Genomic DNA, 51,882 nt, shown 5'->3' with positions numbered 1-51,882 from the left:
GTTTTTTGACAGGTTACTTCCGTAACCCGCACGTTTGGTTCGTATTGTTCAGTTTTCAAAGGTCTTTGTCTCACTCGAGACAACTTCTATATTCTATCAAATTTGAATCCCTTTGTCAACATCTTTTTTCAAGAAATTTTCAAGTTCTTTTCAAATTTGTTACCGCTGCCCTCTCGAACAACAGCTATATTAGTTTATCATTTCTTCAACGTTTTGTCAAGAAGTTTTTTAACTTTTTTTCAAAGCCTTTTGAAATGTTTGCTGCTTCAAACAACAGCTTATTTAGTATACTAAACTTCATTTCCTCTGTCAACAGGTTTTTTAGCTTTTTTTGATTTATTCTAGCTACCTCCATATTAGCAGCTAATAAGCCCGTTTTTAAGCGTATTATTTGAACACTACTTTTCTATTGGGAGATAAAAAAGAAGGCTCTACGAGCCTTCTTTTGTCTTTTCTGACTGTTTTCTACCTATTATGTAGATTATTCTTCAGAATCATCCATTTTTTCTTTGACTTCATCATATGAAAGAGCGTGTGCTTCTTCTGAATCGTTTTCTAATTCTTCAGGAACCTTACCTGTTTCATAGATAGATTTAATTTGTGCAGCATCAAGTGTTTCATATTTAAGAAGTGCTTCAGCAATAAGTTTATGAGTTTCACGATTGTTATTGATAATATCAGCCGCTTTATTGCGTGCTTCGTTTAGAAGCGCACGAACTTCATCATCAATCATTTGTGCTGTTTGAGATGAATATGATTTTTCTGGAGAAACTTGACCTGCCATGATAGCGTGGTTACCTTCATATTGAACAGGGCCTAATTTTTCACTCATACCATATTCAGTTACCATTGCACGAGCTAATTGAGTTGCTTGTTCGAAGTCATTTGATGCACCAGTTGTTTGAGCATTAAAAATGATTTCTTCTGCAACACGTCCACCCATCAAACCAGCTAACTGTTCTTTAAGATCAGACTTAGAGTGTAACATTTGATCTTCTTTTGGAAGAGCAATCATGTAGCCACCAGCACGTCCACGAGGGACAATTGTAACTTTATGGACAACGCGAGCACTTGAGAGCACTAATCCAACGATTGTGTGTCCAGCTTCATGGTAAGCAACCATTTCGCGTTCACGTTGTGAAATGGTACGGTCTTTCTTAGAAGGACCTGCAATAACTCTATCTTCAGCTTCATCAATATCTGAAGCATCAATTTTAGTTTTATTACGACGTGCAGCAACCAAGGCAGCTTCATTCAAGACATTTTCAAGATCAGCACCGACAAATCCAGGGGTTTGTTGTGCAACAACTTTTAAGTTAACATCTTCTGCCAATGGTTTATTTTTAGCATGTACTCGAAGAATAGCTTCACGTCCTTTAACGTCTGGACTTCCTACAAGAATCTTACGGTCAAAACGTCCTGGACGCAAAAGAGCAGGGTCTAAGACATCACTACGGTTAGTTGCAGCAATAACGATGATGTTTTCGTTTCCTTCAAAACCATCCATTTCGATAAGGAGTTGGTTAAGAGTCTGTTCACGTTCATCATTTCCGCCACCCATACCAGCACCACGTCTGCGACCAACAGCATCGATTTCATCGATAAAGATAATCGCACGTTCAGCTTTCTTAGCATCTTCAAAGAGTGATCGAACACGACTCGCACCGACACCCACAAACATTTCAACAAAATCAGAACCTGAAATTGAGAAGAATGGGACGCCAGCTTCACCAGCGACAGCTTTCGCAAGTAATGTTTTACCTGTTCCTGGAGGGCCTTCAAGAAGGACCCCAGCTGGAATACGAGCACCAAGAGCTTTATATTTCTTAGGATTTTTCAAGAAATCAACAACTTCAACAAGTTCTTGTTTTTCTTCCTCTGCTCCAGCAACATCAGAGAATCTTACTTTAACATCACCTTTATTTTGTGACTTAGCTCGATTCTTACCAAAACTCATCGCACCACGAGCACCATTACCGCCTTGATTCATCATCATGAAGAAGAAGGCAATCACTAAGATAAGTGGAAGATAAGTTAGCGCCAAAGATAGCCAAGCTCCGCTTGAACTTTCTTGTTTGATGTTCACATCAACATCTGCTTTTTCAGCTGCTTTAGTAAGTGTATCAATAGAAGAATCACTTGGTAAAATAATTGATGTAAACTCAGTGACTGATGTCGAGTTATTTCCTTCTAAGAATGGAAGAGAGGCACTTGATTTAGTTTTTTTAGGTTTCGAATACTTACCACTTACTTCAATAATGCTACCGTTTGGCTGGTAAGTAATCGATTTAATATCACCCGCTTTAATTTGTTTAACCAAAGTCGAGTAATTAATTTGTTGGCTTTGTGTACTTGTTCCTCTCAAATAGTATTGAAATGCGGTAATAGCCGCAATAATAACAAGAATATAAATAAAGGAATTTTTTACAAAGCCATTATTTTTGTTATTTTTCATATATAACTAACGACTTTCTACTAATTTGAATAGATTTCTTCTTTCAAAACGCCAACATATGGTAAATTACGGTAACGTTCAGCATAGTCAAGACCAAACCCTACAATAAATTCGTTTGGAACATCATAGCAGACATAGTCAGCTTCGATGTCAACAACACGACCTTCTGGTTTATCAAAAAGGGTTGCGATTTTTACTGAATTTGCTTTACGGTATTTGAACATATCACGAAGGTATTTTAAAGTACGACCTGTATCGATAATATCTTCGATAAAGACAACATCACGACCTTCAATGTTCGTATCAACGTCTTTAAGGATTTTTACTTCACCACTGCTTTTTACTCCGCCGTGGTAGCTAGAGACAACCATAAAATCAATTTCGACATGTGTGTCGATATGTTTAATCAATTCTGCCATAAAAGGTACAGAACCTTTCAAAACACCAATTAATAGAGGATTTTTACCTTCATAGTCTTTTGTAAGTTGTGCGCCTAATTCTTTGGTTTTGGCAATAATCTCCTCTTCAGAATACAACACTTTTTCAATATCTTGTTCAAGCATGACATCACCTATTTCTAATTTTTTCAATATACAATTTGCCCTCCATTATATCATGTTTAGAGGGTTTTCTCAAATAAGTTTTATCAGCAACCTGGACAAAAATAATTTTTCCATCCTGCTCGCCGATAATGGCATTGGCACGTTCTTGACTTGGAATTTTCTCATCGATAAAAAGCCTACGCAATTTTTTCGAAAAATCTCCAAAATCAATGCGGTCACCTTCCTGTCTTTTTCTCAAAAGAATAGGATTTAAACTGTAAACAGCTATGCCTTCCTTATCTTTGCTAACAAATTGAAATTGAAACTGACCATAATTGACTATACTGTTATATTCTAGCATCTTTTGAGCTAGTTCCCCATCGGTCTTAGGGCTGATTTTTTTCACTTGAAATGTTTCATAATCTTTAACTAGCCAGTAATCTGATTTCACATGATAGTTAGCATTAGATTTATTTCTTAAAAGATGCAACATTTCCTCAAATTGTCCATGAGACACTTGCAATTCAGGAAAGTTTTCAAGGTAATTTTGAAAAAGAATAGCTTGAACTGCAGGAGTCTGAGCTAAAAATTGAGAGCAATTTGTTAGATCAATATCCTTTGTTAAATCCTGAAAAGCTTGGAAAAGTTGCTGACTTTCATTTCCAAGATAACGAAGGGCTTGTTTAAATTTAGGATTTTCTTCCTCTAAAATTGGAAAATAGCGATTCCTAATACGATTTCTCAAAAAGTCTAAAGAGCGGTTGGTATCATCTTCAAAGTGGAAGATATCAGGTAACTCTTTTTTAGAATACGCCAAAAATGGTCGAATCAATTCACCATCACCAAATGCATTCACGGTTTGCATTCCTGATAAATGGCGTAAACGACTGCCACGTAACAGTCGCATAAAAATCGTCTCAGCTTGGTCATCGGCATGATGTGCTGTTACAAGTGCTGTATAAGAATGCTCAGCCATCAACTCTTTAAAAAACTTGTAACGAAAATCACGCGCAGCTGTTTCCGAAAAAGCCCCAGAAAAGTAGGCTACATAAATCGGAATTTGGTGCTCTTTTGCCCATTCTCGCAAATAAACTTCTTCAGTGTCTGACTCAAGACGTTGTTTATGATTCACGTGAGCAATAGCAATCTCTACTCCGAGTTTTTTTCGGTATATATACAAAAAGTGTAGCAGATTCATAGAATCTACTCCACCTGATACAGCTATTAAAACTTTTTTATGTTTGGCAAAATAAGCCTTTTTTTGAATTTCTTTTACTAATTTATCATACATAAGACATCACTTATTTTAAAATATTGTAAACGTCATTAGCGATATTTGAAATATCGTCGTAAGAAGCATTATTGGTAAAAATTGATAAGATGAACGGTTGATCAGCATAAACAATAGCAACGTCATGTCTGTAGTCGTAAGCATCACCGATTTTGTGAGCTACCTGAACATTAATATCTTTAGAGATACGTGCATTATCAAATGCTGTTGATGATAGATATGAGATAATATCTCCATTTTGCTGATAGATAGCTTCCATTAAATCAGCGGCAGTTTTAGATGACATTTCACGTGACTTCATATCGAAATTTGTATTAGTTATAGCACTAATATCTGAAGTGAAATGTTCACCGTATTGTTTAGCAATATAGTAACCTAAAATATTGGTTGCAACGTTATCAGAATTCTGACAAACAGCTTTTAATAAATCTTCAACACTGTAATCTTTGTCATCAGCAGTTTTGCTAATTTTTCCGCTACCGCTTGGATTGTAAGCTTTAGCAAAGGTATTCACATCAGCAGTGTATTTTAGTTTATCATCCATCTTAACACTGCCATCCTGAATTTTTTCTTCAACGTAATACAGTGTCGCTAATTTGGCAACACTAGCTGCATACATTGTTGTATCAGGATTAATACCTGCTGTTTCTTGGGTTGACAGTTGTTTAACGTAGATGGAATAGTTACCTTTATTATACTTCTGATTGAGAACTTGCTGAACTTTTTCCATACGGTTATCAGTATCAGACAAAGCTTCTTCGCTAATCCAACCTTTACCATCAACTTTGTAATAAGTTCCATGATGAGTTGTCGCTTTTTGTGAAACAGTTACTGCTTGATAAGCAGTTAAATCTGTTTTTGCTTCTTGTGTTCCAACAACATATGGTGATTGATAAACTTGAAAATCATCCTTTAGCCAGTAGTTTTCTGACAGTGACTCTTGGCTAAGAATAACATCATCGTAAATCAACTGGCGGCTAGCTTCAATATAGTTACCATCTGATAACTCAAAAACAGGTTGCGAATTATCGTTAATCAGAATGCTAACAATATCCAATTGACTATTAGCAGCAATTGTTCTAGAAGCAACTGTTAGATTACTATCTTTATAAATCTCGCTAGTTTTAGCAAGGACTGGATTTGATGGCACAGCATCAAAGTAAGTTGTCGATGCTGCCACACCTGCTGTCAATTGATATTTTGCTGCATTACTTAAATCAACATTTTTTTCGGTACTAACAACAGAAAGAGAAGTCAAGAAAAATGGTATTAGCATCACTGCGAATAGTTTTTTCATTGGCTCCTCCTTTCATTCTTTTTTAGTTGATTGGTGATTTTCTTCTCGTAGTTTTTGATTTTCTTCAGCCAATTCTTCTAACTTTTCATCAGAATAAGCTAGAAATTTTTCAATAGTTTCGATTAATTTTTCCATATTATTTTGGTAATAGATTTGGCAATGGGTAAACTGTTTCGCCTGAACGTGATAAATAATATTTTGCACGAGCATACTTTTCAACGTAGTTCTCGTCTTTTAAGCGATTTGCCAAAACTTTTTCAGCGTCTGTTTCTACAACAAGATTGTCGTAAGTTTTCTGAAGTGACACGACTTTATCTTTACGCTCTTGTAAGGTTTGGTAACTTTTAACTAGGTTGTAAGTTGGCAAAATAAACAACAACATAACAACAATCAAAATCCATCCCATAAAACGATTACGTTTACGATTTTCTTCTTCCATGTAACGTTTTTTGGTATTTTCATCATTGATATATTGATTGTTCAATTGAACAATATTAGGCTTCTCCATCCGCTTCTATCCTTGTTTCATTAATAATTTCATACATCTTAGTGGCGTCTTCTTTTTTGGTACTATCTTTCATTTCCAAAACACGCACTGTCAGTAATTTATTTCCAAAACGAATTTCAACTTCGTCGTTAATTTTTAAATCAGTTGATGATTTAGCTAAGATACCATTTACTTTAATACGCCCTTTATCAGCTACTTCTTTAGCAACTGGACGGCGTTTTATAATACGGGATACTTTTAAATATTTATCTAATCTCATAATATTCTACCTCGCAATCTTTTCTATTTTATCACTTTTTTTCAGAAAATAGATGTTTTCAATCTGTTTGTTAAGATAATGTAATAAAAAGAGAGCTTGCGCTCTCTTAGTTCTACTAAAGTTAGATAGACGGTGTTTATAATATTTTGCAAGAAATTGTTTGACGTGAAACATATAGTTTTTTCATCAATTTAGTTAATCTGCCGTTTGAACTCTTTTAAAACTACCCTTCTTTAGCTTTTCTGGCTTTAATCTCAGCTAGCATGCTACCAAATTTTTGGAGTTCTTCTAAAATTTCATAGTCCTTTTTACCTCTAACATTAAATGTAATTTCAATTCTACCTTGGTTCTCACCGATTCTAGCTTTCAAATCTGTCTTAGAAAGAGCCTCAAAATAATCTTGAGTCAAATAATGTTGTAGCGAAGCTTTTTCAAAACGCACCAAAAGATTATTATCTTTACGTTCAACAAGTTCTGTAAAAGCATTGTCCATGTATGATTTCACCAAACCAATTTCAAGAAGATAAGCAACTTGATCTGGGTATTCTCCAAAACGGTCAATCAATTCATCTTGTAAACTTTGGTAATCTTTAAGACTCTCAATTTCACGGATACGTTTATAAATTTCAATTTTTTGACGCTCGTCATCAATGTACTCACTTGGTAGATAAGCATCAATTTGTAGATTAATCTCAGCATTACTCTTACGACGTGCCTGAGATTTACCTTGTTTCTTAGCAATCGCTTCTTCTAATAATTGAGAATACATCTCAAAACCGACAGAATCAATAAAACCGCTCTGTGAAGCACCTAAGATATTTCCTGCACCACGAATAGATAAGTCACGCATAGCAATTTTGAATCCAGAACCAAGCTCTGTAAATCCTTTGATGGCATCTAAGCGTTTTTCAGAGACTTCGGTCAAAATCTTATCTGGACGATACATGAGATAAGCATAAGCAATACGATTTGAACGACCAACACGACCACGAAGTTGATACAAGGTTGACAAGCCCATGTGGTCAGCATTTTCAATGAACAAGGTATTGACGTTAGAAATATCAACACCTGTCTCAATAATCGTTGTGGCAACGAGAACATCGTAAACACCTTCAATAAAGTCCATCAAGGTGTTTTCAAGCTGAATTTCACTCATTTGACCATGAACGAATCCAATACTTGCTTCAGGCACCAATTCTTGTAACTCAGAAACTTTTTGATCAATCGTATCAACACGATTGTAAACGTAGAAAACTTGACCACCACGATCAATTTCACGAATAATGGCTTCGCGAATCAACCCAGGATTAGTTTCCAAAACATAAGTCTGAACAGGGTAACGATTTGTCGGTGGTGTTTCAATCACAGATAAATCACGGATACCAAGCATAGACATGTGAAGTGTACGAGGAATTGGAGTTGCTGTTAAGGTTAAGACATCAACTTTAGTCTTAAGCTCTTTTAGTTTTTCCTTGTGTTTGACACCAAAACGTTGCTCTTCATCGATAATAATCAAGCCCAAATCTGCAAACTCTACATCTTTAGATAACAATCGGTGAGTTCCGATAATAATATCAACTTGACCTTTTTTCAATTTTTCCAAAGTGGCTGTCTGCTCTTTTTTACTTTGGAAACGACTAAGCACATCAACAGCTACAGGATAATTCTCAAAACGCTCTGAGAAATTTGTAAAGTGTTGCTGAGCAAGCACGGTAGTCGGCACCAAAACGGCTACTTGTTTGTGGTCTTTAACAGCCTTAAAGGCGGCACGCATAGCAACCTCTGTTTTACCAAAACCAACATCACCAACCAAAAGTCGGTCCATCGGTTTTTCTTCTTCCATATCGTGTTTGATTTCTTTTATAGAACGAAGTTGGTCTTCTGTCTCTACATAAGCAAAGTCGTCATCAAACTCTTTTTGCAAGTCATCGTCCGGTGAGAAGGCAAAACCTTTCAGTTGACTACGTTCTGCGTATAGTTTCAACAAATCATCAGCAATATCTTCAACTTGTTTAGAAACCTTTTGTTTCGTTTTTTGGAAACGTCCATCGTTTAATTTATTGATTTTTGGCTCTTTACCATCAGCAGAAACATATTTTGATAGACTTTCAATTTGTTCCACAGGAAGAGAAATCGTTGAAGATCCTTGGTATTGAATCGTTAAATAGTCACGGTGTACCCCATGAATTTCAATAGTTTCAATTCCTAAAAATTGACCGATTCCATGAACATGGTGAACCACATAATCACCCTTAGAAAGTTCATTGTAATCTTTCAAACGTTCTGCATTGCTGATATTTGAACGACGGATGCGACGTTTGACTTTTTTATGATAAATTTCGTGCTCAGTGATTAAAACAATTTTATCGTCAGCAAAGTAAAAACCATTTGATAAATTGCCGACTACTAATTGCGCTTGATGTTCTTGTAAATCATTTGCATCAACTATCGGCAAATCCAAACCATATTCTTGCAGGTTCTCTTGCAGACGTTCTAAACCGTGTGGGGTATCTGATTGAACTAAAATAGTAGCTTTTGATTTTTGATAACGATTAATCTCATCAATCAAAAGCGGAAATTGATTAAAGAATTCTTGCATCGGGTATTGGGTGAAATTGTGTAATTTATCAAATTTCAGATTTCCCAATCCTTTATGGAAGTTTGAAAAGAAGGTTGCTGGTTGGTATTGACGTAATTCCTTATAAATATCAGCAAAGTAAACCAAACTTGACACAGCTTTACCACGTTGTAAATCTTCTGTCAATAGATTAGCAACCTCTAAATCAAACTTGGCATTGCGGTCAACCAACTTTTGAAAATCATCAAAGAAGACTGGTGTCCCTTTTGGAATATAATCGAGAAGTGTCCACTCTTTAGCATAAAAGAGAGACAAAAAACGTCTAATGTCTTGATGTCTATACTGCTCTTGTGTGGCTGCATAAAGTTCACTCAAATAAGCTTGTTGGTCATCCTTTGCAGTTTCAAGATACCTCTCAAAAGCTTGACTAGCTCTAGCAAAGTCCTCTTCTGACAAAATCAACTCATCCGCTGGATAAATCGTTACTTGTTCAACATTGCTAAGAGATTTTTGAGTCTGTGCATCAAATTGACGAATACCATCAACTTCATCACCAAAGAATTCCAAGCGGTACGGATAATCTGCCGTAATCTCATAGATGTCGACAATATCACCACGTCGGCTAAACTCGCCAGGATTCAAAACCTGAGAAACTTTTTGGTAACCAACGTTTGACAAGACCTTTACAACCTTGTCAAGGTTGTAATCCTCTCCGACAAGAAAATTCAATTGACTTTCTGAGTAAGTTTTAGGATTTGGCAACAAAACACGAGCACCAACTAGACTCGTAATCAAGATACCTGATTGTTTTTTATCTTGTAAAAAATTCAAAGCTTCTAAGCGAGAATGAGCTTTATCCATCGAAGCAAAAATGAATTCTGCAGCAGCAACATCATCCGCAAAAAACGTATAAACCTTATTCTCACCAATCAAACTAGATAAATCACTAGCCAATTTTTCAACTTCATTTTGAGTTGAGGTGATAATCACTATTTTTTCTTCATTAGCTTGATAAGCTGAAGCTATAGCAAGAGCTCTACTTGCTCCTGACAAACCCATAATAAGCTGTCTACCAAGATTAGACACGCCTGCATGCCAACTTTGGATTAGCTTATTTTGGCTAAATAAATCGATAATATTCATAGATTTACCCATTAAATTTTTGCATTGTTTTTACAAAATCAGCTTCCTGTAAATAAAATTGAACAGCATCATTAACTTTTTCTAGTGTGTTAGTGACTGTAATATAGTCATCCTTGTCAAATTTTCCAAGCACATGGTCAACAACTGAGCGACCTTGTTTAGGACGTCCAATCCCAACTTTAATACGGTCAAACGCTTGTGTCCCTGTGTGTGCAATAATTGACTTGATACCATTATGACCACCAGCTGAGCCTTTTTGACGAAGACGAATACGCCCGACTTCCATATCTAGGTCATCATAAATCACCATAAAATCTTCAATGGCAATATTATAATAAGTCAGCAAAGCATGTACCGCAATTCCTGAATTATTCATAAATGTAGTTGGTTTGACCAAGTACACTTTTTCACCATTGATAAAGGCAGAACCAACTTCTGCTTTGAAGTTTTTGTCTTCTGAAAAAGTCACATTCAAATCTTTAGCTAGACGATCAATTGCCATAAATCCGATATTGTGGCGTGTTTCGTGATATTTACTGCCTGGATTTCCCAGACCAACAATCATTTTTACCATTATTTTTTCCTTTCAAATGTCAAAAGGGCTGGAAAAAATTTTTTCCAACCTCATTTGATTTTCAATTATTAGTTAGCTTAGACGTTAAAGCGGAATTCCATGATGTCACCATCCTGAACCACATATTCTTTCCCTTCTTCACGAAGACGACCTGCTTCTTTAACAGCTTTTTCTGAACCGTATTTGATTAAATCATCATAAGACATTGTAATCGCACGGATAAATCCACGTTCAAAGTCAGAGTGAATGATACCAGCTGCTTGGGGAGCTTTAATACCACGTTTGAATGTCCAAGCGCGAACTTCTTTTTCACCTGCAGTGAAGTAAGTTCCAAGACCTAGCAAGTGGTAAGCTGCACGAGTCAATTTGTCGACACCAGATTCAGTCAAACCAAGGTCTTCAAGGAAGAATGCTTTGTCTTCATCATCAAGTTCAGAGATTTCTTCCTCTGCACGTGCTGAGATAACAACAACTTCAGCATTTTCAGTTGCTGCGAATTCACGAATTTGTTTTACGTATTCGATATCGTCTGGGTTAGCAACTTTATCTTCGTCAACATTTGCCACGTAAAGAACTGGTTTTGTTGTCAAAAGGAACAATTGTTTAACAATTTTTTGTTCATCTTCTGTAAATTCAATTGTACGAGCTGATTTACCATCTTCAAGTACTGGTTTGATTTTTTGAAGAACGTTAAATTCTGCAACAGAATCTTTGTCTTTTTGTGTACGTGCTACTTTTTCGACACGCGCATAACGTTTGTTAACAGATTCCAAGTCAGCAAGAATCAATTCCAAGTTAATAGTATCGATGTCAGCAAGTGGGTCAACAAAGGCATCTTCACGTCCTTGTTCACGCATAACGTTCTCGTCATCAAAAGCACGAACAACGTGAACAATCGCATCAACTTCACGAATGTTAGCAAGGAATTTGTTACCAAGACCTTCACCACGAGAAGCCCCTTTTACGATACCTGCAATATCAGTAAATTCAAATGTTGTTGGGACTGTTTTTTTAGGGGTGATAAGCTCAGTCAATTTTTGTAGGCGTTCATCAGGAACTTCTACCATACCAACGTTAGGATCGATTGTCGCGAAAGGATAGTTAGCAGCTTCCGCACCTGCTTTAGTAATCGCATTAAAAAGAGTTGATTTTCCGACGTTTGGTAAACCAACAATACCTGCTGTTAAAGCCATATTTTATTAGTCTCCGTTAAATTTATTCAATCACAACTATTATAGCATAAAATCACTTAAAAAAGCCCGCTATATGCGCAGACTTAATGATTTTAAATATTATAATACTTTCTTCAACTTGCGTTCAAAATCATGACGGCTCATCATGACAATATGGTCACAGTTTGTACAACGAATTTTAATATCTGCTCCAATGCGAATCACTTCCCATTCGTTGGCTTTTTTGCCAGTTGCTTTAATGGTACACGCATGAGGTTTCTTCATCTCAACAAGACTTCCGATTTCGTACATGATTTCTCCTTTACAAATAAATATAACGTTTTTGCGGCGTTAATGTGACTTCATCAAGCGACACAATTTCACCATCAATCTCAATTAAACTTTTTTCAGGATTTTTTATAGTCACACTTTTGTAGGGATGATGCTGCAGATAAGGAGAATGCTCATGCACTTTAAGAACTAAACTTAATAAAACAAGCACACGTTCCCACAAGGTTTCACCTTTGGCATACACGCAATCCAACTGTTCCAAATAAGCTGTGGCATGTGGCCAAATCATAACACCACCACCAAAGTAAGTATTGTTAGCCAGCGAAAAGAAAAACTGATTTCTAAGTTCAAGGACTTCTCCTGCTTCTGTCTCTAGACAAAGTGAAGCAAAAGCTGGTTTCTTAATCAAACATTGAATCGCTGTTAGGATGTAAGTCAATTTTCCTAAATGATATTTGTTCAGTTTAGCTTTTAGCTGAGACTGTTCAACATGATTAATAACCCAAGAAGCAAAACCTAAATCTAAACTGTTTAAAACCAAGCCATTTTGGTAAGTATAAACCGTAATTTCTTTTGGAGCTTGCTTAGTCGATTCAATAAGATGTGTTAAATCTTTTTTTAATCCAAGAGCACGCGCAAAATCATTTCCTGATCCCATTGGATAATACGCAAAGGGAATATCAGCTGGCAGGTAATATAAAACTTTGGATAAGGTACCATCACCACCAAGAACCAATAATCTATCCTTCTCAGGTTGAAAGGTCTCTAAAACATCATTGACTTGATTTTCTTCGTCATCTGGATATCGCGTCAGAAAAACAGCCAGCTCTTGATTCAATTCATTTTTCAACCTTGCAATAACTTCTTTGGCACTACGATTTCCTGAATGAGGATTAGCAATAATATAAAGTGTCATATCAAGAAATATTATAACATAAAAAGCAAGAGCACTGTATAGACAGTGCCCTTGCTGGAGATTATGAAAAAGAAAAGTTTTAGGATGATTATAGTATACGAATTCATCCTTAAAGTTTCCTTAAAGAATTTTAGTTTGTACGAACCGGTGTGATTAATTGGATAAAGTTTTCAGCATCATCACCTGGCATCAACGTAAATGGACGAACTGGTGAGATAAAGCGAATCACAACTGTTTCACTTTTCAATGCTTTAAGAGCTTCAATCAAGTAAGTTGGGTTAAAGCTGATTGTCAAATCACTACCTGATTGGTCAATGATATCCAATTCTTCGTTAACTTTACCAACTTCAGGAGAGTTAACGTGAGCCGAAACGCTGTTATTTGTAATTTCAAGTTTAACAGTACCATTTTGTGTGGCATTTGAAATCAAATGAGCACGTTCCATTGCAGAACGAAGAGCACCTGTATTAAAGGTAACTTCTGTTTCGAATGAATTTGTCAACAAACGATCTGTATCAGGGTAATTTCCTTCTAAAAGACGTGTATAGAAGCTAATGTAGTCACTTCTGAAAAGCATTTGGCTGTCTGAGAAGAAAACTTCTACTGTTTCGATATCGTCTGTAAAAACTGCTGCAAATTCACGAAGAGATTTACTTGGGATAACAACGTTGAAGTCGTTTGAAGTATTGTCCAAAGTTAATTTGCGTTGGCTCATGCGGTGAGAGTCAGTAGCAACCGCTTTGAAATCTTTGTGGTCGCTAAGCACCATGTGAACACCAGTTAAAATTGGACGACTTTCTTGAAGGCTAGCTGCAAAAGCTGTTTCTGTAATGATTGACTTCAATAATTTTGTTTCAATAACAAGAGGATTTTCAGTAGCCATTTCTTGAAGACGTGGGTAAAGGTCAACATCTTTTCCTTTAAGAGTGATTTCTGATTTACCACTTGTCAAAACGATTTGGTGATGTTCAATTTCTTCAAAATCTAAAGTAACATCTGGAAGACTTGAAACAATGTTGATAAAGAAGTTTGCTTCTAATAGAACTGCACCTGGTGATGTAATCAAAAGACCTGCATTTTCATTAGAAGTTGGAATAGTATTTTCAATTGAAATTTGTCCATTTGAACCTGTTAAGGTAATGTTACTATTTTGAACTTCAATTTTGATAGTAGATAACACAGGAATTGCATTCTTCGAAGAGATTGCCCTCTTAGTAGCATTCAATGCTTGAAGAAAGAAGGATTTATTAATTGAGAATTTTATCATGAAGATAACTCCTTTAATTTATAAGTATTAAGTTAGTAGTAGTAGTAGGTCTTGTTTATACTGTTGATAACTCTAAAAACGCCTGAAAAATCGCGGGAAAAGAGTTGTTAACAACCTGTGGATAAATCGCAGATTTTTTTGCTACTTATCCACAATGCTTATTTGATCTTGTTTTTGATGGTTTCAATTTCAATTCGCAAACTATCGTCTTGAGCCAGCATATTTTTGATTTTATTATAGGCATGAAGAACGGTAGAGTGGTCACGACCACCAAATTCTTTCCCGATTTTTGGAAGAGAGTTATCAGTCATCTCACGCGCCAAATACATGGCTACCTGACGTGCCAAAACAATATCTTGCGTACGTTTAGTAGCTTTGATTTCTTTGACAGTGACTCCGTAGAATTTCCCAACCTGACTTTGAATTTCTTCTATTGGGATAACCGTCATTTTCGGACCATCTTGCTTACGAGCTCGAATGGCTTCAGCAGCAATATCGACGGTGATGGTTTGGACTTTTTTAATACTTGCCACAAGGCTAATATCTTTTAAAGCCCCTTCGAGGTCACGGACATTAGAATCAAATTGTCCAGCAAGATATTCAATGGTATCTTGAGGGAAAATATAATCGTACTCTTGTGTTTTATTGGTCAAGATTGCCACACGTGTTTCAAAATCAGGCGGCGTGATATTGATTGTCAAGCCCCACTTGAAGCGCGTGACCAAACGTTGTTCCAGATTATCGAGGTGATCTGGCGTGCGGTCACTGGTTAGTACGATTTGCTTGTTATTATCGTAAAGAGCGTTGAAAGTATTGAAAAACTCTTCTTGCGTACCTGATAATGTCTTTTTAGCGAGCGATTGAATATCATCAATCAGCAAAACATCAAGGTTACGGAATTTTTCTTTCAATTCCTCCATAGTATCTAAACGAATATGGATAACAAATTCATTGATAAAGTTTTCGGCAGTGATGTACTTCACGCGCGCTTTAGGGTTATTTTGCAATACTGCATTACCAATGGCATTAAGTAAGTGAGTTTTTCCGAGTCCAGGTCCACCCCAGATAAATAAAGGGTTATACGTAGTCCCCGGAGCGTCCGCAACGGCGTAAGACGCAGAAAAGGCCCAACGGTTTTCATCACCTTGGACAAAGTTGTCAAAAGTATACTTTGTATTTAAGTCTGAATCAACCTGGGGCAGGTGGCTTTTTTGTGGTGCTTGGAGAACTTGGGAAGTCGGTTCTTCTACTGCTTGTTTGGCTAAATCTTCTTCAAAGACATAGTTCACAACAATCTCAGCATTATAAACCTCAAAACCAGCCGTTAAAATGATTGGTTTTAAATTTTTATCCCAAAAGAGTTCTTTCATAGGATCCAGGTAAATCGTCGCCGTATTCTGCTCAATTTGAATTAATCGAGCGTCTAAAACAAAAAATTCATAAGTTGCTTGTTTTAGTTGACTTTTTGCCAGTTCAAGGACCCTATTCCAAAAAATTTGTTCATTTTCAGTCATAGTAGTTTCCTTTTTGTGGATAATTCATAAATTATTTTAACATAAAATATCAAAGTTTTCCACAACTGTGAAAATAAAAAATCCACACTGTTTACAGAAGTTTTCCACAGGGTGTGGACAACATAGAAAAAGGCCTAAAATCAGTGATTTTGGCCGCTTTTTCTTGTGGAAAACTATGAAATTGAAAATGAGAAATTCACAAGCTATTTTAGCCTGTTGATAATTCTGTTTAAGTCTTCTTCTGATTGAAAGTGTAATTGTAAGTCTCCTTTAAAGCCACTTTTAGAAAGTGATAAGGTGACAGGAAGACCTAATAATTTTGATAATTCTTCTTCTTGATGTCGGATAAAAATATCTTTTTTACTTGCTTTAGAAGATGTTTTTTTCTTTTTGACGGATTTTACAGATTGTTCGAGTTTGCGAACGCTCATATCCTCGCTCAGAATTTTTTGGTACCACTTCTCCTGCTCTTTTTCGTCCTTAAGCGTCAGCAGCACGCGCGCGTGTCCTTGAGACAACTCACCCTTCTCGACAGCGTGAGAAATATTGGCAGGTAAATTTAATAAGCGCAAGCAATTAGTGATATATGGTCGTGATTTTCCCATAAATTGTGCCAACTCTTCGTGAGTCATTTGGTTTTTATCGAGTAATTGCTGATAAGCCTTGGCTTCTTCAATAGGATTGAGGTCAGAGCGCTGCAAATTTTCGACAATGGCAAGCTGCATGCTTTCTTGATTAGTAATGTCCTTTATAATTGCAGGAATTTCGCTCAAACCAGCCATTTTTGAAGCCTTGAGGCGTCTTTCGCCTGCAATGAGTTCATAACCAAAAATATCTGATTTACGGACGATTATCGGCTGTATGAGGCCGTTTGCTTTTATTGAGCGAGAAAGCTCCTCTAATTCTTCTTGCTTAAATTTCAAGCGAGGTTGGTAAGGATTTGGAGCAATATCGTCAATAGGTATGAGATTAAGTGTTTCAATCATAGTTTTTTCCTTTAAAAAATGAAGCTGAGAAGCTCAGCCTCATTAGTTTTTAGTTTTAAGTTAAATTATTGATTTGATGAAGAAGAGAGGTCTTGTGTTGTTTTTGTTAGTTTAATAGTTTCTGTTTTCTTTTCAGTACCACGATAGAAGGTTACCTTGATAGAATCTCCAGTTGAATGACCGTAGAGGACACTTTGAAGATCTGTGATAGAAGAAACATCTTTATCATCGATAGCTGTAATCACATCGTATTTTTTAAGTGTTCCTTCAGCAGGCATACCTGATTGAACTGAAGCAACGACGATACCAGCTGTGACGCTAGTTGGAATATTTAGGCGACTGATTGTTGTTGTTGACAAATCACTTAGGTTAGCCATTGTGATACCAAGTGCTGGACGGATAACTTTTCCGTTTGCTTCTAATTGATTAATAATTTTAACCACATCATTAGCTGGAATAGCAAATCCCATACCTTCTACAGAATTACCTGATCCAGAATCTGAGGTAGAAGAAATTTTACTTGAATTAATACCAATCACTTGTCCTTCAATGTTAATCAAAGCACCACCAGAGTTACCTGGGTTAATAGCGGCATCAGTTTGGATAGCATTAGTTGAAATTGTTTCGCCATCATCGTTAGTCATTGTGACTGTACGGCTTAGACTTGAGATAATCCCTTGGGTTACTGAGTTAGCGTAATCAGTACCTAGAGGGCTACCAATAGCAATGGCTGTTTCACCAACAGTAATTTTATCTGAATCAGCAAATTCAGCTACTGTTGTGACTTTATCAGAAGAAATTTTGACAACGGCGATATCTGAGTAAGTATCGGCACCGACTAATTCACCAACTACTTTTGTACCGTCAGAAAGCATGATTTCGATTTGACTAGCGCCATCGACAACGTGGTTATTAGTAACGACGTAAGCAGAATTGCCATCTTTTTTGTAAATAACCCCAGAACCTTCACTAGCGATGCTTAAATCACTATCTGAGCCATTATTATTAGTGTTATTATCTAAATTGCCACCAAACATTTGCATATACAAATCATTTGAAGAGCTATTTGATTGATAATTGATGACTGATACGACTGCTTCTCCCACTTTTTCGACAGCTTTTGTCGTATCATTAGTATTTGAGTAACTTACTTTACTTGTTGTGGTTTTTGTACTTGAACCACTAACATTATTAATAGAGATGCCAGCCATATTCAAAATGAGTAAGGTTCCAGCAACTCCTCCGATGAAACCAACTAAAATAACGGATAGTGGTTTAAGGATTTTTTTGTAATTGACTTTTCGAAATTTTATTTTTTTCACGTCTCTTCCTCCCTTTTTTTATTCACAGATAGCATATAAAAAACGACTTAATTATACCTTAAAAGGGAAAAAAAATAAAGTAATCCACAGGCTGTGGAAAACTTTTGAAACTTGTTCAAAAATCCCCAAATTATAGCGATATTAAGCCTCATTCTAGATTGTTAACATGTGGATAATGTGTGAAAAGCTTGTGAATATGTGGTAAAATAGAAAGCATGAAAGTAAAAATTATTGCTGTTGGAAAATTAAAAGAAAAATACCTAAAAGATGGTATTGCAGAGTATGGCAAACGCATGAGTCGCTTTGCCAAATTTGAAATTGTTGAGTTGCCCGATGAAAAAACACCAGATAATGCTAGTGAGGCGCAAAATCACCAAATCATGGAAAAAGAGGGTGACCGTATTTTAGCTAAAATCTCTGAGCGCGATTACGTTATTGTTTTAGCTATTGAAGGTAAACAATTCCCATCAGAAGAATTTAGTAAGATTATCGCCGATGCAACTTTGAGAGGTTATTCAGACATTGTATTTGTCATTGGAGGTAGCCTAGGTTTAGCTGACAAGGTAAAAAAACGTGCTAATCTCAAAATGAGCTTTGGTTTACTAACTTTACCCCATCAGTTAATGCGCCTAGTTTTAGCTGAGCAAATTTATCGAGCTTTCATGATACAACAAGGAAGTCCTTATCATAAGTAAAAAGCAGTTCAATTTGAACTGCTTTTTCTAGTTTCATGTGAAACACTACTAGTGGAGAAAATAAAAAAGCCGGCTAAAGCCGGCTTAAGATTTGATCCCAGCAGGATTCGAACCTGCGACCGTTCGCTTAGAAGGCGAATGCTCTATCCAGCTGAGCTATGAGACCATATCAACTTAATCATTCTATCAAAATAACAGCTTTTCTGTCAACTAAAAATCGTACTTTACGCTGGCCGGGGTGGTTTTTAAAAAGTAAAGAATAGGTAAAAGAAAAAATTACTTTTTTACTAGTAAACACTTTTTCTTCTTTACCGAAAGTTCACCTGTAAATGCTTGATATTAAAGGCTTTTTAGCACGTTAAAATTGTTTGAATTTTTTGGCGATAATTTAGTGCAAAAAAACTTCAAAAAAAGTAAAAAAAATTGAAAAAAACTATAGACAAAGAAAAAATATCTGGTATAATAATAAGAGTGTTGAGGGGAAATCCTAAAACTTCTGGTCCGTTGGTCAAGGGGTTAAGACACCGCCTTTTCACGGCGGTAACACGGGTTCGAATCCCGTACGGACTATAAAACTACTGCTTAGCAGTTTTTTTGTTTATCCGGCATAGCTCAGTTGGTAGTAGCGCATGACTGTTAATCATGATGTCGTAGGTTCGAGTCCTACTGCCGGAGTGATAAGACACCTTCCTAAGTTTTACTTAGGATTTTTTATTGCTTAAAAAGAGCTAGAACAATTGTTCTAGCTCTTTTGGTGTTTATTTAACACTTTCTAGATAATCAAGTAAACAAAAAAGTATCCAAGGGATACTTTTTATTTTTTTCGTTTTCTGGCGATATTGTAACAGATAAATAGGAGGAGTCCAACTGATGATAACATTGCTCCTTCTTTAAAGCCTGTAGGTAGATAAGTCAGAATGACTTTGCCTTTTCCAGGCTTGACGTCAACTTTCATAAAGCCGTCTTGAGCTTTTGATAAAGTGATTTTTTGGCCGTTTTGAGTGGCTGTCCAACCTTTATCGTATGGAATAGTAAATAAGAGTGATGAAGCCTTATTGGCTTTGTAGGTAGCTGTTACAGTGTTTTTATTGGTAGTAACTTTAACCTTTTGATGATTAATGATTTCCATAGCCTTTTGATAGCTTGTCGTATCTAAGGCATAAAAGTTTGGTTGGTTAAAGGATACTTGGTTATTTTCAGGGAATGAAAGGGTAACATGTAAGGTTTGACTATCTTCAAAATATCCAAGATCGAAGAAGGTGTAGGCATTATCAGTTGTATATTCTGCTGTTTTACCATTGACAGTAATTTGGACCTTCTGGCTATTTTCATTAGAGAAGGTGATGTTTGGAACGCTGATATAAAGTTGTGTATTAGGAGCGACAGTAAGGTTATAATCAGCATGCGAATTTAATTGTCCGTTATTACTAGTGGTTACACGACCATTTAGAAGATTAGCTCCTCCTGATAATTGGGAAGCCACACGCGTGAAGTATTTTTCAGATAAGCCAGTTAGATTGTTTATCCAGTTGGTTTGGTTGTCAAGTGTGTTGACACTGAAGTCAACATCCTTGTAAAGGCCATTGGTTAGAATTGCTAATTGGCTAGCGTATTGATTTTCATATAGGGATGTGTTACCAGAGTTATCAAGGTAACGGAATCCGAATTTATTGACATCAGTTTCTGAAAGATTGTATTTGACAGCAAATAAACTATCCATTAGCAAGGTATTATTTTGATAACGAAGGTTTAGATTTGTTCCAGTTGACTTAAAGCCAAGTCGATCAAGCGTGCTGCTAGATGTCGTATTTCGAATAGATGAGAACTGAGAAATACCATGATAATTGTATTTCATACTGTCATTACCTGTTTGAGGAAGAAGCTCCTCGGTACGATAAAATGTCGTATTCAGATTTTGACTTTTTTGGATGAGTTTTTCAGTATCTGTCAAATTAAGCTCATAACTTTGACGAGAAGGAAAAACCCATTCGCTATTTAGAGCTGTAATTTGATAATAAGTGTTAAGTGAAATTTCAAATACTGTAAAGAGAAGTGTAAAGCTAATGAATAAATTAAAAGTTAAGTACTGCTTAGCGTAGCTAATTAATATAATGGCGTAAGCAGCTAAGAAAGAAAAGGTAATAATGATTTGTGGGGCTTCTAAAAATTGATAGTGATTTTTGAGTAGCACCGTAGCTAAAAAGCCAAGCCCTAGTGGAACAATACCAACAAGGTAATGTTTTATAGTTAATTCTTTGAGATGTGCTAACGTTTCTGCCGCCAGAAGAATCACCATTAGTGAAAATGCCCAAGAATAACGGTGCAGAAACATATTTGGTGAATGCATTCCTTGCCATATTAAATCTAAGGGTTCAAGGTAAAAGCTAGCAATAATGAGTAGTAAAACAATGCCAGAAGCTAGGCGTGTTTGCCATTTGATTGACTTGATGGTAAAGAAGGTAATAGCTAAGATGAGAGGGAAAATCCCTACATAAATCATAGGAATTGAGCCAAATTTTGTTGTGTCATAAGCACCAACAAAGTTTTTGGCAAACAAGTCTAGCTTCCACGAATTTTCTGTAAACCATTCTGTAAAGGTAGAGAATTTTTCGCCGTGTGTTGACAGGTCCAGGTAAGTAGGTAAGAGCATCACGCAACTAGATAATCCAGCTAAGATTGACACTACTGTAAAGTCTACAAATTGACGTCCAATTACTTTCAAGCGGCTTTCCTTGCTGATTTGAACAAGAAAATAAAGCACAAGGAAAATAGCAACCATATAACCAAAGTAGTAATTTTGAATAAAGAGAATGGTTAACGTCAGGTAATATAAGATGAATTTTTTCTGATTTAGTAATCGATTAAGTCCTAGAATAATGAGCGGCAAAAGGATGAAGACATCCAGCCACATATTAATCTCAATCTGGCTAATAGCAAAGCTCATCAGCGCATATGAGCTTGATAGGATAACGGTAAATGGTTTTAATACCTTTGGATACAGTTGGCGTAGGGTATAAAAGCTAGTTAATCCCATGCAAGCAACTTTTAACAACGTAAAGAGATAAATAGCATCGGGCATGCTTTTTAAGCTAAAGAAGTAGACAAAAGGTGAGAAGAAACTTCCAAGATAATAGCTGATTAAAGCATAAAAATTTAGGCCAAGTCCACTAGTAAAGGTATAAAATAGACTGTCTGAACCGTGTAGAATATTTCGTAAATTTTCAGCGAAAATAACGTATTGGTGAAAGCCATCACTAGCTAAAATAGTTGTCTCACCGTTAAAGGAAATATTTTCAGCCAAAAGGGCTAGAAATAAAATTACAAAAGGCAAGAAGAAAGCTGTTAGGTAGTAAATGGTGTTATTTGTTAGTTTAAAAGATTTTAGTTTCATAATGTTAGTAAGACAGGTTGAGATAATAATCCCAACCTGTTTCTTTTCTATAATGTAAAATATGGTAATGTCGTTTTAGATTACGACAAGATGATTAGTCTTTCCAAAGTTCTTTAACTTTTGCTTGAACTTCTTCATTTTCAAGGAATTCATCATAAGTTTCATCGATACGGTCAATCACACCATTTTTAGAAATGACAACGATGTGGTTGGCAAGTGTTTGGATGAACTCGTGGTCGTGACTCGCAAAGATGATAGATTCTTTGAAGTCTTTCAAGCCATCATTCAAGCTTGAGATTGATTCCAAGTCTAAGTGGTTAGTTGGGTCATCAAGGACAAGAACGTTTGATTTGAGAAGCATCAATTTAGAAAGCATCACGCGCACTTTTTCTCCCCCTGAAAGAACGCTAACTGATTTGTTAACTTCATCTCCAGAGAAGAGCATGCGACCTAGGAATCCACGAAGGAATGTGTTATCGTCTTCTTCTTTAGAAGCAAATTGACGAAGCCATTCAAGGATTGATTCACCTGAAGCAAAATCACGTGAGTTATCTTTTGGAAGGTAAGAGCGACTTGTTGTAACACCCCATTTGATTGTTCCTTCGTATTCGATATCATCCATCAATGCACGGATAAGAGCTGTTGTTTGAATATCGTTTTGTCCGATGAAGGCTGTTTTATCACCTGGACGTAAGATAAAGCTGATGTTATCAAGAACTGTTTCACCATCGATTTTAACAGACAAGTTTTCGACTGTTAGAAGGTCTTTACCAAGTTCACGCTCAGCTTTGAAGTTGATGAATGGGTATTTACGACTTGATGGAACAATTTCTTCAAGTTCGATTTTATCAAGCATTTTCTTACGAGAAGTGGCTTGTTTTGATTTAGAAGCGTTGGCAGAGAAGCGAGCAACGAATTCTTGCAATTCTTTGATTTTTTCTTCTGCTTTAGCGTTTCGGTCAGCTTGCAGGCGAGCAGCAAGTTCAGATGATTGTTTCCAGAAGTCATAGTTACCGACGTAAAGTTTGATTTTACCAAAATCAAGGTCAGCCATGTGTGTACATACTTTGTTCAAGAAGTGACGGTCATGGGATACGACGATGACTGTATTTTCAAAGTCAATCAAGAAGTCTTCTAGCCAAGTGATTGATTGGATATCAAGACCATTGGTTGGTTCGTCAAGAAGAAGAACATCTGGTTTACCAAAAAGAGCTTTAGCAAGAAGAACTTTCACCTTGTCACCATTAGCAAGTTCGCTCATGTTTTGGTAGTGAAGGTCTTCTGGAATATTAAGATTTTGGAGCAATTGTGAAGCTTCACTCTCAGCTTCCCAACCGCCAAGCTCAGCGAATTCACTTTCTAATTCTGCTGCGCGGACACCATCTTCATCTGAAAAGTCAGGTTTCATGTAGATAGCGTCTTTTTCTTTCATGATATTGTAAAGGCGTTCATTCCCCATGATAACGACATCAATCGCACGTTCTTCTTCGTAGTCAAAGTGATTTTGACGAAGAACAGATAGACGTTCGTCTGGACCAAGGGAAACATGACCTGTTGTTGGTTCAATATCTCCAGCCAAGATTTTTAGGAATGTAGATTTTCCTGCACCGTTGGCACCGATTAAACCATAGGTATTTCCAGCTGTAAAGTTGATGTTAACCTCATCAAACAGTTTTCTATCGCTGAAACGTAGTGATACATCAGAAACTGTAAGCAATTTTTCACCTCATATTATTTATCTATAAGCTCATTGTACATGAAAAAGCACCAATTTTCAATTAGAGAAGTGGGGCTTTGAGTTACGTTTGGGTTACATTGGTAAAATGGCGTCTTTTTCGTTGAGTTTGTAGTATTTTTTAAGGCTGAAACCACGTCCCATAACTTGTGTTGCGGGCATAACAACGATAAAGGCTGCTTCGTCGATTTTTTGAATATTTTTTTCTAAACGAGGGACTTCTTGGCGAGAAACGGTCGTCATTAACATGGTTTGACGGTCGCCTGAAAAACCACCAGTAACAGGGATTTCAGTGACACCACGGTCAGCTTCTGTTGAGATATAGTTTTTGATTAAGTCATTTTTAGGTGAAATAATCATCAAATTACGAGATGAGGTAACACCGATTTGCATGCTATTTACCACGTATCCAATAACGAGTAAAGCAATAATCGAATACATTACTGTGTCAGTATCAAAAGCGATAAATCCCATAGCTACACTACAACCATCGACAATCGTCATGGCTACTGCTAAAGGAAGCGGTGTGTATTTATGGAGAATTTGGGTGATGATACCAGTACCACCAGTTGAAGAATTCCCCCAGAAAACAACTCCTAAACCAAAACCACAGATAATAGCTCCAAACAGGGCAGCTAGTAGTGGATTATGAGTCAGATTTGGTAGATTTTCTGTCAATTTGACAAAAATAGAATAAATCCATGACCCATAAATGGTTTTAAAGAAAGTTTCTTTTCCAAGGAAAAGCCAACAAGCTAACAATAAAGGAATGTTGGTAATCATAACAAAGTTACCAGGATTCCAGCCAAATAGAGCTTTCAAACTAACCGCTAAGCCGACCACACCACCAGATGCAATATGATTTTCAAGGAAAAAGCAATTGAAGCCAACAGCGGCAATAAAAGCTCCTGCAGTTACGAGTGCAAAATCAATCAGTCTTTTTTTCATAGTTAATCCTCTTTTTTATAACAAAACAAACGATTATATTATGGCAAAGAAGCAGCTTAACGTCAAGATTTTTGGGCAAAAGGAGTGTTTGGAAATCGCCTGTTTTAATCTTTCTAATTTAATTAAAACACAAAATGTATAATTATTCTTCAAGTGTAAAAGAGCTCAAAATGCTGTACAAACTTGACAAAGAACCTAGAATTTCATAAAATGAAGAAGATTCAGAAGAGTAATGTAAACGCGTACTTTTAGAGAGCTGATGGTGCTGTGAATCAGTAGTAAGCTTACATGAATGGGCTGATGGTAAAAAAGAATAATCTTTACATGACTCATGTAAATTTTTATATAGTGGTAAGAGATGATAGAAGATTTCTATCAATTGAGGTGGTACCGCGTATTGACAACGCCCTCACGTAGTTTAACTGCGTGGGGGCTATTTTAGTTTTGAAATCAATTTTGAGGTGATAATATGACAAAACCAATTATTTTAACAGGAGACCGTCCAACAGGTAAATTGCACCTAGGACACTATGTTGGAAGTCTAAAAAATCGTGTTCTTCTACAAAATGAAGATAAGTATGATATGTTTGTTTTCTTGGCAGACCAACAAGCTTTGACAGACCATGCTAAAGAGTCTGAAATTATCAGAGAATCAGTTGGAAATGTTGCATTGGACTACTTGTCAGTAGGACTTGATCCAGCTAAATCAACGATTTTCATTCAAAGTCAAATTCCTGAATTGGCTGAATTGACAATGTACTACATGAACCTTGTTTCATTGTCACGTCTAGAGCGTAATCCTACTGTTAAAACAGAAATTGCTCAAAAAGGATTTGGTAGCTCAATTCCAACAGGATTTTTGGTTTACCCAATTTCACAAGCTGCAGACATTACTGCATTTAAAGCTAATTATGTGCCAGTAGGAAATGACCAAAAACCAATGATTGAACAAACACGTGAAATTGTACGTAGTTTCAATCACACTTATAAAACAGATGTTTTGGTTGAGCCAGAAGGTATCTTCCCTAAAAATGAAGCAGCTGGACGCTTGCCAGGTCTAGATGGTAATGCTAAAATGTCTAAATCTCTTGGAAATGGTATCTATTTGTCTGATGATGCTGATACTGTTCGTAAAAAAGTAATGAGCATGTATACAGATCCTAATCACATCCGTGTTGAAGATCCAGGACAAATCGAAGGAAATATGGTCTTCCATTACCTTGATATCTTTGGACGTGAAGAAGATCAAGCTGATATTGCTGCTATGAAAGAGCACTACCAACGTGGTGGTCTTGGTGATGTGAAAACAAAACGTTACCTTCTTGAAATTCTTGAACGTGAATTGGCACCAATTCGTGAACGTCGCTTGGAATACGCTAAGGATATGGGTGAAGTCTTCCGTATGCTTGAAAAAGGTAGCCAAGCTGCGCGTGAAGTTGCCGGTCAAACTCTTGCTGAAGTTAAAGCAGCTATGGGAATCAACTACTTCTAAAATAAACAGAACTCTGGGGCAAAGCCTCAGAGTTTTTTTGGTAAATAATAACATTTGTTTTAAATGAGAATTGCAAAAATAATCAGTCTAATATAGGAAAGAATTTTTGGAAAAAAATTGAATTTAATTTGTTGACAAATGAATTTAGCGTGTTATTATAGTAACAATAAAAAATTAGCTAGGGTTAAAAATCCCCTACAAATATATAGAAAAGAGGGTTATTTAATGTCAAATTGGGACACTAAATTTTTGAAAAAAGGTTACACTTTTGATGACGTACTACTCATTCCTGCTGAAAGTCATGTTCTTCCAAATGAAGTTAACATGCAAACAAAACTTGCAAAAAATTTGACATTGAACATTCCTATCGTGACAGCTGCTATGGATACTGTTACTGACAGTAAAATGGCAATTGCTATTGCACGTGCGGGTGGTCTTGGTGTTGTTCACAAAAATATGTCAATTCAAGAACAAGCAGAAGAAATCCGTAAAGTAAAACGTTCAGAAAATGGTGTTATTATTGATCCTTTCTTCTTAACACCTAAACATTCTGTCTCTGAAGCAGAAGAGTTGATGCAACGTTACCGCATTAGTGGTGTTCCGATTGTTGAAACCCTTGAAAATCGTAAATTAGTAGGGATTATCACAAACCGTGATATGCGTTTCATCTCAGATTACCATGCTCCAATTTCTGCACACATGACAAGTGAAAAATTGGTAACAGCTCCTGTTGGAACTGATTTGGAAACTGCAGAACGTATTCTTCACGAACACCGTATTGAAAAATTGCCTTTGGTTGATGAAGCTGGACGTTTGTCAGGTCTTATCACTATCAAAGATATCGAAAAAGTTATTGAATTCCCTAATGCCGCTAAAGATGAATTTGGTCGTCTTTTGGTTGCAGGTGCTGTCGGTGTTACTTCAGATACATTCGAACGTGCTGAAGCCCTCTTTGAAGCAGGTGCAGATGCTATTGTTATTGATACTGCTCACGGTCACTCAGCTGGTGTTCTTCGTAAAATCGCTGAAATCCGTCAACACTTCCCAGAACGTACATTGATTGCTGGTAACGTAGCAACTGCAGAAGGTGCACGTGCCCTTTACGAAGCTGGTGTTGACGTTGTTAAAGTCGGAATCGGTCCTGGTTCAATCTGTACAACTCGTGTTGTTGCAGGTGTTGGTGTTCCTCAAATTACTGCTATTTATGACGCAGCAGCTATTGCGCGTGAATATGGTAAAACAATCATCGCCGATGGTGGTATCAAATACTCAGGTGATATCGTTAAAGCCTTGGCAGCAGGTGGTAATGCTGTAATGCTTGGTTCTATGTTCGCTGGTACAGATGAAGCACCAGGTGAAACTGAAATCTACCAAGGTCGTAAATTTAAAACTTACCGTGGTATGGGATCAATTGCAGCTATGAAGAAAGGTTCAAGCGACCGTTACTTCCAAGGATCTGTTAACGAAGCTAACAAACTTGTACCAGAAGGAATTGAAGGTCGTGTAGCTTACAAAGGTGCTGTAGCTGATATCGTCTTCCAAATCCTTGGAGGTATTCGCGCTGGTATGGGTTATGTTGGAGCTGAAGATATCTCAGCCCTTCACGAAAAAGCTCAATTTGTTGAAATGTCAGGAGCTGGTTTGATTGAAAGTCACCCACACGACGTTCAAATTACAAATGAAGCACCAAACTACTCAGTACACTAAGATAAACTGAGTTCAATCGTTAAATCTCTGATGAGTTTTCAAACTCATCAGAGATTTTTTTGTGTAGGCCTTTACAAAATGCTATGTTGTATGGTAGAATATGTAACTATGTTCGCAAAAAACATGAAATTTTCTTTTACTTTTCTGAAAAAGCGTTTTCATAAAAAGCGAATGGTTAATTATATATTTACAACAGTGTAAACAAGGTTTACTAATCTGTAAAACATATCGTAAAGGAGAAAAAATGCAGGGTATTTTATTTGCATTAATTCCCATGGTAGCATGGGGAAGTATCGGGTTTGTCAGCAACAAAATTGGAGGTAAACCAGATCAACAAACATTAGGAATGACTTTAGGGGCACTTTTATTTGCCTTTGTTGTATGGTTGTTTGTTCAACCAGAAATGTCAGTATCACTTTGGGTTGTCGGAATTATTGGTGGTATGCTTTGGTCTATGGGTCAAAATGGTCAATTCCGCGCAATGCAATACATGGGTGTTTCAGTAGGTAACCCATTATCAAGTGGAGCACAACTTGTATTTGGTAGTTTGATTGGTGCCATTGTCTTTGGCGAATGGAGCAAACCAGTTCAATATACACTTGGTATTATTGCTTTGCTTCTTTTGGTTATTGGTTTCTACTTCACAAGTAAACGTGATGCTGAAAAAGTTGAAGCAAGTGTACTTACTGACTTCGGTAAAGGTTTCCGTGCTTTGACTTACTCAACTATTGGTTACCTTTCATACACTATCCTATTTAACAACATCATGAAATTCGATGCTTTAGCTGTTATCTTCCCAATGGCTGTAGGTATGGTTCTAGGTGCTGTAATGTTTATGAAATTTAACGTTAAATTTGAAACAGTTGTTATCAAAAATGCTATCGTTGGTTTGATGTGGGGTGTTGGTAACATCTTCATGCTTCTTGCTGCTGCTAAAGCAGGTCTTGCTATTGCCTTTAGTTTCTCACAACTTGGTGTTATCATTTCTATTATGGGTGGTATCCTCTTCTTGGGTGAAACTAAAACACGTAAAGAAATGCGTTGGTTGGTAATTGGTATTGCATGCTTTGTTCTTGGAGCTGTATTACTAGGAATTGTTAAATCTTACTAATTATCATTGACAACATTGTCAATTCAGTTGTAAACACAAAAAAAAGCTGGCTTAGGCCAGCTTTTTTAGTTTTCCTCAATAGTTCCTTGATTAACAGTGAAAATTTTCAACTCCTCTGGAAGTTTTGAAAGGTGTTCAAGACTTGTCGTTGTGATAAAGGTTTGAACATTTTCAGCAATAATCATTTTTAATAATTCTGTTTGTCGGTAGTTATCTAATTCACTCATGACATCATCAAGAAGTAGGATTGGATAATCACCAGTGACATTCTTAATGAGTTCAATTTCAGCCATTTTAAGAGATAAAATCAAACTTCGGTGTTGTCCTTGGCTACCAAAATTGGCAGGCATATCGTTGATGAAAAATTCCAAATCATCACGATGAGGTCCAGCACCAGTATTTTTTTTGAAGATGTCACGTTTGCGATTCTTTTCCAATGTTTTTAAGAAATGTTCTTTGATTTCACTTTTTTCTTGGAATGGCACAGATGATAGATAGCGAATTTTCAAGTGTTCTAGGCCGTTAGAGATGGCATAGTGATAGCGATCGGCTTCTTTTTCGAGATTAGAGACGAAATCTAAGCGATGTTCCATGACGCGGCTACCAAAATCAGCTAATTGCTCATCAAGGACTGCTAAAAAGTCGACGTCAACTTTTTCAGCGGTTTTCAGGTAAGTATTACGTTGTTTAAGGACATGATTGTAATTAGACAAATCAGAGAGGTAGACCGGTTTGATTTGCCCTAAATCAATGTCAATAAACTTGCGACGGAGACTAGGTGCTCCTTTGATAAGTTGTAAATCCTCAGGTGCAAATAAGACGACTGTCATCACTCCGATATAGTCAGATAATTTCGCTTGTCTGAGGTGATTAACTTTAGTGACTCGTCCTTTACTTGATAGATTGATTTCTAAAGGAACTGTTCCACTTGAGCGTTGTAAGGTACCTGAGACTCGAAGTTCTTTTTCTTGAAAGTGAATCAACTCTTTGTCTGTACGTGTACGGTGGCTGCGTGTTAAAGATAAGAAATAAATAGCTTCTAAGAAATTTGTTTTTCCTTGAGCGTTTTTTCCGATAAAGACATTTAGTCCAGGAGAAAATTCAAGCTCATTGGTTAAATAATTGCGATAATTTTTTAAGGCTATTTTTTGAATCCACATGCTTAAGTTCCTGGGAAGCGAACGGGTTTGCGTTCTTTAGTTGGCTTCGCTTGTTTTTTCGCTTGATTTTGTTTCTTATCTTTTTTATTTTTAGCGTTTAATTCTTTAACGATAGCAGCAACACGAGCTTTTTCAGCTAAGGCTCCAAGATGTTCTTTCTTTTCTTCGTCTGTTGGTGCGATAATATCGATAGTGATACCGTCTTCTGGAATGCTTACAACATCACCGAGACGAATTTTTTTACCGCGACGTTTTTCATCTTCGCCGTTGAAGAGAACGGTTGTTTCTGCTAAATATGCTTTAATAGCACCACCGCTTTGGATAATACCTAGTTCTTTTAGTAAAGCTTGTAAGGTAATATAGTCATCAAATAATTTGTATTCCATCATTTTCTCCATTTTATAATTCAAGTAATTATAACATAAACGTGGTATAATTTTAGCTAATAAAGTGTTTTAGTAAGGAATTTGTAATGAAAATAGTTGATGGTGTTGAGTTACATCTAATCAAAAATGAAAAATTCAAAATGAACCACATTACCTTTCGGTTTTCAGGAGAGTTCAGCAAAAAAACGGTAGCCAGGCGTGTTTTGGTGGCTCAGATTTTAGCAACGGCTAATGAGAAATATCCGACGGCACAGCGTTTTAGAGAGCGTTTGGCAAGTCTTTATGGAGCGACTTTGTCAACTAAGGTATCAACTAAGGGATTGGTTCATATTGTTGATATTGAACTAGCTTTCATGAAGAATCAGTATGTGATGACTAAGGAAAATCTCTTGGAAGAAGTGATTGAATTTTTATATCAAGTTCTTTTCTCACCACTTGTAACAGTTGAGCAGTATCAGTCTAAATTATTTGAGCTTGAGCAAGCAAACTTGATTAATTATTTAAAAGCTGACAAGGATGACAGTTTTTATAGTAGTGAGCTAGGTCTTAAAAAACTCTTCTTTACGAACCCAGCTTTTCAAACATCAAAATATGGGACAGCCGAATTAGCAGCTGCAGAAAATTCTTACACAGCTTTTCAAGAGTTTCAGAAAATGCTTCGTGAAGATCGTTTGGATATCTTTTTGTTGGGAGAGTTTGATGACTATCGCATGTTACAATTGTTCAATCGATTTCCTTTTGAAGACCGTCAAAAAGATTTAGTATTTGACTACCAACAAGAATTTAGCAACATTGTTCAAGAGAAATTAGAAGTCAGAGAAGTCAATCAGTCTGTTTTGCAGTTAGGCTATTCTTTCCCAACTAGATATGGTGACAAGGATTACTTTACACTTCTTGTCTTTAATGGTTTGTTTGGAGGTTTTGCCCATTCTCGTTTATTTACGGAGGTTCGTGAGAAGGAAGGACTTGCCTATACTATTGGAAGCCATTTTGATATCTTTACAGGTTTACTGAATGTTTACGCTGGTATTGACAAGAAGAATCGCAATCGAGCAATGCAATTAATCAACAAACAATTTTCAACGCTTAAGACAGGTCGCTTTTCAGAAGCCCTTCTTAAGCAAACGAAGAAAATGCTACAAGTCAATTTAAGATTGGCAGGAGACTCTCCAAAAGTATTAATCGAGCGTAGTTACAACGGACAATATCTACAAAATCATTATAGTGTTGACGATATGATTGACAACATTGACAAGGTTAGTAAAGCTGATGTTTTGCAATTGACAAGAAAAATTAAATTACAGGCATTGTATTTTTTGGAGGGCAAGTAAGTGATAAAATTAGTTGAAAAAGTTTTCCCTGAAATTGGTGAGACTTTGTATACTGCTGTACTGGAAAATGGACTGAAAGTTTTTTTGATTCCTAAGACTGATTTTCAAGAGTCTTGTGGCATGTTGGTTGTTAATTTTGGTTCCCTTGACAATAAGTTTACACTGGATAAAAAAGATAAACATTACATGGAAGGAATTGCTCATTTTCTAGAACATAAGTTGTTTGAATTAGAAGATGGTCAAGATGTTTCTGAGCTATTTACAAACGCTGGTGCAAATAGCAATGCCTTTACAACCTTTGACAAAACATGCTTCTATTTTTCAACAGTAGATCATTTAAATGAGAATTTAGACTTGTTGCAGCATTTTGTGGCAGATACTGCCTTTACAGATGAGTCAATTGAGCGAGAAAAATCGATTATCGGACAAGAGATTGACATGTATCAAGATGATGCGGATTATCGACTCTATCAAGGAATTCTTGAGAATTTATATCCTAAAACAGCTCTTGCTCAAGATATTGCTGGAACTCAGGAAAGTATTGCTAACATTTCAGTAGCGGATTTGAAAGAAAACCATGATGTCTTTTATTCTCCGCAGGAGATGACACTCTTAGTCGTTGGTAATTTTGATAAGGATGACATCTTTAAGCAAATTCAGGAAAATCAAAAAGGAAAAAATAAGACAGCTCATCATCTTGAGCGTCAAGAATTGGCATACGAACCTGTTGTGCCAAAGGCATCGGTTCAAATGGAAGTGACACAACCTAAACTAGCTATCGGCTTAAGAGGTCCTGCTTTACCAGAAGGGGAATCTACCTTGCGTCAAGAATTAGCCTTGAGATTATTTTTTGCAATGATTTTGGGTTGGACTTCAAGACGTTATCAAGAACTTTATGAGAGTGGTCAGATTGATGACTCATTTGATTTTGAGATTGAAGTTTATCAAAATTTCCAATTCTTGATTATTTCTCTAGATACTTCAGTTCCGATTGCTATGGCAACGAATCTGCGACAATATTTAAGTAAAGTAGCAATGTCTAGTGATTTGGAAGATTTATCAGAAGAACATTTTGAAATTGTTAAAAAAGAATTGTATGGAGACTTTTTCAAGAGTCTAGATTCAATTGATAACCTTTCAGCGCAATTTATCAATCATCTTGCTGATGAGGAAACTTATTTATCGGTTCCTAAACTACTAAAGACTTTAAGTTTTGAAGAAGTTCTTAAAAGAGGAAATGATTTCTTAAGTCAATCAGACGCGACAGAATTCACAATCCTTCCAAAATAAAATCGAAATACTTGTTAAAATTTGCTATAATAAATCTGATTATATTTTATTAAAGGAAACCTTGTATGAGAGAAGAAACGATTGGTGAAATCTTAAGAAAAGGTCGAGTTGCCAAAAACTTGACACTAGAAGATGTTGAAGAAAAAACAGCAATTCCTTCACCACATCTTTTAGCATTAGAGTTAGAAAAATTTAAATTAATTCCTAAAGATGAAGTTGAAGCTTACCTTCAACAATATGCGGAATTGGTAGATGTAGATGCAGCAGAACTATTAAAGCGCTATCGAGCACAAGTATTTGCATCAAGTATTGAAACAGCACCAGTAGTTGCTGAGGATGAGAAAATTACAATCGTACCAAGTCATAAAAAAGTAGCTAAAACAGCTCCAGTTTCAGTTTCTAAACCTAAACCTGAGCCTAAACCTGAACAGACAGATGATTTTGGTGTTGGTTCACGTTCAAGTCGTTATAAAAGTTCAGAAAAAACAGCAACTTATCTTCCGATTATTCTGCTTTGCTTAGTTGCTTTAGGAATTTTAGCTTTTGTTTCATTTGTCACTTGGACACAGCTTCAAAGTGATAGCAATCAAGCAAAACCAAGCTACTCTGTTGTTCATAGTTCATCATCAAGTAGCTCATCAACTCCAGAAAGTTCATCAACCAGTGAGTCTTCTTCATCTGAAGAAAAATCATTGAAGATGGAAACTGAAGGAGGCGGAAGCAATTTAACGGTTAATCTATCAAATGTTACAGATAGTTTGACAGTTGACATTAGCTTAGCTGGTGCTGATAGCAGTTGGGTTTCTGTAAGTAATTCAGAAGCTGGTGACGCAGGAACACTTCTTTCTTCAACAGGAGTTTCAAGTTATTCAGCAACCCTTCCTGCAGGTACAAAAACATCTGTGATTACACTAGGAGTCACTGCAGGTGTTAACGTTTCAATCAATGGTCAAGCGGTAGATACATCAGCTTTGACAAGTACAACATTAAGTTACATTACAATTAATATTCAATAATAAGGTAGGAAAATGAAAATCGATTTTACAAAAAAAGAAAACATCCCTAATTTGTTAACATTAGGTCGCATTGTTTTGATTCCAGTATTTATCTTGATTCTTTGTATCTGGAATAGCGTAGCTGGACATGCTGTTGCAGCAGTTGTTTTTGCGCTAGCAAGTATTACAGATTATTTAGATGGTTACCTTGCAAGAAAATGGCAAGTTGTTACAAACTTTGGTAAATTTGCCGATCCATTGGCTGATAAAATGTTGGTGATGACAGCATTTATTATGCTAGTTGAATTGGGAATGGTTCCTGCGTGGATTGCTGCGATTATTATTTGTCGTGAGTTGGCAGTAACTGGTCTTCGTTTGCTACTTGTTGAAAATGGTGGAACAGTTTTAGCAGCTGCTATGCCTGGTAAAATCAAAACATTTACTCAAATGTTTTCAATTATTTTCTTACTTTTGCATTTTTCAATGATTGGAACACTTTTGCTTTATGTCGCTTTGATTTTCACAATTTACTCAGGATATGATTATTTCAAAGGGGCAGGATTCCTCTTTAAGGACACATTTAAATGACAAATAGTATTGACGTCAAACATTTAAAATTCAAATATACTGATCATCAAGAACATTACACATTAGATGATTTATCGTTTCACGTGAAACAGGGAGAATGGTTATCCATTATTGGCCATAATGGTTCAGGAAAATCAACCACAGTACGCTTAATTGATGGGCTTTTAGCTGCTGAATCAGGTCAAATCTTTGTTGAAGGGGAACTGTTAACTGAAGAAAACGTGTGGAACATTCGTCACAAAATTGGAATGGTTTTCCAAAATCCAGATAACCAATTTGTTGGTGCGACAGTTGAAGACGATGTCGCGTTTGGGTTAGAAAACAAGGGAATTCCATTAGAAGAGATGCAATCACGTGTCAAAGAAGCCCTTGAATTAGTTGGTATGTCAGCTTTTGCAGACCGTGAGCCAGCTCGTTTGTCAGGGGGACAAAAACAACGCGTGGCTATTGCAGGTGCCATTGCCATGCGTCCTAATATTATTATTTTGGATGAAGCGACTAGTATGCTTGATCCAGAAGGACGCTTAGAATTAATTCAAACAATCAAAGAGATTCGTGACCAATATAATATGACCGTTGTGTCTATCACTCATGATTTGGATGAGGTTGCACTTAGTGACCGTGTCTTAGTCATGAAAAAAGGAAAAGTTGAGTCAAGCTCAACTCCACGCGAACTTTTTGCTAGAGGAGAAGAATTATTGACTTTGGGATTGGATATTCCTTTTTCAGCCAATCTTATCTCTACTTTAAAAGACAAAGGGTTTGAATTTACAGAGAATTATCTTACGGAAAAGGAATTAGAAGATCAGTTATGGGAATTACTCTTGAAGGCGTAAATTATACATATCAAGCGGGGACACCTTTTGAAGGGCGTGCCCTTTTTGACATTAATCTTACTATAAAAGAAGGCTCATATACGGCTTTTATCGGTCATACAGGGTCAGGTAAGTCAACAATCATGCAACTTTTAAATGGTCTTAACGTCCCTACAGAAGGGGCTGTGATTGTGGACGATATTAAGATTACGGCAAACTCAAAAAATAAGGAAATTAAGCCCGTCCGTAAAAAGGTTGGACTGGTCTTTCAATTTCCTGAAAGTCAGCTTTTTGAAGAAACAGTTCTTAAGGATGTGGCATTTGGACCACAAAATTTTGGAGTTTCTATAGAAGAAGCTGAACAGTTAGCGCGTGAAAAACTTGCCATGGTAGGAATTCATGAAGAATTTTTTGAAAAGAATCCTTTTGAGCTATCTGGTGGTCAAATGCGTCGTGTGGCTATTGCTGGGATTCTAGCTATGGAACCAGAGGTTTTGGTTCTAGATGAACCAACTGCCGGCCTAGACCCTAAAGGACGCCGTGAATTGATGACTTTATTTAAAGAACTGCATCAAAATGGCATGACAATTGTATTGGTAACTCATTTAATGGATGATGTTGCTAATTATGCTGACTATGTTAATGTTCTCGAAGGTGGTAAATTGGTTCGCTCAGGTTACCCTAAAGAAGTCTTCCAAGATGTCGAATTTCTTGAAAGTAAACAACTTGGCGTTCCTAAAATTACGAAATTTGCTCAGCAACTTGTCAAACGCGGCTTACATTTAGATACTTTACCAATTACTATAGAAGAATTTGCAGAGGTGGTGAAACATGGATAAATTAATACTTGGTCGTTACGTACCCGGAGATTCCTTAATTCACCGTCTAGACCCTCGTAGTAAACTCCTATCAATGATTTTATACATTATCATTGTTTTCTGGGCCAATAACCTTGTAACTAATCTATTGATGATTGCTTTTACTTTAGGAGTTGTCTTCCTATCGAAGATTAAACTTAGTTTCTTTTTAAAGGGCGTTCGTCCAATGATTGGAATTATTTTATTCACGACCTTATTTCAAATGTTCTTTACACACGGTGGTGAGACCTATTTCCAATTTGGTATTTTGAAAATTACTAGTTACGGGTTTAATCAAGCAATATTAATTTTCATGCGTTTTGTTTTGATTATCTTTTTCTCAACGCTATTAACCTTGACAACAACGCCTTTGAGCCTTGCAGATGCTGTGGAGTCATTGTTGAAGCCATTTGTTCGTTTTAAGGTGCCAGCTCATGAAATCGGCTTAATGCTGTCTTTGAGCTTACGTTTTGTTCCAACATTGATGGATGATACGACACGTATTATGAAAGCTCAGCGAGCGCGTGGGGTTGATTTTGGTGAAGGAAATCTGATTCAAAAGGTTAAATCAATCATTCCAATTCTTATTCCGCTCTTTGCTTCAAGCTTTAAACGTGCAGATGCTTTGGCTCTTGCTATGGAAGCACGTGGTTATCAAGGCGGAGATGGACGCACAAAATACCGAATTTTACAGTGGAAAATCAAAGATTCTGTAACCATTTTGCTTGTCATAATTTTAGGAATTCTCTTATTTTATCTTAAAGAAAGCTAAAACGCCTAATCTGTAGGCGTTTTCTTTATATTATAAGAATCTAATTGTAATATTTTTAATATAACTCTAAAGCCAGAGTAACATTAAGTCTGTATTATATAGCCTGTACTAATTTTTGAAACAAAAAAGGAGCATATAATGCAAACAAATATTTTTAAAACTAAATCGAAATCTATTAAACTTGGTCTTGCCGGTGTAGCCGCAGCAGCAGCACTTATTGCCCCAGCAGTTGCTAACGCTGATTCATACACAGTAAAATCAGGAGATACACTTTCTGAAATTGCTGTAACTTACAACACTACAGTTGAAAAATTGGCTTCAACTAACCAAATCGCTAACGTTGACTTCATCACTGTAGGTCAAATCTTGGAACTAGATTCAGAAGCTACTGCACCAGCAGCAACTACAACTGAAACTGCAGCCGTAGAAGCAGCTCCAGCAGCTACTGATAACTCAGCGGCAGCAGCACCAGCTGCACAAGCTGAAACAACAACTACTTCTTACTCATCAAACTTGGGTACTTCAGATGCTCAAGCTAAAGAAATCATTGCTCAACGCGAATCAAGCGGTAGCTACACAGCTCAAAACGGTCAATACTATGGTCGTTACCAATTGACAATGTCATACCTAAACGGTGACTTGTCAGCTGAAAACCAAGAACGCGTTGCCGATTCATACGTAGCAGGACGTTACGGTTCATGGTCAGCAGCCCTTGCATTCTGGAATGCTAACGGTTGGTACTAAGATAAGAGACTTTTCTTAGAGTTAATATTATTTACTATTTAGCGAATTACCAGTATTAGATAGATAAGCTTGAAGAATTTATCTTCAAGCTTTTTTATGTCTGCAAAAGCTTTAATTTTAGCGTTTTCATAGTAAAAACGAGGTTAATCTCAATATCTCTGTAATATTTTTAACATATTTTCAATCTGCGAGTAATAAATAAATTATATGATAGGAAACAGGAGTTCTAGAGAGGTATATATTTATTTAACATGTATAGTAGGATTACTAAAGCAAAACATAGAAAAATTAGAAATATTATTGTCAGCATCCTTGGAGCTATTTTAGTTGTAGCAATGGTTGTTGTCCTTATTCCAAAAATAGAAGCATTCGCAGAAACTATTACAACTCGTTCAGAGGCAGGAGCTGCGAAAGCTGTGTCAACAAGTTCTGAAAGCTCTGAAGTGTCATCAACAAGTATCAGTTCAACTACAGCAGACTCAGAAGAGTCTAGCAGTAGCTCATCAGAAGAAACTGAAGAAGTTGAGGCATCATCTACTGAAGATGTTCAAGAACCAGAAGCAAGTTATGCTGAGGCTGCTTCAGCTACTGATAATACAACGACTGTAGCTGCAGCAACTACACCATCTTCAACGACAGCCCCAACGGCACCATCAGTAGCTTCAAATGGTAATACAGCAGGTGCTGTTGGTTCAGATGCCGCTGCCCAAATGGCTGCTGCAACAGGTGTTCCACAATCAACTTGGGAAGCTATCATTGCACGTGAATCTAATGGAGATCCAACGGTTGCCAATGCTTCAGGAGCATCTGGTTTATTCCAGACTATGCCAGGTTGGGGATCAACTGCAACAGTTCAAGATCAAATTGCAACAGCAATTAAAGTTTACAATACTCAAGGACTATCAGCTTGGGGATACTAATTTAATAGAAGAAAAAGCACTAATCATCCTATAAAGATGATAGTGCTTTTTTAATATCATATGGATGGTGACAGATGCTTTCTGCTCCATGTTCTTGTAAGCTTTCTAGGCTACCAAATCCCCAGGTTACCCCAAGTCTTCGAACTCCTGTTTTTTGCCCACCAATCATATCGAACTTCGTATCACCGATGATAACAGCATCATGCGCTTGAATGCCTTGTTCAGTTAGACAGGCCTTAATCACATCAGCTTTGTGGAAGTGCTCGGGAGTAGACCCATAGACTTTTTTAAAGTGTGAAATAATACCAAGCTCTGTTAACATCAAGTTAGCCATAGGTTGGTGCTTACTTGTGGTAACAAATAGTGAGTAATTTAAGTCGTTTAATTCTTGTAGAGCTTCTGCGATACCAGTGTAAAGAGAGACTTGGTGGACTCCTTTTTCACCATAGTAATCTCTAAAGGTTTTGATAGCATGATTAACTTCGTCGGCTTGCTCAAAATAATGACCAAAAGTGACTTCTAGAGGTGGTCCGATAAATGTTGACAACTTTTTGTCAGTTTGTAAAGGTAGTTGTAACTTTTCAAAAGCGTAATTAAATGCTGCTTTAATACCAGGACTTGAATTTACTAGTGTTCCATCAAGGTCAAATAAGATAGATTTCATGTTTACTCTCCTGTAAATTTTGTCAACAAGAATTGACAAATCCGTCAATTAGCAAGGAACCAAATAAATAGTATTCGAATACTATCGTCTATTCACCAAAGATTTTAGCTTGTAAGCGACGACCAGTAGGTGTGGCTGCTAAACCACCTTCAGCAGTTTCTCGAAAGGCTGTTGGTAAGCTAGAGCCTACTTGGTACATGGCATCAACAACTTCATCAACTGGAATTTGTGATTCAATGCCAGCCAGTGCCATATCAGCGGCAACTAAGGCAAAACTAGATCCAAGTGCGTTGCGTTTGACACAAGGAACCTCGACAAGACCAGCGACAGGGTCACAGATCAAGCCTAGCATATTTTTGATGACAAAGGCTACAGCTTGACTAGCTTGATAAGCAGAGCCTCCAGCAGCTTTGACAAGAGCAGCTGCGCTCATGGCTGAAGCAGACCCGACTTCGGCTTGACAGCCACCTTCAGCACCAGAAATAGAAGCGTTATTTCCAATAACCAGTCCAAAGGCACCAGCAGTGAATAAGAACTCTAACTGCTCTTCTTCAGAGAGGTTTAATTTATCAATAGCTGTTGTTAAGACAGCAGGTAAGCATCCAGCAGAGCCTGCTGTTGGAGTTGCACAGACAAGCCCCATTTTGGCATTTAGTTCGTTGACAGCAATTGCATTTCGGACAGCTGTTAAAACGGTTGTATCAGATAAGGTTTTACCTGATTTTAAGTAGGCATCCATCTTGACAGCGTCTCCGCCTGTCAGCCCACTGATTGATTTACTGGGAGTGAGTCCATCTGTGACAGAATTTTTCATGACTTGAAGATTTTTCTTCATGATATGAATGATTTCATCACGGCTACGTCCGCTCAATTCTGTTTCTGTGGTGATCATTAGCTCAGCAATATTGCCGTTAAAGTCTTTATCGGCTTGTTCAACTAATTCTTTAATAGAATAAAACATGCTTTTCCTTTCTAGTCAAAGAAATTGACGTTGTGTAGGTGCGGAATGTGCTGGATTTGTTCAACAACCTTATGACAATCACGTGAGTCAACTTCGATAATCATAATGGCTTTTTCACCAGCGCGTTCGCGGGTCACATTCATTTGAGCAATGTTGATATTGTGTTCAGAAAGAATATCTGTTACTTTAGCAATCATACCAGGAATATCTTGGTGAACGATAATAAGAGTAGGGGTATTCATTTTAAGAGAAACAGAGAAGCCATTAAGTTCAGTAACTTCAATATTTCCTCCACCAATTGATACACCTGTGATACTCATGTTTTTATCACCTTTTTCAACGGTAATCTTAGCAGTATTTGGGTGAGGGGCATTACTGTCCTTTAAAATATCCCAATAAATGCGAACTCCTTTTTGGTGAGCGATTTCTAATGAATTTTTAATATCTGGATTGTCAGTATCCATTCCTAGGATACCAGCAACGAGTGCTTTATCAGTTCCGTGTCCACGGTAAGTTTTAGCAAATGAATTATATAAATGAAATGTTACGGAATCAGGAATTTCTCCGAAAATAGAGTTAACAATTTTTCCAATACGAACAGCACCAGCAGTGTGGCTGCTTGATGGGCCAATCATAACAGGTCCGATAATATCAAAGACGGATTGGAATTTTAGATTTTTCATATCTACTCCTTCTAGAATCTATGCTTACTTATTATAACAAAGGAAAGGAATTGGGTAAACGATAATAAATCGCTTACTTTTATAGAAAATGAGAAAAAGATTTAAAAATAAGTCTAAATGCCTTACATAACTGGAAATTCATGTTATAATAGTCTTCGCGTGGATTTCTGCGCTCAAAATCGACCTTCAAATCGATTTTTGAAAAACTGGGCCCTTCAAGCCTATGTTCGAAAAAAATATCTTGATGGGAGGATTATCATGACAGATAATTCAAAAACACGTGTTGTTGTTGGTATGAGTGGAGGCGTTGATTCGTCTGTAACTGCTCTTCTTTTGAAAGAACAAGGTTACGACGTTATTGGTGTTTTCATGAAAAACTGGGATGACACAGATGAATTCGGTGTGTGTACAGCAACCGAAGATTACAAAGACGTAGCAGCTGTTGCTGACCAAATCGGCATTCCGTATTACTCTGTTAACTTTGAAAAAGAGTATTGGGATCGTGTCTTCGAATACTTCCTTGCGGAATACCGTGCAGGACGTACGCCAAATCCAGATGTAATGTGTAATAAGGAAATCAAATTTAAAGCCTTCCTCGATTACGCTATGACACTTGGTGCTGATTATGTAGCAACTGGGCACTACGCACAAGTCTCTCGCGATGAAGATGGTACAGTTCACATGCTTCGCGGCGCAGATAATAACAAAGACCAAACTTATTTCTTGAGTCAATTGTCACAAGAACAATTGCAAAAAGTAATGTTCCCACTTGGTCACTTGGAAAAACCAGAAGTGCGTAAAATTGCTGAACACGCGGGACTTGCAACAGCTAAGAAAAAAGATTCAACAGGAATTTGCTTTATTGGTGAAAAGAACTTTAAACAATTCCTTAGTCAATATTTACCAGCTCAAAAAGGTCGCATGATGACTGTTGATGGCCGTGATATGGGTGAACACGCTGGCTTGATGTATTACACAATCGGTCAACGTGGAGGTCTTGGTATCGGTGGTCAACAAGGTGGCGACAATGCTCCTTGGTTTGTTGTCGGAAAAGACCTTTCAAAAAATATTCTTTACGTTGGTCAAGGCTTCTACCATGAATCACTAATGTCAACTAGCCTTGATGCTTCAAGTATTCACTTTACACGTGACATGCCTGAAGAATTTACAATGGAAGTTACTGCAAAATTCCGTTATCGTCAACCTGATTCAAAAGTTACTGTTCATGTTAAAGGTGACAAAGCAGAAGTTGTCTTTGATGAACCACAACGTGCTATCACACCAGGTCAAGCTGTTGTATTCTACGACGGTGAAGAATGCCTAGGTGGCGGAATCATCGATATGGCTTATAAAAACGGCGTTGCTTGCCAATACATCTAATTGACAACTTTGTAAAGCAAGGGTTGACAACGGCATCAACTTCTTTTGAAAGTAGGAGCTAGGAGAATATTTTATGAGAGTGGGAGTTATTCAAGCGAGTACAAGATCTGACATTAATGAACTCTTGTTTCAGTCAGTACAGAAAGCTGTAAAGGGAGCACACGAAGTTGTTAACTTTGGGATGTTTCCAGAAGAGACAGATAACTTTTCATATGTCGAAGTGGCTGTTATGATTAGTCTATTGATTGAAACGCAAACCCTTGATTTTGTTGTAACAGGTTGTTCATCAGGTCAGGGGATGATGCTTGCTTGTAATAGCTTACCTGGCTTACGTTGTGGTTTTATCCAAACACCACAAGATGCTTATCTTTTTGGCCGTATTAATAATGGCAATGTCGCTTCTTTACCTTTGGGACTAAATTTTGGCTGGTCTGGTGAACTGAATTTACAGTACACTTTAGATAAGTTATTTGAAGATGACTTTGGTTGTGGTTATCCCAAAGAAGATGCTGGACGCAAACGACAAGATACTGACAAAGTGGTTGAATTAGCAACAATCACTAAACGCTCTTTTATTGATATTCTAGATCAACTTGATCGTAATCTTCTTCGAAAAATCCTACTTCGAGAAGGTTTTTATAACGATATGATGATGAACGGAAAAAATCAATTATTGCTTGAAAAATTATCAGCAATTAAATTGACTTTTTAACTCAATTTGATACAATAATCATAACAATGACGATGATGGTCAAAGCTCATGGGAATTGTAGGCCTTTTTGGTTTACATTTTCAAAGCTTTGATCATTTTTGTGTTTTAGAAATCATTTTATATTTGGAAAGGAATGCTTTAAGTAGGTTAGCTGATTTTTTGACCATTTTGTTTGATTGAAAGTTGGCTAAGGTTTACTTGATATTGTAATTAAAATCATGATACATGAATTTGCTGAAAATTATGATGTAATTGTTGTTGGTGCAGGGCATGCTGGTGTCGAAGCTAGTTTGGCTGCAGCTCGTATGGGTTGTAAAACAATGCTCGCTACAATCAACTTGGAAATGTTATCCTTTATGCCATGTAACCCTGCAATCGGAGGTTCTGCTAAAGGGATTGTCGTTCGTGAAATCGATGCCCTTGGTGGAGAAATGGGTAAAAACATTGACAAGACTTACATCCAAATGAAAATGCTTAATACTGGTAAAGGTCCAGCGGTGCGTGCTCTTCGTGCTCAAGCTGATAAGGCCCTTTACTCACGTACAATGAAGCATACTGTTGAACAACAAGAAAACTTGACTTTGCGTCAATCAATGATTGAAGAAGTTTTAGTTGAAGATGGAAAAGTTGTTGGTGTTCGTACAGCTACTAACCAGAAATTTTCAGCCAAAGCAGTTGTTATCACTACAGGTACAGCTCTTCGTGGAGAAATCATTTTAGGAGAACTCAAATATTCATCTGGTCCTAATAACAGCTTGGCTTCTATCGGACTTGCTGATAACTTGAAAGAGCTTGGTCTTGAAATTGGTCGTTTCAAAACAGGAACACCACCACGTGTTAAAGCAAGTTCTATCAATTATGACGAAACAGAAATTCAACCAGGTGATGAAAAACCAAATCATTTCTCATTCATGTCAAATGATGAAGATTATCTCAAAGATCAAATTCCTTGCTGGTTGACATATACTAACCAAACAAGCCACGATATTATCAATAAAAACCTTTATCGTGCCCCAATGTTCTCAGGGATTGTTAAAGGGGTAGGTCCTCGTTACTGCCCATCTATCGAAGATAAAATTGTTCGATTTGCGGACAAAGAACGTCACCAACTTTTCCTAGAACCTGAAGGACGCGAAACTGAAGAAGTTTACATTCAAGGATTGTCAACAAGTCTTCCTGAGGATGTTCAAAAAGAATTGGTTCACTCAATTAAAGGGCTTGAAAATGCTGAAATGATGCGTACAGGTTATGCGATTGAGTATGATATCGTTTTGCCACACCAATTGCGTGCAACACTTGAAACTAAGAAAATTTCTGGTCTCTTTACTGCAGGTCAAACCAATGGTACATCAGGTTATGAAGAAGCTGCAGGACAAGGGATTGTTGCTGGTATCAATGCCGCACTTAAAGTTCAAGGTAAACCAGAAATGATTCTAAAACGTAGTGATGCTTACATTGGTGTTATGATTGATGACTTGGTAACAAAAGGAACTTTGGAACCTTATCGTTTGTTGACAAGTCGTGCAGAATATCGTTTGATTTTGCGTCATGATAATGCCGATATGCGTTTGACTGAAATTGGTCACCGTGTTGGTTTGGTTGATGAAGAACGCTATGAACGTTACTTGAACCGTAAACGTCAATTTGACAATGAGTTGACAAGATTGTCAAGTCTTAAAATCAAGCCAGTCAAGGAAACTAATGCACGTATTGAAGCACTTGGTTTCAAACCATTGACAGACGCCTTGACAGCAAAAGAATTCATGCGTCGTCCAGAAATCAATTATGAAATTGCAACAAGTTTTGTCGGTCCTGCTGAAGAAAAACTTGATAGTAAAGTAATTGAACTTTTGGAAACTGAAATCAAATACGAAGGTTACATCAACAAAGCGCTTGATCAAGTGGCTAAGATGAAACGCATGGAAGAAAAACGCATCCCTGCTAATATTGATTGGGATGATATCGATTCTATTGCGACAGAAGCTCGTCAAAAATTCAAGAAAATTAATCCTGAAACTATCGGACAAGCAAGCCGTATTTCAGGGGTTAACCCAGCTGATATTTCTATCTTGATGGTTTACTTGGAAGGCAAACAAAAACACCATCGTAACCAAGAAGATTAAGCAGCATTAAAACAAGAAAGCAACCCTTATTGACTGGGGTTGCTTTTCTGCTTTCCTACTATAAATTAAGGCTATTTTATGGTATAATTGTAAGCTAAGAGGTTAACCAATGAAAAGATTTCGATTTGCAACTATCCACTTAGTCATGATTGGCCTTATTTTATTTGGCATCTTGGCTATTTGTGTCAGACTTTTTCAGACGGAGTCAGCTATCTTAGCTGCAATCTTTTTGGCGCTTTCTTTACTTGTAGCTTTGCTCTACTATCAAAAAGAAAATTACGAGTTATCGGAACTTGAACAAATTGAATTATTAAATGACCAAACAGAAGTTGGCTTAAAACACCTGTTGGAACAAATGCCAGTAGGGGTAGTTCAGTTTGATCAAGAAACAAATGAGGTAGAATGGTTCAATCCATACGCAGAGCTTATTTTCACTAGTGAAGAAGGAGAGTTTGAGGATGACATCATTCGCAGAATTATTGGAAATAAGCGAGAAGGAGATGCCAGCCAAACATTTGAGTTAAATGGCAATAAATATTCATCTTACATCGATTCATCAACTGGGATTTTCTATTTCTTTGACACATCTATGGGAAATCGTCAGCTGGGAGATGCGGCCTTTTTGCGTCCAGTCATTGGGATTATTTCCATTGATAACTACGATGATGTGACAGATGATTTGTCAGATGCTGAGATTTCACAAATCAATAGCTTTATTGCCAACTTCATTTCGAATTTTACGAAGTCAAAAAATATTTTTTATCGCCGTGTTAACATGGATCGATTCTACTTTTTCACAGATTATGCTGTGTTGAGTAGTTTGATTGACGATAAATTTGATGTTTTGGAAGCTTTTCGAAAACAAGCTAAAGAAGAACATAATTTGCCATTAACTCTTAGTATGGGTGTTTCTTATGGTGATGATAATCATCAACAAATTGGACAAGTAGCTTTGCAGAATTTGAATACGGCACTTGTTCGTGGTGGTGATCAGGTTGTTATTTGTGAAAACGACGAGCATAAGAAACCATTGTATTTTGGTGGTGGTTCAGTATCTACTGTCAAGCGTACACGTACACGTACGCGTGCTATGATGACAGCTATCTCAGATCATATCAAAGGTGTTGACCGTGTCTTTGTGGTTGGTCACCGTAATATTGATATGGATGCCCTCGGTTCAGCTGTAGGGATGCAATTCTTCGCAAGTAATATCAACGAAGAATCTTATGTGGTTTACAATCCAGATGAGATGAGCCCAGATATTACGCGTGCCGTCAAAAGATTGCAAGAAGATGCTAAGACACGACTTATTACTATTAAGCAGGCGATGTCAATGATGACAGAACGCTCATTGTTAATTATGGTTGATCATTCTAAGATTGATTTGACTTTATCGCAAAAGCTTTACAATAAGTTTACAGACGTGATTGTTGTCGACCATCATCGCCGTGATGATAATTTCCCAGAAAATGCTGTTTTAACTTTCATTGAAAGTGGAGCAAGTAGTGCTAGTGAGTTAGTTACAGAGTTGATTCAATTCCAGAATGCTAAGAAGCGTTTGAGTAAAATTCAAGCGAGTGTCTTGATGGCTGGTATTATGCTTGATACGAAGAATTTCTCAGCTAGCGTTACAAGTCGAACATTTGATGTTGCAAGTTATCTTCGAGCTCACGGAAGTGATAGTATTGAAATTCAAAATATTTCTCAAACGGATTTTGAGGAATATCGATTGGTTAATGAGTTAATCCTTAGAGGCCGAAAAATTTACGATAACATTATCATCGCTAGCGGGCGTGATGGTGTCAATTATAGTAAAGTGGTTGCTAGTAAGGCGGCTGATACCATGCTATCTTTAGCTGGTATTGAGGCGACATTTGTTTTGGTGCAAGTTGCTCTAAATAAAGTTGCTATTTCAGCGCGTAGCCGTAGTAAGATTAATGTTCAGCGCATGATGGAAGAACTCGGTGGTGGCGGTCACTTTACACTAGCTGCATGTCAGTTGGAAAATATGTCAGTGAGCCAAGCAGAGAGTGCTTTACTTGATGTGATTGAAAATGATTTAAGAGAAAATATGGAGGCAGAGAGATGAAAGTAATTTTTCTAGCAGATGTTAAAGGAAAAGGTAAAAAAGGCGAAATCAAAGAAGTTCCAACAGGATATGCTCAAAACTTTTTGATTAAGAAAAATCTTGCTAAAGAAGCTACTAACCAAGCAATTGGTGAATTAAAAGGTAAACAAAAATCAGAAGAAAAAGCTCAAGCTGAAGTCTTAGCTGAAGCTAAAGCTCTTAAAGCTGAGCTTGAAAAAGAAGAAACTGTTGTTAAGTTTACTGAAAAAGTTGGACCTGATGGACGTACATTTGGTTCAATTACTGCTAAAAAAATTGTTGAAGAATTATCAAAACAATTTGGTCTAAAAATCAACAAACGTGCGATTAATTTGGACCATCCAATTCGTGCAATTGGTTCTGTTGAAGTACCTGTGAAATTACATAAAGAAGTTACTGCTGAAATCAAATTAAACATTAAAGAAGCATAATAATATTTGAGCTTACTAGGGGAGGTGAAAAGATTGGCAGAAGAGCCAGAATTGAGAGTTCAGCCACAGGATTTGTTAGCAGAGCAATCTGTCTTAGGTTCTATTTTTATCTCACCAGATAAACTCATTACTGTCCGTGAATTTGTTAGCCCAGATGACTTTTATAAATACTCGCACCGCGTTATTTTTAAAGCCATGATTACTTTGAGTGATCGTAATGAGGCTATTGATGCAACGACTGTAAGAACGATTCTTGATGATCAAGGTGATTTACAAAATATTGGTGGCTTGTCTTATATTGTTGAATTGGTCAACAGTGTACCGACAAGTGCCAATGCTGAATATTATGCTAAGATTGTTGCCGAAAAAGCAATGTTGCGTAATATTATCTCTAGGTTGACTGAGACTGTAAATCTTGCTTATGAAGGGGCAACCGATTCAGAAGATGTCATTGCGGGAGCTGAAAAAGCACTTATTGAAATTAATGAGCACAGCAATCGTAGTGGTTTCCGTAAGATTTCGGATGTCTTGAAAGTTAACTATGAGAACTTGGAAATTCGTTCGCGTCAAACGAGCGATGTTACTGGTTTACCAACAGGATTCCGTGATTTGGATAAGATTACGACAGGTTTACACCCAGATCAGTTAGTTATTCTAGCTGCCCGCCCAGCCGTCGGGAAAACAGCCTTTGCTTTGAATATTGCTCAAAATGTTGGGACTAAGCAAAATAGACCTGTAGCTATCTTCTCTCTGGAAATGGGTGCTGAAAGTTTGGTTGACCGTATGTTGGCTGCTGAGGGGATGGTTGATTCTCACAACCTTAGAACTGGTCAGCTAACCGATCAAGAATGGAATAACATTACCATTGCTCAAGGAGCTTTGGCTGATGCACCAATTTATATTGATGATACGCCTGGTATCAAGATTACTGAAATTCGTGCGCGTGCCCGCAAGTTGTCACAAGAGGTCGAAGGTGGACTTGGTTTGATTGTGATTGACTATCTTCAGTTGATTACAGGGACACGTCCGGAGAACCGTCAACAAGAGGTTTCTGATATTTCACGTCAGTTGAAGATTTTGGCTAAGGAATTGAAGGTTCCTGTTATTGCCTTGAGTCAGTTGTCTCGTGGTGTTGAACAACGTCAAGATAAACGACCAGTTTTGTCAGATATTCGTGAATCTGGATCTATCGAGCAGGATGCGGATATTGTAGCTTTCTTATACCGTGATGATTATTATCGTCGTGAAGGTGAAGAAAGCGATGATGCTGTTGAGGATAATACGATTGAAGTTATCTTGGAGAAAAACCGTTCAGGTGCGCGTGGAACGGTGAAATTAATCTTCCAAAAGGAATATAATAAATTCTCTAGTATTGCGCAATTTGAAGAGCGTTAAGCAAAAAAACTTTTATAAGGAGCAAACGATAAGATGAGTGATGCATTTGCAGATGTAGCAAAAATGAAAAAAATCAAAGAAGATATTAAAGCCCACGAAGGTCAATTGGTTGAATTGACACTCGAAAATGGTCGTAAACGTGAAAAAAATAAAATTGGTCGTTTGACTGAAGTTTACCCATCATTGTTTATCGTTGAATACAATGAAAACTCTGATGTTCCAGGTGCGATTAATAATTCATACGTTGAATCATACACTTATTCAGACATTTTAACTGAAAAAACATTGATTCGTTATTTTGATTAATTTTATCTAAGAATTAACATACAAAAGGCTTTACAGAGCCTTTTTTTTATGTTAAACTAAATTCCGTGTGAAATAATAGCGGGAGAGTATGAAGCTCGTCAACAGTTGGCTCTTCTACAGTTTTTCTTCCTATAGAAAAGCTTCTAGAAGTCGGAAAAGTAATCTTGGCTGTTTAGATGAAAGTCACCTGCACGAATCAGGATTCTCTAAATTGTTATTTCCTACAAAATTTTTATTTTATAGGAGGACATTTTAAATGTCACGTTATACAGGTCCATCATGGAAACAATCTCGTCGCCTTGGCTTGTCTCTTACAGGTACAGGTAAAGAATTAGCACGTCGTAACTACGTGCCAGGTCAACACGGCCCTAACAACCGTAGCAAACTTTCTGAATACGGTTTGCAATTGGCTGAAAAACAAAAACTTCGTTTCACTTACGGTGTAGGTGAAAAACAATTCCGTAACTTGTTCGTACAAGCTACTAAAGTTAAAGGTGGAACTCTTGGTTTCAACTTTATGGTTCTTTTGGAACGTCGTCTTGACAACGTTGTTTACCGTCTAGGTCTTGCAACTACTCGTCGTCAAGCTCGTCAATTCGTTAACCACGGTCACATCCTTGTTGACGGTAAACGTGTTGATATCCCTTCATACCGCGTAACTCCAGGTCAAGTTATCTCAGTTCGCGAAAAATCAGCTAAAGTACCTGCTATCCTTGAAGCTGTTGAAGCTACTCTTGGACGTCCAGCATTCGTATCATTCGACGCTGAAAAACTTGAAGGTTCATTGACTCGTCTTCCAGAACGCGATGAAATCAACCCAGAAATCAACGAAGCTCTTATCGTTGAATACTACAACAAAATGCTTTAATTCACTGTTTATTGAAGTGTTTAAAACCACGGTTTTTCCGTGGTTTTTTTTATTTTTTATTGAATATAAAAAGCCACCTTTATGGTGGCTTTTGTTAAAGCGGCAAAAGTTTTAGGATGAGATTAGTCATTTGGCGTGGTGATTCTTTTTTACCTTTAGCAATCCAAGATTGGCAAAGGCCGAAAAAGGCATAGGCGAAGTAAATACTGCTGTATTCTCTCTCAACAGGACTCAATTCGTCACGGCCAAAACGGTCTTGTAAATCAGTATTAATGAAAATACGTACTTTATTAATGATAAAAGCTTGGAATTCACGAGTTCCGTTAGCTGAAATCAAGGCAGATAAGAGCTGTTCACGTTTTAGAAATTCAAAAATTTCCAAAAAGGCTTGAGCTTTATTGCCTTCGTGTTTTTCAAAAATGTATTCAACCTGATTAAAGAGCGTTTGTTGGCAAGAATCAATTAACTCAAATTTATCTTTGTAATGAGTATAGAAGCTAGAGCGGCTAATACCAGCTTCTTTGGCCAACTTGATTGTTGTAATATCATCAAAACTTTCTGTTTTTAAGAGGCTAACCATAGCTTCTTGAATAGCCCTCTTAGTGTTTGCTTTGCGGTTGTCATGTGCCATAAACAATTTCTTTTGAACACTTTTAGACAGAGTGTCCAAAAACTCCTTCTTTTGTCTTGAAATTATTTCATATCTCTGTATAATATATTTTATCATAATTTTTGAACAGTGTGTCTAAATTAGGAGAAAATATGTTAGAAGAATTAAAAGCACTTATTAAAAGTCCCAAACTTTGGGTAACAATGATTGGGGTTGCGCTTGTTCCAGCTCTTTATAACTTGTCATTCTTAGGCTCTATGTGGGACCCTTATGGGAATGTAGAGAATTTACCAGTGGCAGTTGTTAACGAGGATAAGTCAGCAACGCTAAATGATAAAACATTGACAATCGGTGATGACATGGTAGACAGTATGTCTAAAAATAAAGCCCTTGATTATCACTTTGTCAGTCAGAAAAAAGCTGATAAAGGTTTAAAAGATGGCGATTACTACATGGTTATCACATTACCAGAAGATTTGTCAGAGAAAGCCTCTAGCTTATTAACGGATAATCCGAAGAAATTAAACATTAAGTATCAAACAACAGCTGGTCGTAGCGTGGTTGCCTCAAAAATGAGTGAATCAGCAATG

At 36.9% G+C, this 51,882-nt stretch carries 47 protein-coding genes, 3 tRNA genes and 1 other annotated feature (1 of these 51 cut by a window edge); of the genes, 24 read left to right on the top strand and 26 right to left on the bottom strand.

Going from position 1 to position 51,882, the window contains the following annotated elements:
• Positions 1–481: 481 nt before the first annotated feature.
• The 16 genes from ftsH to BLR83_RS07520 all read right to left on the bottom strand — a co-directional run bounded on the left by ftsH (position 482) and on the right by BLR83_RS07520 (position 18,115).
• Positions 482–2,455 (bottom strand): ATP-dependent zinc metalloprotease FtsH, encoded by a 1,974-nt coding sequence (ftsH, locus tag BLR83_RS07595; RefSeq protein WP_074561072.1) that lies wholly within the window; start codon positions 2,453–2,455, stop codon positions 482–484.
• 20 nt (positions 2,456–2,475) lie between these two features.
• Positions 2,476–3,018, bottom strand: a complete 543-nt coding sequence (gene hpt / locus BLR83_RS07590) for a hypoxanthine phosphoribosyltransferase (RefSeq protein WP_074561122.1) — start codon at positions 3,016–3,018, stop codon at positions 2,476–2,478.
• Between the two features lie 4 nt (positions 3,019–3,022).
• Positions 3,023–4,288, bottom strand: coding sequence for a tRNA lysidine(34) synthetase TilS (gene tilS / locus BLR83_RS07585; protein ID WP_074561071.1), 1,266 nt, complete (start codon positions 4,286–4,288; stop codon positions 3,023–3,025).
• A 10-nt stretch (positions 4,289–4,298) separates the two neighbouring features.
• The gene (locus BLR83_RS07580; protein ID WP_074561070.1) at positions 4,299–5,585 is read right to left on the bottom strand and encodes a serine hydrolase; all 1,287 of its coding nucleotides are present in this window, start codon (positions 5,583–5,585) and stop codon (positions 4,299–4,301) included.
• Between the two features lie 12 nt (positions 5,586–5,597).
• Positions 5,598–5,720: an SP_0009 family protein gene (locus tag BLR83_RS07575; protein ID WP_074561069.1), complete on the bottom strand. Its 123-nt coding sequence runs from the start codon at positions 5,718–5,720 to the stop codon at positions 5,598–5,600.
• Position 5,721: 1 nt separating this feature from the next.
• On the bottom strand, positions 5,722–6,093 hold the full coding sequence (locus BLR83_RS07570; protein ID WP_006531200.1) for an FtsB family cell division protein: 372 nt from the start codon (positions 6,091–6,093) through the stop codon (positions 5,722–5,724).
• Positions 6,080–6,352, bottom strand: a complete 273-nt coding sequence (locus BLR83_RS07565; protein WP_006531199.1) for an RNA-binding S4 domain-containing protein — start codon at positions 6,350–6,352, stop codon at positions 6,080–6,082. Before BLR83_RS07565 ends, BLR83_RS07570 begins: the two co-directional genes overlap by 14 nt.
• Before the next feature lie 223 nt (positions 6,353–6,575).
• The gene (gene mfd, locus BLR83_RS07560) at positions 6,576–10,073 is read right to left on the bottom strand and encodes a transcription-repair coupling factor (protein ID WP_074561121.1); all 3,498 of its coding nucleotides are present in this window, start codon (positions 10,071–10,073) and stop codon (positions 6,576–6,578) included.
• A gap of 4 nt (positions 10,074–10,077) precedes the next feature.
• Positions 10,078–10,647, bottom strand: coding sequence for an aminoacyl-tRNA hydrolase (gene pth / locus BLR83_RS07555; protein WP_021143396.1), 570 nt, complete (start codon positions 10,645–10,647; stop codon positions 10,078–10,080).
• 77 nt (positions 10,648–10,724) lie between these two features.
• A complete protein-coding gene (gene ychF / locus BLR83_RS07550; RefSeq protein ID WP_039696076.1) occupies positions 10,725–11,840 on the bottom strand; it encodes a redox-regulated ATPase YchF in 1,116 nt (371 codons plus the stop codon).
• A 99-nt stretch (positions 11,841–11,939) separates the two neighbouring features.
• Complete coding sequence (locus tag BLR83_RS07545; protein WP_074561068.1) at positions 11,940–12,131, bottom strand: DUF951 domain-containing protein; 192 nt, start codon at positions 12,129–12,131, stop codon at positions 11,940–11,942.
• 10 nt (positions 12,132–12,141) lie between these two features.
• The gene (locus tag BLR83_RS07540) at positions 12,142–13,026 is read right to left on the bottom strand and encodes a diacylglycerol/lipid kinase family protein (protein ID WP_074561067.1); all 885 of its coding nucleotides are present in this window, start codon (positions 13,024–13,026) and stop codon (positions 12,142–12,144) included.
• Positions 13,027–13,156: 130 nt separating this feature from the next.
• Entirely contained in the window at positions 13,157–14,293 is a 1,137-nt protein-coding gene (gene dnaN / locus BLR83_RS07535; protein ID WP_039696079.1) for a DNA polymerase III subunit beta, read from the bottom strand.
• Positions 14,294–14,451: 158 nt separating this feature from the next.
• Positions 14,452–15,807, bottom strand: a complete 1,356-nt coding sequence (dnaA, locus tag BLR83_RS07530; RefSeq protein WP_074561066.1) for a chromosomal replication initiator protein DnaA — start codon at positions 15,805–15,807, stop codon at positions 14,452–14,454.
• A gap of 203 nt (positions 15,808–16,010) precedes the next feature.
• Positions 16,011–16,793, bottom strand: a complete 783-nt coding sequence (locus BLR83_RS07525) for a ParB/RepB/Spo0J family partition protein (protein WP_074561065.1) — start codon at positions 16,791–16,793, stop codon at positions 16,011–16,013.
• Positions 16,794–16,858: 65 nt separating this feature from the next.
• Positions 16,859–18,115, bottom strand: a complete 1,257-nt coding sequence (locus BLR83_RS07520) for a S1C family serine protease (protein ID WP_074561064.1) — start codon at positions 18,113–18,115, stop codon at positions 16,859–16,861.
• Between the two features lie 215 nt (positions 18,116–18,330).
• On the opposite strand from BLR83_RS07520, the gene rlmH reads away from it, so the two are divergent.
• The gene (gene rlmH / locus BLR83_RS07515) at positions 18,331–18,810 is read left to right on the top strand and encodes a 23S rRNA (pseudouridine(1915)-N(3))-methyltransferase RlmH (RefSeq protein WP_039696083.1); all 480 of its coding nucleotides are present in this window, start codon (positions 18,331–18,333) and stop codon (positions 18,808–18,810) included.
• A gap of 92 nt (positions 18,811–18,902) precedes the next feature.
• Here the strand turns inward: rlmH and BLR83_RS07510 are convergent.
• A tRNA-Arg gene (locus tag BLR83_RS07510) sits at positions 18,903–18,976 on the bottom strand.
• 332 nt (positions 18,977–19,308) lie between these two features.
• On the opposite strand from BLR83_RS07510, the gene BLR83_RS07505 reads away from it, so the two are divergent.
• Together BLR83_RS07505 and BLR83_RS07500 are read left to right on the top strand one after the other, a co-directional pair.
• A tRNA-Glu gene (locus BLR83_RS07505) sits at positions 19,309–19,380 on the top strand.
• 31 nt (positions 19,381–19,411) lie between these two features.
• Positions 19,412–19,485 (top strand) — tRNA-Asn (locus tag BLR83_RS07500).
• 139 nt (positions 19,486–19,624) lie between these two features.
• On the opposite strand, the gene BLR83_RS07495 is transcribed toward BLR83_RS07500, so the two are convergent.
• The 3 genes from BLR83_RS07495 to BLR83_RS07485 form a co-directional block, all read right to left on the bottom strand.
• The gene (locus BLR83_RS07495; protein WP_074561063.1) at positions 19,625–22,201 is read right to left on the bottom strand and encodes a YfhO family protein; all 2,577 of its coding nucleotides are present in this window, start codon (positions 22,199–22,201) and stop codon (positions 19,625–19,627) included.
• 94 nt (positions 22,202–22,295) lie between these two features.
• Positions 22,296–23,918, bottom strand: a complete 1,623-nt coding sequence (locus BLR83_RS07490) for an ATP-binding cassette domain-containing protein (protein WP_004233679.1) — start codon at positions 23,916–23,918, stop codon at positions 22,296–22,298.
• A gap of 93 nt (positions 23,919–24,011) precedes the next feature.
• Positions 24,012–24,884 (bottom strand): YitT family protein, encoded by an 873-nt coding sequence (locus BLR83_RS07485; RefSeq protein WP_074561062.1) that lies wholly within the window; start codon positions 24,882–24,884, stop codon positions 24,012–24,014.
• A 213-nt stretch (positions 24,885–25,097) separates the two neighbouring features.
• Positions 25,098–25,298 (top strand) — a binding site (T-box leader).
• Positions 25,299–25,353: 55 nt separating this feature from the next.
• On the opposite strand from BLR83_RS07485, the gene trpS reads away from it, so the two are divergent.
• The 3 genes from trpS (at position 25,354) to BLR83_RS07470 (ending at position 29,194) form a co-directional block, all read left to right on the top strand.
• Positions 25,354–26,376, top strand: a complete 1,023-nt coding sequence (gene trpS / locus BLR83_RS07480) for a tryptophan--tRNA ligase (RefSeq protein WP_074561061.1) — start codon at positions 25,354–25,356, stop codon at positions 26,374–26,376.
• A 225-nt stretch (positions 26,377–26,601) separates the two neighbouring features.
• Entirely contained in the window at positions 26,602–28,083 is a 1,482-nt protein-coding gene (gene guaB, locus BLR83_RS07475; RefSeq protein ID WP_074561060.1) for an IMP dehydrogenase, read from the top strand.
• Between the two features lie 244 nt (positions 28,084–28,327).
• Positions 28,328–29,194: a GRP family sugar transporter gene (locus BLR83_RS07470; protein WP_074561059.1), complete on the top strand. Its 867-nt coding sequence runs from the start codon at positions 28,328–28,330 to the stop codon at positions 29,192–29,194.
• A gap of 65 nt (positions 29,195–29,259) precedes the next feature.
• Here BLR83_RS07470 and recF read toward each other — a convergent pair whose 3' ends face one another.
• Both recF and yaaA read right to left on the bottom strand, forming a co-directional pair.
• Complete coding sequence (gene recF, locus BLR83_RS07465; RefSeq protein ID WP_074561058.1) at positions 29,260–30,354, bottom strand: DNA replication/repair protein RecF; 1,095 nt, start codon at positions 30,352–30,354, stop codon at positions 29,260–29,262.
• 2 nt (positions 30,355–30,356) lie between these two features.
• Positions 30,357–30,740 carry a S4 domain-containing protein YaaA gene (gene yaaA, locus BLR83_RS07460; RefSeq protein ID WP_074561057.1) on the bottom strand — a complete coding sequence of 128 codons (384 nt, stop codon included), beginning with the start codon at positions 30,738–30,740 and terminating at the stop codon, positions 30,357–30,359.
• A gap of 86 nt (positions 30,741–30,826) precedes the next feature.
• On the opposite strand from yaaA, the gene yfmF reads away from it, so the two are divergent.
• The 9 genes from yfmF (at position 30,827) to BLR83_RS07415 (ending at position 39,052) form a co-directional block, all read left to right on the top strand.
• Positions 30,827–32,071, top strand: a complete 1,245-nt coding sequence (yfmF, locus tag BLR83_RS07455; protein ID WP_074561056.1) for an EF-P 5-aminopentanol modification-associated protein YfmF — start codon at positions 30,827–30,829, stop codon at positions 32,069–32,071.
• Positions 32,072–33,361, top strand: coding sequence for an EF-P 5-aminopentanol modification-associated protein YfmH (gene yfmH, locus BLR83_RS07450; protein WP_074561055.1), 1,290 nt, complete (start codon positions 32,072–32,074; stop codon positions 33,359–33,361).
• 65 nt (positions 33,362–33,426) lie between these two features.
• A complete protein-coding gene (locus tag BLR83_RS07445) occupies positions 33,427–34,377 on the top strand; it encodes a helix-turn-helix domain-containing protein (RefSeq protein WP_074561054.1) in 951 nt (316 codons plus the stop codon).
• Between the two features lie 12 nt (positions 34,378–34,389).
• On the top strand, positions 34,390–34,944 hold the full coding sequence (gene pgsA / locus BLR83_RS07440) for a CDP-diacylglycerol--glycerol-3-phosphate 3-phosphatidyltransferase (RefSeq protein WP_039696094.1): 555 nt from the start codon (positions 34,390–34,392) through the stop codon (positions 34,942–34,944).
• Positions 34,941–35,780 (top strand): energy-coupling factor ABC transporter ATP-binding protein, encoded by an 840-nt coding sequence (locus tag BLR83_RS07435; protein WP_074561053.1) that lies wholly within the window; start codon positions 34,941–34,943, stop codon positions 35,778–35,780. Before pgsA ends, BLR83_RS07435 begins: the two co-directional genes overlap by 4 nt.
• Positions 35,756–36,598 carry an energy-coupling factor ABC transporter ATP-binding protein gene (locus BLR83_RS07430; RefSeq protein WP_074482279.1) on the top strand — a complete coding sequence of 281 codons (843 nt, stop codon included), beginning with the start codon at positions 35,756–35,758 and terminating at the stop codon, positions 36,596–36,598. The genes BLR83_RS07435 and BLR83_RS07430 overlap by 25 nt, the downstream gene beginning before the upstream one ends.
• Positions 36,591–37,388, top strand: coding sequence for an energy-coupling factor transporter transmembrane component T family protein (locus tag BLR83_RS07425; RefSeq protein WP_039696097.1), 798 nt, complete (start codon positions 36,591–36,593; stop codon positions 37,386–37,388). The genes BLR83_RS07430 and BLR83_RS07425 overlap by 8 nt, the downstream gene beginning before the upstream one ends.
• Before the next feature lie 138 nt (positions 37,389–37,526).
• Complete coding sequence (locus BLR83_RS07420; RefSeq protein ID WP_074561052.1) at positions 37,527–38,132, top strand: aggregation-promoting factor; 606 nt, start codon at positions 37,527–37,529, stop codon at positions 38,130–38,132.
• 251 nt (positions 38,133–38,383) lie between these two features.
• Positions 38,384–39,052 carry a transglycosylase SLT domain-containing protein gene (locus tag BLR83_RS07415; protein WP_074561051.1) on the top strand — a complete coding sequence of 223 codons (669 nt, stop codon included), beginning with the start codon at positions 38,384–38,386 and terminating at the stop codon, positions 39,050–39,052.
• Between the two features lie 28 nt (positions 39,053–39,080).
• Here the strand turns inward: BLR83_RS07415 and BLR83_RS07410 are convergent, their stop codons facing one another.
• The 3 genes from BLR83_RS07410 to sdaAB form a co-directional block, all read right to left on the bottom strand.
• Positions 39,081–39,716: an HAD hydrolase-like protein gene (locus tag BLR83_RS07410; protein WP_074561050.1), complete on the bottom strand. Its 636-nt coding sequence runs from the start codon at positions 39,714–39,716 to the stop codon at positions 39,081–39,083.
• Between the two features lie 88 nt (positions 39,717–39,804).
• Positions 39,805–40,677, bottom strand: coding sequence for an L-serine ammonia-lyase, iron-sulfur-dependent, subunit alpha (gene sdaAA, locus BLR83_RS07405; protein ID WP_074561049.1), 873 nt, complete (start codon positions 40,675–40,677; stop codon positions 39,805–39,807).
• Between the two features lie 11 nt (positions 40,678–40,688).
• Positions 40,689–41,360 (bottom strand): L-serine ammonia-lyase, iron-sulfur-dependent subunit beta, encoded by a 672-nt coding sequence (gene sdaAB / locus BLR83_RS07400; RefSeq protein WP_074561048.1) that lies wholly within the window; start codon positions 41,358–41,360, stop codon positions 40,689–40,691.
• Positions 41,361–41,618: 258 nt separating this feature from the next.
• Between sdaAB and mnmA the strand changes: the two genes are divergently transcribed.
• The 8 genes from mnmA (at position 41,619) to rpsD (ending at position 50,682) form a co-directional block, all read left to right on the top strand.
• On the top strand, positions 41,619–42,740 hold the full coding sequence (mnmA, locus tag BLR83_RS07395) for a tRNA 2-thiouridine(34) synthase MnmA (protein ID WP_074561047.1): 1,122 nt from the start codon (positions 41,619–41,621) through the stop codon (positions 42,738–42,740).
• A gap of 73 nt (positions 42,741–42,813) precedes the next feature.
• Complete coding sequence (locus tag BLR83_RS07390) at positions 42,814–43,452, top strand: RpiB/LacA/LacB family sugar-phosphate isomerase (RefSeq protein WP_074561046.1); 639 nt, start codon at positions 42,814–42,816, stop codon at positions 43,450–43,452.
• A gap of 218 nt (positions 43,453–43,670) precedes the next feature.
• Complete coding sequence (gene mnmG, locus BLR83_RS07385; protein WP_074561045.1) at positions 43,671–45,575, top strand: tRNA uridine-5-carboxymethylaminomethyl(34) synthesis enzyme MnmG; 1,905 nt, start codon at positions 43,671–43,673, stop codon at positions 45,573–45,575.
• 109 nt (positions 45,576–45,684) lie between these two features.
• On the top strand, positions 45,685–47,664 hold the full coding sequence (locus BLR83_RS07380) for a DHH family phosphoesterase (RefSeq protein WP_074561044.1): 1,980 nt from the start codon (positions 45,685–45,687) through the stop codon (positions 47,662–47,664).
• Entirely contained in the window at positions 47,661–48,113 is a 453-nt protein-coding gene (rplI, locus tag BLR83_RS07375) for a 50S ribosomal protein L9 (protein ID WP_006531457.1), read from the top strand. Before BLR83_RS07380 ends, rplI begins: the two co-directional genes overlap by 4 nt.
• Positions 48,114–48,146: 33 nt before the next feature.
• Complete coding sequence (dnaB, locus tag BLR83_RS07370) at positions 48,147–49,508, top strand: replicative DNA helicase (RefSeq protein WP_039696105.1); 1,362 nt, start codon at positions 48,147–48,149, stop codon at positions 49,506–49,508.
• Positions 49,509–49,541: 33 nt separating this feature from the next.
• A complete protein-coding gene (locus BLR83_RS07365; protein WP_004233634.1) occupies positions 49,542–49,814 on the top strand; it encodes a Veg family protein in 273 nt (90 codons plus the stop codon).
• A gap of 256 nt (positions 49,815–50,070) precedes the next feature.
• On the top strand, positions 50,071–50,682 hold the full coding sequence (gene rpsD / locus BLR83_RS07360) for a 30S ribosomal protein S4 (RefSeq protein ID WP_004233633.1): 612 nt from the start codon (positions 50,071–50,073) through the stop codon (positions 50,680–50,682).
• Positions 50,683–50,776: 94 nt separating this feature from the next.
• Here rpsD and BLR83_RS07355 read toward each other — a convergent pair whose 3' ends face one another.
• Positions 50,777–51,313, bottom strand: coding sequence for a TetR/AcrR family transcriptional regulator (locus BLR83_RS07355; RefSeq protein ID WP_039696208.1), 537 nt, complete (start codon positions 51,311–51,313; stop codon positions 50,777–50,779).
• 131 nt (positions 51,314–51,444) lie between these two features.
• Here BLR83_RS07355 and BLR83_RS07350 point away from each other — a divergent pair, with 131 nt between their 5' ends.
• Positions 51,445–51,882: the start of a YhgE/Pip domain-containing protein gene (locus BLR83_RS07350; protein ID WP_074561042.1), read on the top strand. The gene runs 2,277 nt beyond the window's last position; only the first 438 of its 2,715 coding nucleotides appear in the window; its start codon is at positions 51,445–51,447; its stop codon lies beyond the right edge, outside the window.

It is taken from the genome of Streptococcus equinus (genome assembly GCF_900101445.1).
In the GTDB taxonomy this organism is placed as follows: Bacteria; Bacillota; Bacilli; order Lactobacillales; family Streptococcaceae; genus Streptococcus; species Streptococcus equinus_B.
Note: the sequence above shows the minus strand (reverse complement) of the source record. Positions and strands in the feature narration are given on the sequence as shown.

Excerpts from the sequence above, each read along its gene's own strand:
- BLR83_RS07380 (WP_074561044.1), top strand. The coding sequence starts at position 45,685 with ATGAAAAGATTTCGATTTGCAACTATCCACTTAGTCATGATTGGCCTT.
- BLR83_RS07580 (WP_074561070.1), bottom strand. The coding sequence starts at position 5,585 with ATGAAAAAACTATTCGCAGTGATGCTAATACCATTTTTCTTGACTTCT.
- BLR83_RS07425 (WP_039696097.1), top strand. The coding sequence starts at position 36,591 with ATGGATAAATTAATACTTGGTCGTTACGTACCCGGAGATTCCTTAATT.
- BLR83_RS07420 (WP_074561052.1), top strand. The coding sequence starts at position 37,527 with ATGCAAACAAATATTTTTAAAACTAAATCGAAATCTATTAAACTTGGT.
- dnaN (WP_039696079.1), bottom strand. The coding sequence starts at position 14,293 with ATGATAAAATTCTCAATTAATAAATCCTTCTTTCTTCAAGCATTGAAT.
- yaaA (WP_074561057.1), bottom strand. The coding sequence starts at position 30,740 with ATGGAATACAAATTATTTGATGACTATATTACCTTACAAGCTTTACTA.
- BLR83_RS07575 (WP_074561069.1), bottom strand. The coding sequence starts at position 5,720 with ATGGAAAAATTAATCGAAACTATTGAAAAATTTCTAGCTTATTCTGAT.
- BLR83_RS07570 (WP_006531200.1), bottom strand. The coding sequence starts at position 6,093 with ATGGAGAAGCCTAATATTGTTCAATTGAACAATCAATATATCAATGAT.
- recF (WP_074561058.1), bottom strand. The coding sequence starts at position 30,354 with ATGTGGATTCAAAAAATAGCCTTAAAAAATTATCGCAATTATTTAACC.
- mfd (WP_074561121.1), bottom strand. The coding sequence starts at position 10,073 with ATGAATATTATCGATTTATTTAGCCAAAATAAGCTAATCCAAAGTTGG.
- sdaAB (WP_074561048.1), bottom strand. The coding sequence starts at position 41,360 with ATGAAAAATCTAAAATTCCAATCCGTCTTTGATATTATCGGACCTGTT.
- ychF (WP_039696076.1), bottom strand. The coding sequence starts at position 11,840 with ATGGCTTTAACAGCAGGTATTGTTGGTTTACCAAACGTCGGAAAATCA.
- trpS (WP_074561061.1), top strand. The coding sequence starts at position 25,354 with ATGACAAAACCAATTATTTTAACAGGAGACCGTCCAACAGGTAAATTG.
- BLR83_RS07470 (WP_074561059.1), top strand. The coding sequence starts at position 28,328 with ATGCAGGGTATTTTATTTGCATTAATTCCCATGGTAGCATGGGGAAGT.
- BLR83_RS07565 (WP_006531199.1), bottom strand. The coding sequence starts at position 6,352 with ATGAGATTAGATAAATATTTAAAAGTATCCCGTATTATAAAACGCCGT.
- BLR83_RS07545 (WP_074561068.1), bottom strand. The coding sequence starts at position 12,131 with ATGTACGAAATCGGAAGTCTTGTTGAGATGAAGAAACCTCATGCGTGT.
- rpsD (WP_004233633.1), top strand. The coding sequence starts at position 50,071 with ATGTCACGTTATACAGGTCCATCATGGAAACAATCTCGTCGCCTTGGC.
- BLR83_RS07390 (WP_074561046.1), top strand. The coding sequence starts at position 42,814 with ATGAGAGTGGGAGTTATTCAAGCGAGTACAAGATCTGACATTAATGAA.
- BLR83_RS07445 (WP_074561054.1), top strand. The coding sequence starts at position 33,427 with ATGAGAGAAGAAACGATTGGTGAAATCTTAAGAAAAGGTCGAGTTGCC.
- BLR83_RS07540 (WP_074561067.1), bottom strand. The coding sequence starts at position 13,026 with ATGACACTTTATATTATTGCTAATCCTCATTCAGGAAATCGTAGTGCC.
- BLR83_RS07495 (WP_074561063.1), bottom strand. The coding sequence starts at position 22,201 with ATGAAACTAAAATCTTTTAAACTAACAAATAACACCATTTACTACCTA.
- BLR83_RS07415 (WP_074561051.1), top strand. The coding sequence starts at position 38,384 with ATGTATAGTAGGATTACTAAAGCAAAACATAGAAAAATTAGAAATATT.
- mnmG (WP_074561045.1), top strand. The coding sequence starts at position 43,671 with ATGATACATGAATTTGCTGAAAATTATGATGTAATTGTTGTTGGTGCA.
- ftsH (WP_074561072.1), bottom strand. The coding sequence starts at position 2,455 with ATGAAAAATAACAAAAATAATGGCTTTGTAAAAAATTCCTTTATTTAT.
- pgsA (WP_039696094.1), top strand. The coding sequence starts at position 34,390 with ATGAAAATCGATTTTACAAAAAAAGAAAACATCCCTAATTTGTTAACA.
- BLR83_RS07430 (WP_074482279.1), top strand. The coding sequence starts at position 35,756 with ATGGGAATTACTCTTGAAGGCGTAAATTATACATATCAAGCGGGGACA.
- rplI (WP_006531457.1), top strand. The coding sequence starts at position 47,661 with ATGAAAGTAATTTTTCTAGCAGATGTTAAAGGAAAAGGTAAAAAAGGC.
- sdaAA (WP_074561049.1), bottom strand. The coding sequence starts at position 40,677 with ATGTTTTATTCTATTAAAGAATTAGTTGAACAAGCCGATAAAGACTTT.
- yfmF (WP_074561056.1), top strand. The coding sequence starts at position 30,827 with ATGAAAATAGTTGATGGTGTTGAGTTACATCTAATCAAAAATGAAAAA.
- BLR83_RS07365 (WP_004233634.1), top strand. The coding sequence starts at position 49,542 with ATGAGTGATGCATTTGCAGATGTAGCAAAAATGAAAAAAATCAAAGAA.
- BLR83_RS07525 (WP_074561065.1), bottom strand. The coding sequence starts at position 16,793 with ATGATTGAAACACTTAATCTCATACCTATTGACGATATTGCTCCAAAT.
- hpt (WP_074561122.1), bottom strand. The coding sequence starts at position 3,018 with ATGCTTGAACAAGATATTGAAAAAGTGTTGTATTCTGAAGAGGAGATT.
- dnaA (WP_074561066.1), bottom strand. The coding sequence starts at position 15,807 with ATGACTGAAAATGAACAAATTTTTTGGAATAGGGTCCTTGAACTGGCA.
- guaB (WP_074561060.1), top strand. The coding sequence starts at position 26,602 with ATGTCAAATTGGGACACTAAATTTTTGAAAAAAGGTTACACTTTTGAT.
- BLR83_RS07435 (WP_074561053.1), top strand. The coding sequence starts at position 34,941 with ATGACAAATAGTATTGACGTCAAACATTTAAAATTCAAATATACTGAT.
- BLR83_RS07355 (WP_039696208.1), bottom strand. The coding sequence starts at position 51,313 with ATGGCACATGACAACCGCAAAGCAAACACTAAGAGGGCTATTCAAGAA.
- mnmA (WP_074561047.1), top strand. The coding sequence starts at position 41,619 with ATGACAGATAATTCAAAAACACGTGTTGTTGTTGGTATGAGTGGAGGC.
- pth (WP_021143396.1), bottom strand. The coding sequence starts at position 10,647 with ATGGTAAAAATGATTGTTGGTCTGGGAAATCCAGGCAGTAAATATCAC.
- tilS (WP_074561071.1), bottom strand. The coding sequence starts at position 4,288 with ATGTATGATAAATTAGTAAAAGAAATTCAAAAAAAGGCTTATTTTGCC.
- BLR83_RS07485 (WP_074561062.1), bottom strand. The coding sequence starts at position 24,884 with ATGAAAAAAAGACTGATTGATTTTGCACTCGTAACTGCAGGAGCTTTT.
- rlmH (WP_039696083.1), top strand. The coding sequence starts at position 18,331 with ATGAAAGTAAAAATTATTGCTGTTGGAAAATTAAAAGAAAAATACCTA.
- BLR83_RS07410 (WP_074561050.1), bottom strand. The coding sequence starts at position 39,716 with ATGAAATCTATCTTATTTGACCTTGATGGAACACTAGTAAATTCAAGT.